Source organism: Methylorubrum suomiense, from assembly GCF_022179765.1.
GTDB lineage: Bacteria > Pseudomonadota > Alphaproteobacteria > Rhizobiales > Beijerinckiaceae > Methylobacterium > Methylobacterium suomiense.
In genome coordinates this window covers 279,231-336,901 of the sequence record NZ_BPRE01000005.1, presented here as the reverse complement: position 1 = coordinate 336,901, position 57,671 = coordinate 279,231, and the positions used below count along the sequence as shown (strand labels likewise).

The following is a 57,671-nucleotide window of genomic DNA, read 5'->3' as shown; positions in this document are numbered from 1 at the left end:
CGGCCGCATCGACGGTGGCTACGGTGTGCTGGTGCTCGACGGAGAGGTCGAGGTCCGCACGAAGCGCGGCGCGGTGCTGCTGAAGAAGGGTCAGGGCACGATGGTCTATGACGGCAAGGCCCCGGCCCAGGCCGGTGCGTGGCCCGAAGATCGGACGAACCGGGCCGTGCAGACGATCAGTTTCGCCAAAGCGCAGTAACGAGACCGGATTGTTTCCTGACTGCGATGCTGTCACCGGAGCGCCTGCGGGCGCTCCCTGGTCAGCATTCCGACGAAGGGGAAACCGGTTCGTCGCGAGAATGCGCGGCGATATGAGCGAACCCGGGACGCGTTCTGGCCCAACAGGGTCGGGCGCCGCTCACGCACCCCGCAACATGGACTGCACCGCAGCCTCCAGCGCCCGTGCGGCGGTGCCCGCCGCCGGGGAGTTGGCACGGGCGAACATCACGATCTCCGAGGGCGGCAGCGCGGGAAGGCCGTAGCGCGCACCCGCGTCGCTCATCCGCCCCGAGGCGACCGCCCCCATCGGGGCGATGCCGAGACCGGCCCGCACCGCAGCGACCAATGCGCTGCAAGAGCCGCCGACGAAGGCTTCGCGCCAGGGCCGATGGGCGGCATCGAGATGGCGCACCGCCATTGAGCGGACCCCGCAATTGGGACCCAGCGTGACCAGGGGGATCGGCCGATCCGGAGCAACGACATCGTCGTCCGTGGATCGCCAGCCGAGGGGGTCGAGACCCAGCACCTCGCCGTCCGCGCCCCCCGCCTCGCGCCGGATGATGACGGCGTCGAGTTCGCCCTCGTCGAACGCCGTGCGAACCTGCTGCGACAGGCCCAGGCGCAATTCGACCGCGCTGCGGAGGGGCAGGGCGGCGCGCACGTGCCGGATCACGTGCTCCAGCCCGGTGCCCAGAGCGTGGTCGCTCGCCCCGATGACGAAACGCACCGTCGGCGCGTCGTCGAAGCGCATGGCATCGTCATGCGCCGCCAGCAGCGCCCGCGCCTTGGCAAGGAAGGACAGCCCGTCCTCGGTCGGTCGCACGAAACGCGGCGTGCGCTCCAAGAGCTTGCGGCCGAGCGCCGCCTCCAGCCCCTTGATGCGGGCGCTCACCACGGGCTGCACCGTGCCCGCAGCCTCCGCCGCCCGCGTCAGGTTTCCGAACTCGACCGCGAGAATGAACAGGCGCACCGAGGCGAGATCGAGCATGATATGATTCTGCTATGGTAAGGACAGTAGATCATAGCGTTCTGCGTTGATGCGACAACGGCCAGATTGCTCCTGCGATTCACGCCCAGGAGGCTTCCATGCCGATGATCATCGTCCGCTACGTCACGCCCACGCCCCGCCCCGAATTGCGCACCCGCATCGCCGAACTGGCCGCACGTCTGGGCGCGGAAAAGCTCGGTAAGGATCCGGGCGTCACCGCCATGCTGATCGAGGAGGCCGACCCCCAGGGGTGGTTCATCGGCAGCCGGCATCCCACCGACGAGGGTCTGTCGGCCTTCTGGATGGACTTCAAGATCACCACCGGCACCAACACCAAGGACGAGACCACCGCGTTCGTGAAGGCGGCGTTCGAGGGGATGGAGGCTCTGCTCGGGCGGCTGCACGAGGAATGCTACGTGCTCGTCCATGCCGCCGACGGTGACGCCTACGGTTACGGCGGCCGTACCCAGAACGGCCGATGGGCGGTGGCCCATCCGGGCTGACCCTCATGCTCCCGCTCAGCCGACGTGACGCCCTCGCGGGCGCCGCCGCGCTCGCCGTGGCAGCGGGCGCCCCACTCCCACCTCTGCGCGGAGACGCCGCCATGTCCACCTCGACCGACGACGATCCGACGCTGCCCGGCCTGCGGCAGCGCCGCCTGCACGATATCGAGGGTATGAGCGTGCGGATCTTGGAGGCCGGGTTCGAGACGCCCGGCCGTCCCCTCGTCCTGCTGCTGCACGGCTTTCCGGAACTGGCCTGGAGTTGGCGCAAGGTGATGCCGGCGCTGGCGCAGGCCGGCTTCCACGTGGTTGCGCCGGACCAGCGCGGCTACGGCGGCACCACCGGCTGGGACGCCCATGCCGATCCGGCGACGTTCCGCACCCACGCCCTCGCCCTCGACGCTCTGCGGATCGTATCGGCGCTGGGTTACCGCTCGGCGGCTGTGGTCGGCCACGATGTCGGCGCGATGGTCGCGGCCTACGCCGCCCTCGTCCGCCCGGACGTGTTTCGCTTCCTGACGATGGTGAGCTTCCCGTTCGACGGACCGCCCGCGCTCCCCTTCGACAATGCCGACCATGCGGCCAACCTGCCCGGCCCATCGCTCGCGGAAGAGCTCGCCGCGCTGCCGCGCCCGCGCAAGGACAGCATGGCGTTCTTCGCCTCGCCCGAGGCCGAAGACGACATGCTTCATCCGCCGCAGGGCCTGCATTCCTTCCTGCGCGCCTATTTCCACGTGAAGAGCGCGGATTGGCCGGGCAACCACCCGCATCCGCTCGTCAGCGGCTCCGCCGAGGAACTCGCGACACTCCCGACCTACTACATCATGGACCGGGCGCTCGGCATGGCGGCGACCGTCGCCCCCGACGCGCCGAGCCCGGAACAGGCGGCGGCCAACCGGTGGCTGCCGGATGCCGATCTCGCGATCTACGTGCGGGCGTTCCGGCGCACGGGGTTTCAGGGCGCGCTGAACTGGTTCCGCTGCCATACTGGCGCGATCGGGCGGGCGGAGATCGCGTTGTTCTCCGGTCGGAGGATCGAGGTGCCGACGCTCTTCATGGCAGGCACCGCCGATTGGGGCAGCTACCGCAAGCCCGGTGCGCTCGAACGCCTGCGGACGACCTACCCGAAGCTGATCGGCACGACCTTCATCGAGGGGGCGGGCCATTGGGTTCAGCAGGAGCAGCCCGAGCGTTTCACGTCCCGGCTCATCGATGTCCTCCCGAGGTAAGGGAGGGGGATGAAGTCCCGATGCCGGGACATCCTGTCCTCGCCGGTCCGGTCATCGCGTCGATCTTTTGCGGCGAAGCCGAGCCGTGCACCCCGATCACGTCGAGGCGCCGTCGACCGGCCGTGCGTCGGATCTCGATCGGGGTCGCCGCCATCGTCATCCTCCGCGGCAGGAGCGGTTCCCGGAAGGGCCTGACCGACATCCGGCGTGAGACAGCCGGGTCGAGGACGCGTGAGGAAACGAAGTGCCGTGCCGCCTTGGGCGCTCCGCCTCTGACGACCATCTCGATGAGGCGCAGCACCTGCCCGAGATCGATCGGGCGGCGCCGTGAAAGGGCGTAGTTGTGGCCTCCGCCGGCAATACCTGCCAAGGAGGGGGGCCACGCACTCGATCGAGAGGGGACCTGTTGCAGGATGCCGATCAAGGCTCTGAACGACCGTAAGAAGCTGTCGAGCGACTTCAACGAGGCCAACGATGCGTTCATCGATGCGGTGCTGGGCGCACTGCAGGCGGGCCAGATCCCGCTCGATCTCGCCCGGGCCTACCTCGCGCATCCGGTGGCGATGATGCAATCCGATGGCGCGCAGGCGGTCGCCAACTACTTCGAGCGGATCCTGTCGCAACGCCCCAACATCGACTGGACCCCGGGAGGCTAAGGTTGCGGCTTGCAGCCTCTCTTTCCTGTTCTTCGGCACGCCGCGTTGGTTCAGCGGTGGCGTGACGGCAATTCGTCGAGTGGTCGCGGTCACCCGCAGACATGCCGTCGCGCGGTTTCAGGCCGCGTCGCTTCCGAGCGTTTGCATCACTGATGCCGCGGGCCGGGTGACGCTGGCTGGGAGCCGGAACGCGCCGTCGGACCATTCGGTACCGGTCGGCGACCACTTCATGGGCGCCAACATGTCGTGTGCCGCCGCCGCCTCGGACCCGGTAACATTCCTGCTCGGGACGGGTTCACCGCCCTTCGACACAGCAGGGAACGCCCGAACGGCGCGAAGTACGGTTTGCTTCCATCATTCATCGAGCGGCTTCGCAGAGCAGCCGCGGCACGGATCGGTCCGCTGCGACACTTTCCGGCACTCTTCCGGCTCGCCTGGTCGACGAACCGCACCCTGACGCTCCTCAGCATCGGGCTGCGCATCGCCCGCGCAGCGGTGCCCGCCCTCACGCTCTACGTCGCCAAGCTCGTCGTCGACACGGTCGTGGCCGGGCAGTCCGATGCCGCGGCCCAGGCGGGCGCCGCGGCCTGGGTGACCAGTCCGCTCCTGCGGCAGGTCGCCTTACTGATCGGGGCCGAACTCGCGCTCGCCCTCGCTTCCGACCTGCTCGGGCGTGCAACGAGCCTCGTCGATGGGGTGTTGGCCGAGATGACCGGCAACGCCACCACGCTTCGGCTGATGGCGCATGCCGCCACCCTCGATCTCGCCCAGTTCGAGGATCCCGCGGTGCAGGACGGGCTGGAGCGCGCCCGGCGCCAGGTCGCTTGGCGTGCGAACCCGATGGGCCAATTGCTGGGCCAGCTTCAGGATGGGCTCACGGCCCTCTCGCTGGCGGTCGCCGTCGTCGCGTTCCTGCCGTGGCTCGTCGTGCTGCTCGTGCTCGCCCTGATCCCGGCCTTTCTCAACGAGCTCCATTTCAACCGCCAGGGCTATCGCCTCGCCTATCAGCGCTCGCCGGACCGGCGCGAGGGCGACTACATGCGCCAGCTCGGGGCGGGGGCCGAGAGCGCCAAGGAGGTCAAGCTCTTCGGCCTCAGCGGCTATCTCGCCGAGCGCTTCGGCGGACTCGCCGCCCGGGCACTGCGCGAGAACACCCGCCTCGCCCGTCGCCGGGCCGTCGCCGGTGGACTCTTCGCCAGCCTCGGCACGCTCGCCTACTATCTCGCCTACTTCGTGATCGTGCTGCGGACGGCCACCGGCACGTTCAGCCTCGGCGATCTGACGTTCCTGGCGGGCGCTTTCCTGCGCCTGCGCGGGCTGGTCGAGGGATTGCTGCTCGGCCTCTCCCAACTCTCGGGCCAGGCGCAGTATCTCGACGACCTGTTCGCGTTCCTCGCGCTCCGGCCCCGCCTGTCCGTGCCGGAGCATCCCGCGCCGTTCCCGACGCCGATCCGCGACGGCTTCGTGTTCGAGGCGGTGGGCTACCGCTATCCCGGCGCGGAGCGATGGGCGGTGCGCGACCTGTCCCTGACGATCCGCGCCGGCGAGGTCGTGGCGCTGGTGGGCGAGAACGGCAGCGGCAAGACCACGATCGTCAAGCTCCTGGCCCGGCTCTACGACCCGACCGAGGGGCGTATCCTGCTCGATGGGCGGGATCTGCGCGATTACGACCCCGATCTCCTGCGAACGCGCATCGGCGTGATCTTTCAGGACTTCGTCCGCTTCGATCTCACGGCGGGGGAGAACATCGCGGTCGGACGCATCGCCGCGCGGGCGGATGTGCCCCGCATCGAGGGCGCGGCGGCGCGCGCCCTGGCCAATTCCGTGGTCGGGCGGTTGCCGGCGGGCTACGATCAGCGGCTGGGGCGGCGCTTCGAGGACGGGGTCGATCTGTCCGGGGGCGAGTGGCAGAAACTCGCGATCGCGCGCGCCTACATGCGCGAGTCCGAGGTCCTGGTCCTGGACGAGCCGACCGCGGCGCTGGATGCGCGCGCCGAGGCCGAGGTGTTCGCCCGCCTTCGCGCGCTCGCGCTCGGCCGCACCGCGCTCCTGATCTCGCATCGCTTCTCGAGCGTACGCCGCGCCGACCGGATCGTCGTGCTCGGGGACGGCCGGGTGCAGGAGGCCGGCACGCACGAGGAGTTGGTCCGCAACGGCGGGCGCTACGCCGAATTGTTCGAGTTGCAGGCGGCGGCCTACCGGTAGGCCGCCGCCCCTCGCTCATCGAGCGACCGGACGCGGAAGGTCGTCAGGATTTCAGGGGCACGCCCTTGGTGGTGAAGCTCTGCCCTCCGCCGGGGCGGTACACGGGGCGCGGCTGACCGCGCCCCTTGCCCGCCCCCTTGCCTGCGCCCAGGCCTGTTCCCGGCGGCTGCGAGGACGGCACGAGCTGGTCCGGCCTCGGCCCGATCAGATCGGCGCGGCCCATCTCCCGCAGCGCCTCGCGCAGCAGGGGCCAGTTTTCGGGGTCGTGGTAGCGCAGGAACGCCTTGTGCAGCCGGCGCTGCCGCAGGCCCTTGATCGCCTCGACCGGCTCGCTGCCGCCGCGCCGCACGCCTTTCAGCGTGTTGACTTCGGTATGGTACATCGCCGTCGCGGTCGCCATCGGCGAGGGCAGGAAGGTCTGCACCTGATCGGCGCGGTAGTCGTTCTTCTTGAGCCAGAGCGCGAGGTGCAGCATGTCCTCGTCGGTCGTTCCGGGATGGGCGGCGATGAAGTACGGGATCAGGTAATACTTCTTGCCGGCCTGCTTGGCGGCCTCGTCGAACATCTCCTTGAAGCGGTCGTAGGTGCCGATGCCCGGCTTCATCATCAGGTCGAGCGGCCCGCGCTCGGTGTGCTCGGGCGCGATCTTGAGACGGCCGCCGACATGGTGAGTCACCAGCTCCTTGACGTATTCGGGGCTGCGGACCGCCAGATCGTAGCGCACGCCGGATGCCACCATCACCTTCTTGACGCCCTCCACCTCGCGGACCTTGCGGTAGAGCCGGATCAGGTCGTCGTGCGAGGTGTTCAGGTTGGGGCAGATGTCCGGGAAGACGCAGGACGGCAGCCGGCAGGCCGCCTCGATCTTCGGATCCTTGCAGGCCATCCGGTACATGTTCGCGGTCGGACCGCCGACATCCGAGATCACGCCGGTGAAGCCCGGGGTCTTGTCGCGGATATGCTCGATCTCCCGCAGGATCGAGCCCTCCGAGCGGTTCTGGATGACACGGCCCTCGTGCTCGGTGATGGAGCAGAAGGTGCAGCCGCCGAAGCAGCCGCGCATGATCGTCACCGAGAACTTGATCATGTCCCAGGCGGGGATCTTCGCATCGCCGTAGGACGGATGCGGCGCGCGGGCGTAGGGCAGGTCGTAGACCGCATCCATCTCGTCGCCGGAGAGCGGGATCGGCGGCGGGTTCAGCCACAGATCGCGGTCGCCGTGGCGCTGGACGAGCGGGCGCGCATTGCCGGGATTGGCCTCCCGGTGCAGCACCCGCGAGGCGCGGGCATAGGCCTCCTTGTCGTCCTTCACCTCGTCGTAGGCGGGGAGCCGGATCACCGTGTCGCCGGGCTTGCGGGCGGCGGCCTCGTCGGTGGAGTCGAGATCGTCGGCGGGCAGTTCGGTGTAATGCTCGGGCACGCGGCGGAACAGGGCGACGCCGCGGACCGAATCGAGCGCGCGCGGTGCCTCGCCGGCCGCGAGGCGGTGCGCCACCTCGACCACGGCACGCTCGGCATTGCCGTAGATGAGCAGATCGGCCTTCGCATCCGCTAGGATCGAGCGGCGCACCTTGTCCGACCAGTAATCGTAATGGGCGATGCGGCGCAGCGACGCCTCGATGCCGCCGAGCACGATCGGCACGTCCTTGTAGGCCTCGCGGCAGCGCTGCGTGTAGACGATGGTGCAGCGATCCGGCCGGCGACCGCCCTCACCGCCGGCGGTGTAGGCGTCGTCATGGCGCAGCCGGCGGTCCGCCGTGTAGCGGTTCACCATCGAATCGAGATTGCCGCCGGTGACGCCGAAGAACAGCCTCGGCCTTCCCAACGCCTTGAACGGCTCCGCCGATTGCCAGTCCGGCTGGGCGATGATGCCGACTTTGAATCCCTGCGATTCGAGCAGCCGGCCGATAATGGCCATGCCGAAGCTGGGATGATCCACGTAGGCGTCACCGGTCACCAGAACGATGTCGCAGGCCTCCCAGCCGAGCGCCGCCATCTCGGCGCGGCTCATCGGCAGGAACGGCGCCGCCGCTCCCGAGGGGGGCGGTTTGCAGACCAACGGGGATACGGGAGCCACGGATCGTTCGGCAGAAGAACAGAGTGCCATGGGGCCACTGCATAGGCCAATGGGGCCGCAAGCTCAACGAAGGTCGAGGGGCTGAAGATCGCAGCTGGCCTGTCACGGCTCAGCTTCGCGTCCTGCCTGAGCCGGGAGCAGAACCGGGACAGCAGCCGAAAAGCGGATTGTTTCTCGGGGCGCCCTCGCACGCGAATTCATCGATCGGGGCCGATCTTCGCCCGACATCGAAACTTGCCGGAACGGGCAACGCCTTCGTTCGCCGGAACGCGACGGGATCCGCCTTAGCGGATGCTCGCCATGGCGGCCTTGAGTCCGTCGAGCGAGGTCGTGAAGGCGATAGGTTGCCCCCCCTCGGCGGTCCCGTAGTGGATGGCTGCGGTCGCGCGCGACCGGATCCCCCGCACGAGCCGGGCGTCGAGGGGCAGGAAGCCCAGGCACAGCTGGGCGTCGCACCGGTCGAGGCGGATCACGCTCCGGGTCGCGTCGACGGTGATCGCCACCGTGCGGGTCGCGGCATCCTTCACCGGCGCGCGCAGGACGAAGACGGGCTCGCCGCCCGAGGTCGCCGCCAGCGACCAGCTGAAGACGAGCGAGCCGTCCCCGGCGAGGATCGTCTGCGAGACGTTGCAGACGCGGGTGCGCTTGGCCTCGTCGCAGATCAGGGTCCAGCCGGAGAAGGTCTGGATGACCCGGCGGATCCCCGGCTCGGCCGAAGCGCCCTCGGCCGGCTTGATCCGGAAGTCCGGCTGCGGCGCGGCGGCGGCGTCGCCGTCCGGTAGGCGGCCGCGCAGCTGCGCCGCCGCCGGCGCCGATGCCAGCAGCGACGCGGCGAGGATCAGGCCCGCCGTCCCGCTCACGCGCGATGGCGGGCGCCGATGCCCTCGGGACGACCGATCCACGCGCGGCGCCTCAGTTCAGGGTGAAGCTGGCGCCGGCACCGACGCCGAAGTCGCGTCCGGCCGTCACGCCGGTGGCGTTCACGCGCGCCGAGCCGTCCGGCAGGGTGTAGCCGAGGCCGAACGAGGCCGCCGATTCCCCGCGCCAGACGCCCCCGCCCGCCGCGACGCTGAGCTTGCCCGGACGGTCGTCGAACCGCAGCGCCGCCGCCGCGAGCCCGATCGCCGCCCCGCGCCGCGCCTCGGTGCGGACATCGCCGATCTGACGGTTGAGATCGGCGAGCTGGCTGCCGAAGCCCGCCATCTGGTTCTGCAGCGGCGCGACGCGCTGGTCGGTATAGGTCGCGGCGGCGGCGAGCGTTTCCCGGGACTTGGCATCCGTGTAGGCGATGCTCTCCCCCTTGGCCCGGATCACCTGTCCGAAATTGGCCGCCTCCGTCGTCGCGATGCCGTCGGCGACGTTGCGGATCAGGACGGGCTTGTTCGGATCGGCGCCGGCCAGGGTGAGGGATTGCCCCCGCCCGCCGGTGGCCGGGTCGACATCGTAGGCGACCGTATAGGTGTCGAGCGCCCCCAGTGCCGCGCCGACATTGTCGTAGCTCTTGCCCTGCACCGCGTAGCGCGGCTGCGTCAGGCGCCCGTCCGCCCCGAATCCCGAGCCGCCGCCGAGCGCGGCCGCAAGCTGGTCGCCCGTCGATCGGAGCTGGCGGAGATTGACCGCGTCGGTCTCGGCCGTGCCGCCCGCGACATGGGTGATCTGCCGCTCGCCACCCGCCGTGCCGACCGAGACCGCCCCGGCCACCGACGCGACGCTCGTGCCCGAGAAAGCCTCCCGGCTGCCCCGCAGGCCCGCCCGATCGGCGACCGCGCCGGAGCCAAGGGCGACACCGCCCGCCGTGCTGGCGACGGACCCGGCTCCGACTGCCACACCCTCGCTGCCCGTCGCCCGTGCCACGTTGCCGGTGCTGTTGACCGCGACGTAGCGGCTGCCCGAGCTGGTCATGTTGGTCACGGCGGTGTCGAGCGTGCCGAGCGCCGAGCCGACATCGCCATAGGTGTTGCCCTGCACGGTGTAGCGGGGGCCGATCAGGCTGCCATCGGCGCCGAGCCGGGCACCGCCGCCGAGCGCGGTTGCAGTGGCGGACAGTCCGACCTGAAGCTGCCCGCCATTGATCGCTTCCTGGCTGCCGGCGGCGATGCGGCCGTTGCCGACGCCCGTCAGCGTGCGGGCTTGGCCCGTCCCGCTGGCGAAGCCGACGGTGACGCCGTCTGTGCTCGCCCCGACGGTCAGGCCGCGGCTCGCCACGTCCTGGCGCACGAGACCCGTACTGCCCGATCCGATCGCCAGCGAAAGGTCCGCAACGGCCGCGTTGGTCGCGGAGAGTTGGCCGCCATTGACGGCGTCGGTCGAGCCGGCGACGACGCGCCCGTTCGCCACGCCCTGCAACGCCACCGGGCCGCCCGGGCCCCTGCCGGACAGGTCGATTCGTCCGGTCGCCACGCCATTCACATCCGGCACGTACTGAACGGAGAGGGCGTTGGTGGCGGCGAGCGCCGAGCCGACATCGCCGTAGAGGCGACCGCCGACGCTGTAGATCGGCGCCGTCACGGTGCCGGTCACCGCATCGAGGGCTGCGCCGCCGCCGAGGCCTCGCACGAGGGCGCTCCCGCTCAACCGCAGCTGGCCGAGGGTCGCGGCGTCCGAATCAACCGTGCCGCTGGCCAGGCCCGACAGGCGGCGGTTGCCCGCAAGGCCGGTGATGTCGATCTGGGTGCCGGCGCTGGCCGAGGCGATGGTGACGGTGCGGCTCGTCGGATCCTGCTGAACGAGGCCGATGCTGCCGTCGATGATCGTCCGGCGCAGGCCGGACAGGTCGGTCGTTGCGGCAGCAATGGCGGCGGCATTGGCCGAGAGAGCCCGATCCGTGGCGCCGAACGCGTCGCCGACGCTGCCGTGGCCCGTGCCCTGAACGACGTAACGGGGCGCACTGATCGTTCCGTCAGCGGCGACGGTGGCGCCTCCGCCGAGCGCGGTGGCGGTGCTCGCCGCCGTTCCCAGGAGTTGACTGCCGATGATCGGGTCGGTCGCGATCACGTTCACGCCCGCCGCTTGCGCCCATGCCGGCGCACAGCACAGCGATCCGAGCCCGAGCGTCAGTGCGGTGGTTGCCAGCAGGTCGCAGCCATTCGGCCGAAAGCGCAGCAGGTGGGAAAGCCGAAACAGAGCAGACATGCGGGCAAGTCCATTCAACACGGCGTTGACCGCAACGCCGCGGCAATTCGAGGCTATCGAGGGCGTCTTGTGCGGCCCAAGATCGGTTTCTGGGTATGTCTAAAGGCAGGTTCGCAGCGTCTATTGCGGCTAAGGCAATACGGTGCAGACGATTTGTTGCATGGCGTCTTGGATTGAGGTTCGCCAAGTAAAGTTAATGGGCAATTAATCGAGTCAGTATTTTGGCTTGGCGGTCAAAAACCGAGAAACATATTCCAGATTTTGATGGCATGATTGCGAAGTTTGATGAGAGGGACTTTTGCGAATTTGTATTCAATGGCTGCGGTGACAGGGAGGAAGACGTTCGCAAGGAAGCCTCGGCCTGATCGAGCGTGACCCTGGACCGGCTCTCGGGGCATCGATCGAAGACGCTCGATTCCCGTTTTTCGTCCCATCCGGATCTTCGGGGACAGCCTCCTGAGCCTTCGCCTTCGAGGTAAGACTTCGGAGAGGGGGAGCGGGCTGGCTGCCCGAATGGGCGTGGCCAGGTGACCCGTCTGTTGGCGGATGTCACGACGGCGTGCGTCGGATGTTGCCCCGCCCTCAGGGACCCTACCCCGGAGGACGGGCACCCTGTGCTATCAGGCAACGGACCATCTCAGAGTATAGTATGATGATTGTATCTTCTCAGATCGCCTCATCATGTCTGAAACGATCATCATGATTGTAATAAGGCGTGGAGTGCTGCGATAAGATCCTGTATAGGATCCGGATAGCGCTTGCAGGGGCGCGATAGTCTCAATACCGGTTCTCAAAATTATTGATCGTGGCGTTATTTGAATAATTCGCTCTGAGAGATGGCTGTGGCGGTCATTCGCAGAGACATTCCTCAATTGGAATAAATACAAAATATTGTTCTTGCTCAGCAATTTAAGTTCCGCATAGCTAGAGAGACCGTCGAGCAGGACCCTTCCGGAGCGGCGCTTCCCCGCGAACACGACCTGAGCGGAACTGAGATGATGGATGTCGGGGCGCACCCAATCGGCTCCCTCTATGCGGCCGAGCGCGGACGGCTCTCCCAATTCGTGCGCCGGCTTCTGAGAGGCGGCGCCGGTGCGGAGGACTTGGTGCAGCAGGTGTTCCTGCGGCTTCTCGTGAGCGGCTGTCCCGGGCACGGTCGCGCGACCTTGATGGCGGCCGCCCGCAACCTCGCCCTTAACCATCTGCGCGACCTGCGCCGACGGGGGGAGACGGTCCTGTCGGACGAGGCCTTCGCCCAGATCGCCGACGCCGCCCCCTCGCCCGAAGCGGTGACGCTCTATCGCAGCGAGTTGCGTCGGCTTCTCGAGGCGGTCGCAGCCTTGCCGCCGCGGCGGCGCGACATCTTCGTGCTGAGCCGCTTCGAGGGCCTGTCACATGCCGAGATCGCGGCCCGTCTCGACATCGCGCCGCGCACCGTCGTCAACCAACTCGTCGCCGCGCTCGCTTCCCTGGATCGGACCCTCGGCCCTGCTTGAGCGAGCGGAGCCGCGCCGCGGGAAACGCCAGCGATGTCTCATTCCGGAAACACCCTGCGCGATGGGGCGCGGCCCCCGCCCGAAGAGGCGGATGATGCGCGGATGACGACCGCGCTGGAATGGTTCGTCCGCATGCAGGATGACGATGCGAGCGCCGAGGACCGCCGCCGCTTCGCCCGGTGGCGCGACGCCGATCCGGCCAACGCCGCCGCGCTCACCCGCGCCAAGGCGTTATGGGACCGCTTCGACGTCGTGGCCGAGCAGAAAGAGGGACGGCGCGGCGTCCGGCTCGACCGGCGCAAGCTTCTCCTCGGCGGCGTCGCGGCGGGACTCGCGGCCGGCGGCGGTGCCGGTCTCGCGAGCCGGCCGGACCTGTTCGCGGATCACCGGACCGGGATCGGCGAGCGCCGAACCGTGCCGTTGCCCAACGGCGTGCGGGCGGAACTGGGCACCGACAGCGCGCTCTCCCTCGACGGCCCGCCGGAAGGCGGGCGGGTTGTGCTGTTCCGGGGCGAGGGGTTCTTCGACGTCCCGCTAGGGCAACCCTTCACGGTATCGGCCGGACCGGTCACGGCGCAGGCGCGCGGCACGCGCTTCGACGTGAAGCGGATCGACGATGCAGTCACCGTCACGGCCGAGGCGCAGGCGGTCTCGGTCGAGGCGCGGGGCTTCGCGCCGCTCAATGTGGCGCAGGGCTGGCAGGCGCAATGCGACCCCGCCCGCCCACCCGTGCTGGCCCCGGCCGACCTCGCCACCGTGGCGGCCTGGCGCCAGGATCGGATCGTCTTCCGTGACACGCCGCTGCCGCGGGCCGTGGCCGAGCTGGAGCGCTACCGGCGGGGACGCATCGTGCTCCTGGGTAGCGACCTCCAACGCCATTCCGTCACCGCCGCCTTCGATGCGCGCCGGGCGGACGCGGCCCTCGACATCCTGAGCGAGGCCCTCCCGATCCGCGTGACGCGGTTGACGCCGCTGCTCACGCTGGTCCGTGCCGCCTGAGGCGGGCTGCGCCGAAAAATCCTGCCGTCCCGATAGTCCTTCCGCCCGTGCCGGGGGTCCTCCCTGATGGAGGGTCCTTCGCGACGCCCTCCCGACAATCGGCGGACCCGCACAAGCGGGCAGGAAGACGGTGGGGCTATGGGTCGGATCAGGATGGAGAGCGGGCAGCAGAGCGGTCTGCGCAAGGCGTTGCGCCAGAGCGTCGGCACGCTCGCTCTGGCGCTGGCCCTGGCGAGCCTGTCGGGTCCGGGCGGAGCGCTGGCTGGGCCTGCGGACGCGGCGGCGCGCACCCGCTTCGACATCGCCGCCCAGCCCCTCGCCGATGCGCTGGTCCAGTTCACCGCCCGCACCGGCATCCAGTTCTTCGTCGATGGCCGGCTTGCCCGTGACACCCGCTCCGCCGGTGCGCAGGGCGCGCTCTCGCCCCGGGAGGCGCTGACCGCGCTGCTCGCCGGCACCGGCCTCACCTACCGTTTTCGCGATGCCGACACGGTGACCATCGGCCCCGTCGATCGCACGGGCGCGATCACGCCCCCTGAGGCGAGCGAGACAGTCCTCGACGAGATCTCGGTTCAAGGTCAGAGCCCGACCTTCGGCACGACCGGCTTCGTGGCGCGGCGCTCCACCGCCGGCATGAAGAGCAACACCTCGATCCTCGATACACCCGCCGCCGTCAGCGTCATCACCCGCGAGGAACTCGACGTGCGCGGCGTCCAGGACATCCAGACGGCGGTGGCCTATACGCCGAACGTGAAGGCGACAGATTATCCCGGCGGCCAGGGCGCGCCGGTCTTCACCATCCGCGGCTTCCGCAGCATCAATTTGCAGAACGTCTACGAGGATGGGCTGCGCGCCGGCTTCAACGCCTACAACCAGCAGATCGAGCCCTACGCCTACGAGCGCATCGACATCATTAAGGGGCCGGCCTCGGTCCTCTACGGTCAGGGCCAGCCCGGGGGCATCGTCAACCTCGTCTCGAAACGGCCGAGCTTCATCCGCTCCAACGAAGTCTCTCTCCAAGGAGGCTCCTACGGCCGGGTGCAGGGGACGTTCGATCTCACCGGGCCGGTCGAGGGGAGCGAGCAATTCGCCTACCGCCTCACCGGGCTCCTGCGGAAGGCCGACACCCAGGTCGCGTACACGCCGGACGACCGCGTGTTCCTCGCACCCGCCCTCACGTGGCGGCCGGATGCCGACACCTCGCTCACCGTACTCGCCAAATACGGCAGCTATGACCGGGGCGGCTCCGAGCAGAGCACGCCGCTTCTCGGCTCGCTCAATCCCGGCCCCCTCGGCCGGTTCCGGCGCGATCTGTTCCTCGGCATACCGAACTTCAACAAGGAGGCGATCGAGACCAAATCGATCGGCTACATCCTCGACCACACCTTTGCGGAAAACTGGATTTTCCATTCCTCTGCTCGCTTCACCGATACGTCGAGTGACTTCAATCTTGTTGGTGCCAATAATGGAAGCGTGGTAAAAGAACGTTTTTATAAAATAATTCCTTATAAGCGTATACAGGCTTCGCAGGCGATCCTGATTGACAATCACGTCGAAGGCCGCTTCGATCTGCTTGGCTTCCAGCACAATGTTGTCGCGGGCATCGATTATTGGCGTTACCAGGGGCGTGATCGGCGCACTTTCAGCAATGATAATATTTTAATCGATCTTTACAATCCAATTTACCCAGCGAGCGTGTCGTTCCCAGGCGCGCCGAATATTGTGAGCGACGGACGACTTTCTCAGCTCGGATTGTTTGTCCAAGACCAAATTAAGGTCGGCGGCTTCATTCTCACTGGAAGCGTCCGGCAGGATTACGCGAAGTCAAAATCCATCAATAAACTGACGGGCAGATTGTCGAGCAACAACCCCGACGCGCTCAGCTATCGCGCCGCACTCGGATACGAGTTCGATGCGGGCGTCGTGCCGTACTTGTCCTACTCGACCTCCTTCGCCCTCAATGCCGGCAACCGCCGCAACGGCAGCGTGCTCGATCCGTCGGAGGCCAAGCAGATCGAGGCCGGCGTGAAATATCAGCCGCCGGGCGGCAACGCGCTCTACACCGCGTCGGTCTTCGAGATCACCCAGACCAACGTGCCGACCGCCGATCCGAGTGCGCCCGGCTTCCTGATCCAGACCGGCGAAGCGGTCTCGCGGGGCTTCGAGGTCGAGGGCAAGGCCTCCCTGACCGACGGCCTGAACATGACGGCGGGCTACGCCTATCTCGACACCAAGGTGACCAAGGACAACGTCAATCCGTTCACCGGCCGCAGCAATCTCGGCAACCGGTTGCCGAACGCGCCGCGCAACACGGTCTCGCTGTTCCTCGACTACGCCTTCCCGAGTTCGAGTGTGCTGGCGGGCCTGCGCGCCGGGGCCGGCATCCGCTATGTCGGCGCGGCTACGGACATCACCAATATCGACCGCCTGCCGGCTTATGCCCTCGTCGATGCCTCGATCAGCTACGATCTCGCCCGCCTCGATCCGAAATGGAGCGGCGTGACGCTTTCGGTCAACGCGCTCAACCTGTTCGACCAGCGCTATTTTTCGGCCGGCTTCTACCAGGGTACCGGCTTCGAAGGCTTCCGCCGCACGATTTTCGGGACGGTGGCCTATCGGTGGTGATGGGTCCTGCTGGATCGGACCTGGGGGCTGCGCGGGCCGCAGCCCCGTTCGATCGGCCATAGCCTCAGGCGGCCCGCCGATCACGGTTCAAACAGGATGCCGACCGCGACGCGATCGGAGAATGACCCGCCTTCGATCCGGGCTCGCTGATTGCGTCCCGCAATCCCCCGCCGCCATCGCTCAAAACCTCGCGTCGAACGCGCTCGGCGGCGCAGTCTCGCGTCCGGGAAGCGGGGGCGTCGCCCACCGCCATCTCTGATCACACTGTCCGACGATGGCGCGTGGGCTCGGCATAAGATCAAATGTAGAATACATAAAAACTGATATAGAATGATTACATTTATAGATTTGTCGAGAGATCTTGCGTGAAGACTTGACGTGAACTAGTCCTGCATGGGAGGGCCGATGCTCAGGCTGTCCGCCCCAGCTCCAGCCGAATCCAAGTGCCGCTTGGGTGCCGCGATGGAAGATGTGCCGTCCTTGAAGATGTCCGACACACGATATGGGCTCTACGATCCCGCACGCGAGACGAGCAGCTGCGGCGTCGGCTTCATCACGCGCAAGGACGGGCAACAGACTTTCGATGTCTTGCGCAAGGCCCACGAGGCGCTCTGCGCCGTCCCGCATCGCGGTGGCATGTCGTCCGAAGGTGTCGGCGACGGGGCCGGCATCTCGATCGACCTCTCCCTTGTCTTCTTCCGTCGGCTGACGGGCCGCCCCGACCTTGAGAACGGCCGGTTCGGCGTCGGCAATTTCTTCATGCCCCACGATGAGCGCCAGTCCGGGCGGGCCGAGCGCATCATCGCCGCGGCCCTGGCCGAGGAGGGACTGGACATTCTGCTGGAGCGCGAGGTGCCGGTCGATCCGGCGGCGTTGCGCCCGGCGGCTGTGCGCCATCAGCTCGCGATCCGCCAATGGGTCTTCGCCGCGCCGGCGCGCTGCACGACGCTCGCGGCCTTCGATCGGGCGATCTACCGGGCCCTGTTGGTGATCGAGGCCGAAGCTTTCACCGATCCGTCGCTGGAGGGCTTCTATCCGCTGTCGTTCTCGGCGCGCACTCAGGTGCTGAAGGGGCGGCTCAACTCGAACGAGGTCTTGCCCTACTTTCTCGATCTCGCCGCGCCGGACCATTGCGTCCACACGCTCTACTTTCACACGCGCTTTTCGACGAATACCGACCCGCATCCGTCCATGGCCCAGCCCTTCCGGCTGATGGCCCACAACGGCGAACTCAACACCGACAAGAAGAACCGCCTCTCCGAAGCCGCGATCGCCCGCGCCCGCAACGGCCGCATCGTCGCGCCGAAGGGGCAGTCCGATTCCTGCCGCCTCGACCAGACGCTGCAGAGCCGGATGATGCAGGACGATCTCGACCTCGTCACAGCAGTGGTGTCGATGATGCCGCCGGCCTGGGAGAACGACGCGACCCTGTCGGATCCCGTGCGGGCGATGCTCGAATACTTCTCTCTCTACGAGGAGAAGAACGACGGTCCCGCCGCGCTGATCTTCGGCGACGGCGAGATCATCGGCGCGCGGCTGGATCGTCTGGGATTGCGGCCCCTGCGCACCGTCGAGACGGCGGAGTACCTCTGCGTGATGTCGGAGGCCGGGCAGATCGCCTTCCCCCCCGAGACCGTGCTGCGGCGCGGCCGGATCGAGGCGGGCGGCATGCTCTACTGGGATCATCGCGAGAAGCGCGCCTACGGCACCCTGGACGCACTGGAGATGCTGGCGGCCCGGCGCGACTACGCCGCACTCCTGCGCGCGGCGCGGGTGGAGCTCGCCGCTTTGCCCGAGATCCCCGCCGAGGGCCAGGGATCGCCGCTGCGCTACAACGGCGACCTCGCGCGGCATCAGCGCTACGTCGCCTATTCCCACAATCAGGAAAGCTTCCGCTTCCTGATGGACCCGATGCTGGACAACGGTGCCGAGCGCATTTCGGCGATGGGCTACGGCAATGCGATCAACGCGCTCTCGGACCAGGAGGGCGGCGTCGCCAAGTACTTTTCCCAGCGCTTCGCCCAAGTCACGAATCCACCGCTCGATTCCCTCCGTGAGGCCGACGGCATGACGCTGCGCGTCGCCCTCGGGGCCAAGCCGAATATCGGCGCGCCGGCCGCGCCCCAGATCGTCGTCGCCTCGCCGATCCTGACCCATCTCGACATGCTCAAGATTCGCGAGCAGACGGCGACGCCCTATCGCCGCTTCGAGATCCTCTACCGGCCCGTGCTCGACGATGCCGCCGCCAATGCGCGCGCCATCGAACGGGCGATCGACGATCTCGGCGAGGCCGTCTCGCTGTTCGCCCGCGAGGAGGGCGGTATCGCGGTGCTGACCGACCGGCATGTCGCCCGGGAACGCGCGGCGCTACCGCTGATCATCGTCGTCTCGGCGGTCAATCAAAGGCTGATCGCCGAGGGCCTGCGCCTGCGCGTCTCGCTCATCGCGGAGAGCGGGCAGATCGCCTCGTCACACCACGTCGCGACGGCGCTCGGCTTCGGCGCTGCGGCGGTTTATCCGCTCGGCGTCCAGTTCCGGGCCGAGGAGATGCACGATAGTTTGGTTTGAGCGTATGTTCGGGTGTTCACACGTAACCGTAAAACAATCGTCCTTTCAGTACCTTGGAGCTTTCAATCGGGCGTAGGCTCGGTGCTCTGTGCTATGATCCTACGCTTCGATTTGAGGGATTTGTGACTGACGGTGTGACCAGATTGTGACCGGCGCTCAGTGAAGGGTTCAGTCGGCTCAAGCTGATTCGGCCTACGGAGGGACACTAGATCGAGCTTCCCGTAAGGATATTCGACTATCATACTCCACGATCCTATCAATATTTATCGATTTTCAGCACTATTCCGTTTGGCAAAAGAATATAATCAACTATTAGAAATAGGCTTATGTGCCTCTCAGCGATGCTTCGAAAGCTTCTATGATAGCCTGAAGCAGCCAACGGTAGAGATGCCCAAAGTCATTAAAACATTATTTGGATGGCAATACATATGTAGCGATCATCCTTATAAAGTATATCATATCATATCTTAGATCGATCATAGGCATGGACTTAAATATTTTTCTTTATGCCACATTTATCGCTCAGCTACTTGAGCGATACTTTGCATTGACGGAGAAAGGGTTGGAATCAGCAATCTCTCACATCGCAGTGTCATTTTTGCCTCTTTAAAACGGCTGTTGACGAATGAGCGCATGATACTCGAAAATACCCAATCACTAGCTGTGGTAAAAGCCTGTAGGGGCCCGGCATATTGGAACAGGCCGGCTAGCAGCATACACAATAGTAGATGCGAGGATACCAATCGTGTCAAAAGATGACATCGAAATAGTTAAATCATTGATAGTTGAATCTCAAACAAGGAATCGTAACGAAGCAACTACCCGTCACCAGATTATAGATTCAATCATTCATGATCTACTGAAATGGCCGCGTAATAGAACAGAAACTGAGGAATATATTGCTCCTGGTTTCGCAGACTATGTATTGAAAAAAGCCAATGGCGATGATTTGTTGTTTATAGAAGCCAAAAAGGAAGGCGTTTATTTCGAGCTTCCATCAGCATATCGCGGCAATGAAACATCTAGTTACATTGGCATCGCGAAGCTGCTGACTGATGGCAATATCAAAGCGGCTATGAATCAGGTTAGAACCTATTGCTTTGATACCGGATGCGAGCACGCTTGTATTACAAATGGGCACGAATGGATATTTTTTAAAACATTTGAAAAAGGAAAGAAATGGGAAACGCTGAATGCTTTTGTGGTTCGAAGCTTAAACTTTTTTTCCGATGAATACACGAAGGCCGTAAATAGCCTTTCATTTTCTTCTATTACCGAACGGATGTCACTGGCAAGCTTACTGTCAGTCAGTCCGGCAAAAGACCGGGCCATCTTTTATCCTAAGGAAAAGATTAGTTCATATTCGTACTCTATAAGCGCGAATAAGCTTGCTGGTACCCTCAGGCCAATCATCAACTACTATTTCGGTGTGATTGGTGATGATGATACCGAGTTCATGGATAAATGTTACGTCTCACAACGAGATTATCACCAAACATCAGAGGGCATGAGGACTATCTTGCATGATTCTTTAACTCCATACTTTGAAGAATATGGGGTACAGCAGTTAGATGACACAGGTAAGGGCGGGCGTTTAGGAGGGCGGATAACTAAAAATATCAAACACGGTCGTCGCAATGAAGTACTCATATTATTTGGAGGCAAGGGTTCAGGGAAATCGACTTTCATAAAGCGGCTTCTATTTCATAAGCCTCCCAGATGGCTCCAGGATCATGCCACTACAGCTATCATTGATTTGCTTAATATACCAGAGGACCGAAGGGTCATACGGACGCATATATGGAATAGCCTGGTTGATCGTCTCGATAAAGACTCTATCTTAAAGCAAGAGCGCGGTCAGCTGCTTGAGTTATTCAAGGATCGCTTTGCGATTGCTGCTAATCAGGAGCTTTACGGTTTATCGCCCGATTCGGAAGCATACAATCTCAAGCTTAACAGTCTTACGGCGCGCTGGAAGTCTGACCATACTTACTGCGCCAAACGTTTGGTGGAGTACTGGAAGAGTCAGGGTCGTGGTATCGTCATCGTTGTGGACAATACAGATCAGTATTCTCCCGCAATGCAGGATTTTTGTTTCTCGTCAGCGCAAGAAATATCAAACGCGTTAGAATGTATGACAATCATTTCTATGCGGGAAGAGCGTTTTTATAACTCGAAGATTCATGGGCTGCTTGATGCGTTCCAAAACTCAGGCTTCCATATTAGCTCGCCTAAACCGGCTGAGGTATTTCGTAAAAGGTTGGACTACACGATTTCACTTCTCAATAGTGATAGGCGACGAGCTCGGTTTGGCTTGATTGATCCTGTCCATGCGCGAGAGTGTTGTAGGTACCTCCGTATCATTTTGCGTGAGTTTGCTGCGGAGAGATCTCCCCTTGGAAGTTTTTTAACCGCTTGCGCACACGGAGACACACGACTGTCTCTCGACTTATTTAGGAGCTTTGTCTTATCCGGTTACACCAATGTTGATGAAATGCTTGCTACTGGTCATTGGAGTTTTCAGATACATCAGGTCATAAAGCCAGTTATGATACCTACTAGATATTTCTATGACGAGTCTCTTAGTAACATACCAAATATTTATCAGGTACGATATTCCCGTAATGGCTCGCATTATACCGCCTTGAGGATATTAAGACGCTTGATCAAAGCGACAAATGCTTCTAATCATGCATATGTTGCCGTTGCTGAGCTTATGTCTTACTTCGTTGAAACATTTGCTATGCCTGATGACTTTGTCGCCAATATTGATATGCTTTTGAAGCATGGATTTATTGAAGCTAGTAATCGCATAGATGAATATACCCCCTCTGTTGATTCAGTAAAAATCACAAACTATGGAACATACATGCTCAGTAATCTATCATCGGATCTTACCTACCTCGACTTGGTGTCAACGGATTGTGGTTTTTTTTCAGAGCTATTTACAAACCAAGTCGTTGATGCAGCAAAGCGAGAGTTTGGGTTGTTCACTCGACGAGAAAGGTTGGAGCGTGTCAAAGTGAGATTGGAAAGAATAGGTGATTTCGTTAAGTACTTGGAAGAAGAGGAAGCTCGAGAGAAAGATTTTTATTCGCTTGGTATGGCGCCTGATGACATGTTTACTTATAAAATAAGAAGCATGTACGAAGCTGAGCAGCACAGAGTCCTTGATAGTGCTAGGCGTCAGCGACATAAGTATGACACGCATCGATCGTCATAACTTGCTTCTGTTAACCTATGAAGATCATAGAATGTCAAAATCGCAACAACAGGCTGCACCGTGACGTGACGTAACACCGCCTACGAAACTCACTAAGCGCAGGCGTAACATCAGTATTGTCTGTCGCTCGATGTTACGTTACCCTAACCGGGTCTAGAGCTTGGAGTGACGCTTGGCGAGGATCGGGTACGCACGGTGCAGTTCGTTGGATCAATCCCTCGACATTCAGATCGAACGGCTCAAGGTCGAGGGATGCCAGCCGATCCGTTCAGAGAAGGTGTCCGGTGCTTCGCGTGAGGGTCGCACCGAACTAGCTGCCATTCTCGATTTCATTCGCGAGGGTGACGAACTGGTCGTGGTCCGCGCTGACAGGCTTGGCCGTGATACGCGCGACGTTCTCAATATCGTCCACGAACTCGATCAGCGCGGCGCATATCTGACCGTCCTCGATCCGCACGTTTCAACCCGTGGCGAGAGCGGGAGGATCGTCCTGACCGTCCTTGGGATGGTGAGTCAGATGGAGCGCAGGTTCATCCTTGAACGACAACGCGAAGGCATCCAAGCCGCGAAAGCGAAGGGTCTCTATAAGGGTGGGACACGACGGGTGGACCGAGAGAAGGTTATGGCGATGAAGGCAGAGGGGTATGGTCCCGCCGCCATAGCCAAGGCTCTCGGATGTTCACGGATGCAAGTCTACCGGATCATTGATTCGGAGGCCCAGAAACAAAACATCTGACAGTGACGCGAGAGGGCACGGCGGACTGGTTGGCCGACAGGCCGCATCCGACCGTTCGTGAGCTTGAGGATGACCCGCTTCTCGGCTGCCAAACATGAAACGTTCGATAGCGTACAATCATCCAGTAACGTGTTTTTCATTTCTGCATATATGTAATCATATGTTATATAATATAGGTAGACATGTGGCGACTGCTTGAAGCAGTCTTCGTCTATAGCAATATTAGAGTGTTTGCGGCTATGCATAAGAATAACGAAGTTGGTGAGGACGCGCGCGACAAGATTGCCGACCGTATGACTAGTATCGTGGTGGCTTATGTTAGTAAAAATATTGTATCAACAAATGAGCTTCCTGATCTGATACACCGCGTTCATAGTATTCTTGCTAACTTGGCATCTGGGTTAGATGCCCCGAAGCCCGCTAATCATATTGAGAAACCCACACAAGATCAAATAAGAAAATCAATCAAGCCAGACGCTCTGATTTCGTTTATCGATGGAAAGCGATACAAGCTGCTGAAACGACACTTAAAACAGCATGACATGACTCCCCAAAGTTATCGTATTAGATATGGATTACCGGACAGCTACCCAATGACCGCTCCGGAATACTCGGCTCGGCGGGCTACCATTGCAAAAACAAAAAAGCCAAGACCGCCACGGGCGCGCTAAATGATCAGGAAGAAGCGCGCTAATATCAATGGTACCCAACTACGATGATCTAACTGCAAGCGCCTTCTTATCATCGATCAAGGCTGAATCATTTCCGAACTGATATAATACGCATCAAACAGCGTTGTTGTGTCAACGTTGAGAGCTTTTGCTTCGATACTTCATATAGAGCTTAATGATACTATTTTTTGCGTTTGGTACTTTCCTAATGCTTACGGTGTGATAAGCAACAAGGGTCGATCGGCTGCGATTGGTTGGCTATCAGTCCCGTCTTTCCTATTAATGTATTTGTATAAGTGTTTTGTTTCTGCCATCGTGAGCGCGGAGGCACATATGAGCGAGGACAGATACCATACATTTTCTACAGCATTTGGGCGTCAAAGTCAGCTTAAGCCACGTACTAGTGTTACGCATCCCTTGCAGATAGCGACGATCCCTTTATCCGATGGATTAGGACAGATCGGCGTCACTTTCTGTCCGGGCAAAACCCAGGCGGACTCTTTCACCGGCTCGTGGTCTCGAAATCTCCCAACGGACATCCGGGCGATCTCCGAATGGGGCGCAACAACACTAGTCGCACTGATCGAGGATCACGAGATCGAGGCCCTACAGGTTCGCGGGCTTGAGGCGGAATGCCAGCTTCAAGGTATTGATTGGCTCCACCTACCTATCCGTGACGTTGCAATACCCTCTGACGAGTTTGAAGCAGCATGGGTGACGGTCGGCGAAGGGCTCCGGTCACGCTTGCGGAACGGCTTCAACGTTCTCGTCCACTGTAAGGGTGGGTTGGGTCGAGCCGGCACCATAGCGGCAAGGCTGCTGGTCGAGCTTGGCGTCGATTCTGAGGTTGCCATTCAGAGGGTACGCGAGGCTCGTCCAGGCGCTATCGAGACGGTCGAGCAGGAACGCCATGTCCACGGTATTCGGCCAATCTCTGAACGCCTCCCATCAACAACACTAGACACGATCCGGGACCGTGCGCTTGGCGCCCTCGTTGGCTTGGCCGTGGGTGACGCTATCGGAACGACCGTAGAGTTCCAGCAGCGAGGCACATTCGATCCCATCACAGACATGGTTGGCGGCGGTCCCTTCGATCTCAAGGCGGGTGAATGGACCGACGATACCTCAACGGCATTGTGCCTTGCGGACAGTCTGATTGCGCATGACGGCCTCGATGAACGCGACCTTCTTGAACGTTTCTGCCGATGGTTCAGGGACGGTGAGAACTCCGTCACGGGACACTGCTTCGATATTGGCAACGTAACTGCGACGGCCCTTACCCGCTTCGAACAGATTGGGGACATCCACGCAGGTCCGACGGATAAGATGACCGCAGGGAACGGCAGCCTGATGCGTCTGTCACCGATCTCACTACGCTACTGGACCGATCCTGATCGCTTGAGGGACGCAGCAAGACGGCAAAGCTACACGACCCATGGCGCTCACGAAGCAGTGGACGCCTGTGAAGCCTTTTCTACGATCCTTGCCGCAGCGATCCAAGGAAAGCCTCTCACGGACGTTCTGAGCCCATCCTACGACCATCCTCTCTGTGATGGCGTGCAGGCGATCATCAACGGATCATGGAAAGGGAAGCACCGGGACGCCATCCGATCCTCCGGCTACGTTCTCCATTCCCTTGAAGCTGCCCTATGGTGCATGGGATCGTCAGGCAACTTCTCGGGGGCCGTCCTCAAGGCGGTGAACCTTGGCGATGATGCTGACACTACGGCGGCGATCACGGGCCAGCTTGCCGGTGCGTTCTACGGTCTGTCAGGCATTCCCGAACGATGGCGGCAGATGCTCGCCTGGAATGATCGGATCGAAGGGTTGGCGGATCGTCTCTTCACGGAGAGCCTATGATGAGTGACGAACCCTTCATCCCCTATGCCGTGATCGAGACAGCGAACTGGCCGCCCACGTCGCTTATGACGATATGGGCGATAGGAGCGGTGAATCTAAAACGTATCGATTTCGACCTGTCGCAGCCGGAAGACACGTACATCGATCAAGCATTGGCAGGACTACAGGCCAAGCTTGATCGATATGGGGGCACGGAACTCCCATCGTTCGGACGACCGGTTTCAATCATCATCAACCTTGCTCCCAATCGAGGTATCCGCATCGGTCTAGATGGTTCGACCCTGGCCGACCTTGATTGGGAGATGACGATAGGCACAGTTTCTAAGTCGTCGAACGACAGAAAAGTAGATTTAGGTGTCACAAAGTAGTGTATTTTCGGGATAACCCGAGCATTATATTCTCGGGTAATCCTTGGTTGTTACAGAAAATGATGATGACGTGACTGATGCCAGCGTCTAAGCCCGGTCATCAATCGGTCTGCCTGCCGCTGCCTGTCTTTCGGCGAACAAGCGGATCGTGCTGCCTCGGACAGACGTTCGGAGATCGCTCGAGGATGAAGCTTCATAGCATACAATGAATGATACAGGGCGAAGAGCGCATCATGACCCTCACCCGGTAATACTCCTACACGGTACCATTCATTCATAGATGCATCGATACCCGCTTGTTGGTCAGGGGTAATGGTCAGATCACCGTCCTCATCCAAGTTGTCAAACGCTGAACCAATCAGTTCATCATCGTCCGGAGCGATTCGGTTGATAAGCCAACTATCTACGTCAAGCGCCATACGGCAATCCCCCTTGTACTCCTTGAAGAAACTTCCTGATTGGTCTTGAGCCTGACACGGTAGAGCGAAAACAGCACATGGGTGAGGAAGGTGATCAATACCGTGATAGATGCCTTCAAGGGTTTTCCTGCAAGCGGCATCTAAAAGCTTCTGAGATCGATACCCTTTTGATTCGAGGACATAGATTATCTCAGCGTAGACCAATCTATATTCATAATCAGTCATCACTCTACTCGTTGGAATGTATATGCGGAATCGTGGCCTATCTTTGGTGTGGCTGAAAGTATTATAGGCAACAAAATGAAGAAGCGGGAATGATCGAGAGAAATCACCATGAGTCATCGTTCCCTTCTCAATATCAATCCAGATACCTCGAACGAACTCGACATTGATGTTGCCTCTATTTGTATCAGTGGATTTATTGACGTCAAACATGGCACCGCTTACACATGGTATTTCGTTTTTGCTTGTGTATACATTTTTAGAATGGTCCCTTAGATATGTGATGAACTGACTTTCCGTTTTGCAGATGACATATGGATCAGTTGAAAAATAATCCCTAAAGTATGACGCCCTAAATCGGGCGACGAAATGACTTATATCTTTTATAGCTGATTCGTCGCCATTCTCGAGATAATCAATCCCTTGAAAGTATGAGGCATCAATGTTCTGGGCGAAGCCCGAGGCGAGTGAAAGCTCGACTCGAGAACGATTCTTGGATGCATTCTTTCTTTCATTATCAGTTTTATGGGTGCGCTTCCTACCGACCTGTTTGCGCACTGGTTGAACGAGTCCAAGTGATTCAACACGCGATCCTGGAAAGATTTCACTTAACCAGTCGGCTGTGTCTTTAGAGGCAACTATCCAAATCTTGTTATGGGCTTGATCATTTTGGCGGATGGATGTTCGGCAAATCGCTTGATATACACTGTGATTGGTGAATGCAGTGAACTGTTTATCATCGTCGAAATCGAAGTATTCCCTCAGGAACCTACTTGCTTCTGGCGTCTGGTTCGCGGCAATGATAGTCACCGCATGATGAATATCCTTGTAGCAGTTCAGACCATGAGAAATGCCGGGTATTAGATTATCTCCTGCCAGTTTACCGAGGGGACTCGTCAACTTAACATCGTTGTTTTCAACTCTCACAAATCTGTCATTTCCTAGTCGCTTGGTTGCAGCCGCGATTATTGGTGTGTTATCGCCACCAAGACGATCACGTAGATACTTTGAATATCTAACTTCGTACCCGTAGTAAATCGCAATGCTTGGATTGTAGGGGTGGATAAGAGAAGTAGTGTCTGAGTGTAGTTCGCGAGATTTCTTCAACTTAATACCTGATTTGGACCAATGATGGTAGGCAAATGTATCCTCAAACCTTGCGGCGGATATCGTAACGCGGTCGAAGCCTCTCAGCAGATTCGGACTTAGGATTGAGAAGATTGATAGTCGTCCGTCATTTGAAGATTTTCTTTTAAGAGTTTCGAACTTTTCGATATTAACGTAGCTATCATAGTTGGGTGAAACTAGGATTTTCGCTAAGTCTTGCACTTGTGCTAAAATGGAGTCTTGGCTTTGATTTCGCGCAGTCATACTCAAAGCATGGTGATTTGTAACTTCAACACGACTATATGCGCTGGCGAAGTCAACAAGCTGAACGTGGTCAGTGATGATAGTGTGGTTGACCGGAAGGCGATCATCAAAAGTTTCAAACGCATTCGGGCATTCGTCCAAGAATACTGCCCAATCTTTCCTTCGGTGAAAGTAAGGTAGGTTGATGAGAGTTCTATGGCTGACAAACAACACTACCCCGCCAAGATCGGCATTGTTGAGGTAAGCCATAACCCTTGAACTTACATTGACACTGTTCCCATCGTCTGAATGAAACTTGTGCACGGTTATCAGTGGAAATCGAAAGCTAACCTCTTGGAACGTCTCGTCGATCAGTCGAGTTGTTGGTTGAACAATAAGGCACTTTTGCCCTCTTGCTGCTCGCTGACAGGCTGCGCTTACAATATCATACGTCTTTCCGCCGCCAGCCCTACGAGAGTCATAATAAAACACACAGTCTTTGGACTGCCATTCGTGAGTATTATTGTCTAAAATCTCGTCTGAAGCTGCAAGTCTGCCGGTGTTTTGGGTTTGATTATACATTTTGTGCGTTGATCATCCTGTAAAAATGCAATACATTGCCGACATAAACTCAGTATGCAAATACGTGAGTTCTCATCGCCGCAATAATATGGCAATCATCCTTGCTGATAGCTGATATTGTGCGCCGAGAGCGCTAATCAGTGAGTCAGTAATGACAGAGCAATGTTCACAAAAGAATAGTAGCCAAGGGTGGGAGGACGATTATGCCGGAACGCGCGCCTCAAATAGCTGCATATGGTTCGACGTCAGAAACGATAGCTGCTCAGGTAAGATCAGTGCGAGTTCGTTTGTCCGATCCTGCACAAATATCGGACAATACGAGCGCGGATGATTTGCGATATTAAAGGCTTTCAGCTTGTTATAAGAGAAGCGGTTGAAGATATACTTTCACTAATAACCTGCTTATATAACAGCCGTTGCAGAGCGATTGCGTTAACGTTGCAAAGTCGGAAGATTTTACCAGCGTAAAGAAGCATTGGTAAAGACGGTGTTTGATATATTGGTCCGACTGGTGTTGCGCGATTGCATTCAATCGCGTCCAACAAACATAGTGCATAGGTCGCATGCCCAAATCAGTTGCTTGGCATTATTCTCTGTTGCTGGACAAGACAATAGCGGCGGCCTCGGTCAGCCTTAAAAGCTTTTGGCTCACGTTCTCAGGCCGAATATGGGTGTATTTCATCAGCATCTTCGTATCACGGTGCCCGCTGATCAAAGCAACCTCCGGTATGCTTAATCCTAGCTCAAAAAATCTGCTTATCGCTTCGTGACGAAGATCGTGATATTTAAAGTCTATAAGACAACAGCGACGAATAACCCGACGCCAAGCCATCTTTATTGCAGCTTCTGTTGTTGGGAAAATACGGGAGTCCGAATGATGCTTTATCGACCGCTGCGCCTCGATGATTTGTAGTGCTCTGGGCGTGAGTGGGATCGTCCGAGCGTGACCATTCTTCGTTATATGTATGAGAAGCGTTTTTTTGTTCCAGTCGATGTCTTTCCATTGCAGAGATAATACTTCACCCCGTCGCATTGCAGTTTCAATACCGAGTTCCACCATAGGCAATAACTGCGCGTTCCCGGATTGTGCACACTCATTTCGCAGGCATTCCCATTCGCCCGCCTCTAGTCGTCTAGTCCTGCTTTCAGCAGCCTGCGGCTTTTTAGACATTGCGACTGGATTGGATTGTAAAGGAAGCTCCCATTCGTTGCGAGATACTCCAAGTGCGTGTTGTAGTATGCTTAGTTCTCGGCGAACTGTTCCGGGTTTAACGGTAGCTAGGCGGTTCTTGATGTATTTATTTACGACCGCAGCTGAGAGAGATGATAGTTTAGTTTTGGATATGTCCGATCTTAGCATCACCCGAATCGCAACGTATTCTCTTACCGCTCCACGTTTGTTTGGCGTAACCTCATCGCGATATCGGATAAGGATATGACTTACTGTCATTGAGTCGAGAACTTTCAACCCGACCGGCAGTCCACGTCGAACGGCTTCTGCTTCAAGGGACCGACTCCAAGCTTGTGCATCTGCTTTCGTCAGGAACGTTCGCGATAGGGCCCCTGAACCCTTGATACGGACTTGGGCCTGCCATTTGCCGTTACGCTTTCTGATCGTAGCCATCTGCCGTCCGTTGTGACCCAAGTGTGACAGAACCGTCGAACAATCGTTTTCACTAGCTTCGTGCGTACGTTGTACATATGCTCAAGCCTATGATTGGTAATGGTTTTTAGCTACCGCGCTCGGCTTCGGCGCTGCGGCGGTTTATCCGCTCGGCGTCCAGTTCCGGGCCGAGGAGATGCACGAGACCCAGACCCGCCAGCGCATCGACCGCCTGCTGGCGCTGATGACCCCGCTGGTCACCGTGACGGTCGGCGGCCTGATCGGCGGTCTGATCATCTCGGTGATGGGGGCGATCACCAGCGTCGGCCAACTGGCGCAGTAGGTCCGAAGGGACGGTCCTTCGGTGTTTGGGTCTCGGGCGTCGGGATCAACCGCGCACCGCTCGTCGGGGCTTGAGGGCGACGGAGCGTCAGGGCACGTGTCCCGCGAGCAGGGCGGCGTGCAGCCCGATCGCCAGAAACGGCCCGAACGGCAAGCGGAACGTGCGGGTCACGCGCCGGCCGGCAAGGGCCGCCCCGGCCAGGGCAACCAGGGCCGTCATGCTGGCGATCAGGATCAGGAAGGGCAATCCGCCGAGCCCGATCCAGGCGGTCGCGGCGCCGACGAACTTCACGTCGCCGAAGCCGAGGCCGGTCCGGCCGCGCAGCCGGGCGTAGAGGGCGCGCAGGCCCCAGAGCAACAGGAACGCCGCCGCAGATTGTGCGACGCAGGCAGCCAGAATGCGCGCATCCGGGTTGCGCAAGGCCGCGACGGCGAGGCCGAGACTGAACAGCAGGAGATTGAGGGGATTGGGGAGGATCCGGCGACGCAGGTCGATCAGGCTCAGCGCCAGCGTGATCGGCAGCGGCAGGAAGGCCAGGAGAAGGGCGCCGGGATCGAGTGTCATGCGCGGGGTTCAGCGTCGGCCGATGAGCACGATGCGGCTCTCCGGCACCTGGGTGAAGGTCATCGGCACCGCCCGCATCGGATGGGGCGGGGGCGTATCGCCGAAATCGAGCGGGCGCGAGTCGGGGGAGGGCTTCGCCATCTCGCCGCGGGCGCTGCGGGCGAGCAGGTATTGCCAGAACGCGAAGGCCCCGAGGGCGGCGGTGACGACCGCCACCAGCCAGAGGGAGAGCAGCAGCGCGGTGGAGACGCGACCGTTCAGCTCGCGCATCAGCCCGAGGGCGAAGGCCGCGTACCAGGAGACGCCGGAGACCGCCCCGGAGACGAGGAACACGATGGTGGTCAGGTGCGACACGCCCTCGAACATCGGCCGGCTCACGTCCCGCAGGACGCTCGGCAGGACGAGGGCGTGGATCAGCAGGCCGTTCACGGTCAGGACCAGAACGATGATAAATTTCGCCAGGAGCTTGGGGTTCGACAGCTTCTCCGGGGATTCCACGCTGTAGAGGGCGAGGAAACCGAGGCCGGAGATCCAGAGCAGGACGATTCCGACCGAAACGACCTTGCTGACGAACAGGAAGGTGCGGGCAATCTCCGGCGGCAGGCCACCCCAGCGCATCCACCGCAGGATCCAGAAATCGAGCATCGTCGCCCCGCCGAGCCCGAAGCACAGGCCGATCAGGTGGAGGCCGACGAAGAGGGTCAGGACCCGGATCGGCGGGAACGGCGCCGGCAGAGGAAGGGTCAGGACTTTCGGTGCCGCATCGGCCGCGCTGGCCGGGACGGCGACCAGCAGCAGCGGCAGGACGAGCGCGACCACTGCGACGGGCCGGATCCAACGCTTTGGTTGCGGATGCAGGGCCGATGACATGGGCGCTCGCACGGGCGCGGGGCACAGCCCGCCGGTTCGGTCGGGACCGTCGCAGGAATCCGATAACAAATATCAAATATCAAGAAATCCAGGGGAACGGCGAGCTGTCGGCTCTAGTCAGGGCTTGTTTGGAAATCGTCGCCATTCTGCCCACGGACGGGAGCGGGATTGATGATGACGGACGACGCGACTCGGGACGACCAATGTATCGTCACCCGGTCCGACGCTGACCAGGCAGGGTTCTCACTGGTCGAACTGTTGGTGGTGCTGGCGATCATCGGGATGATCGCCACGATGGTGACGCCGCAGGTGCTCGGCTATCTCGGCCGTGCGCGCGGCGATACGGCCCGCATCCAAGTCAAGAACATCGCCCAAGCGGTCGAACTCTATTATCTCGATCAGGGCACCTATCCGACGGGCCAGCAGGGGCTGCAGGCCCTCGTCCAGTCCACCGGCGCGGGGTGGCGCGGCCCCTATCTGCGGGATGCCCGCGGCCTGATCGACCCGTGGAACCAGCCCTACCTCTATCGCTCCCCCGGCTCCGGCGGAAAACCCTACGAGATCTATTCCCTCGGCAGCGACATGAAGGTCGGCGGCACCGACGACGCCAGCGACGTCACCAGCAATTGAAACCTATTCCGATCACACCCCGCCATCCTGAGGCGCCGAGCGCAGCGTCGCCTCGAAGGAGGGCTCCAGGGATCGCGAGCAGACTGGAACCCTCCTTCAAGGCCCGCTTCACGGGCACCTCAGGATGAGGGGGATGGGTTGGGAACCGGATCGCGCACGTCCGGCCGGCATTCACTCCGCCGGGCCGGCCGGCTCCGGCTTGCGCCAGGATTGGGGCTGGTCGTCGGCGCCGGAGCCGAGCGGACACTGCACCATCACGCTGTCGCTCCAGCGCCCGTACTTGTAGCCGATGGCCGGGAGATAGCCGACGCGGGCGAACCCACAGGCTTCGTGCAAGCGCAGGGACGCCTCGTTCTTCGCGTCGATATAGCCGATCATCTGCCGGTAGCCGCCGGCCGCGCAGGCCTCGATCAGCGCCGGCAGGAGGCGCCGGCCGATGCCCGCATGCAGGTGGTCCGGGTGCACGTAGATCGAGTGCTTGAGGGTGAAGCGGTAGGCCGGGCGCTTGCGGAACGGCACCGCATAGGCGTAGCCGGCCACCTGCCCGTCCCGCTCGGCGACGAGATGGGGCAGGCGCTTGCTGCGCATGTTCTTGCGCCGCCGCTTCAATTCGTCGGGCAGGAGGCGCTCCTCCTCGAAGTCGCCGGTATCCCCGACGCCCTTTCGGATGTGGCGCTCGTAGATCGCGATCATCGCCGGCACGTCGGCATCCGACGAGGGCCGGATCACGATGTCCGGCCAATGGGCCGGACAGCCCCGCTCCATGAGCCCCGCCGCCTGTGCCCGTTCGGCCATCAGGCCCCCTCGCGCAGAACGTAGGTGTGGAAGCGGATGCGCCCATCCGGATCGACCTCGCGGTAGACCCCCTGGATCTCGGCCTCGAAGCCGGGGAACAGGTTGGAGGCCGCCTCGAACATCTTGAAATAGTCGAGCATGGGCTTGGCCCGCGCGTCCAGGCGCTCGCCCGGCAACACCGTGCCGATGCCGGGGGGATAGACCAGCATCAGAGTGGTGGCGATCCGCCCCTCGGCCTCCGCGATCGGCACGTAATCGACCTTGTTGCGGGTCAGCATCTGCGCGGCGGCCTTCGGCGGCATCACCATCTCGGGCAGGTGCTCGGGCATGAACTGCTTGCGCTGGAGCGCGGAGGTGCCCGATTCCCGGTGGAAGGCGTGATAATCGGCGCAGAGGTCACGCAGGCGCACGCCGCGATAGCGCTTGGGCCGCGCCCGCACGAATTCCGGCATGGCCTCCTCGAGGAGCACGTTGTCGTCGTGGAATCGCTTGAAGGCGACGAGCCCCGAGATCAGCGTGCCGGCCTTCGAGGATTCGACGCCCGGCGTCAGCAGGAAGAGCAGCGAGTTCAGATCGTTCTTCTCCGGTACGATCCGGTTCTCACGCAGGTATTGCGCCACGATCGGCGCGGGCACGCCGTGATCGGCGTAGGCGCCGGTCTTCCGGTCGAAGCCCGGGGTCAGCACCGTCAGCTTGTTCGGATCGGTGATGGCGAAGCCCGGCGCCGCGCCGTCCCGCCCCAGGGGGCCGACATGGGTGAAGCCGTGCCACGCCGCGCCCGGCGTCAGCTCCCAGTAGTGGGCATCCGCCGCGAGGAGATCGGTCGGGACCGATTCCCAGGGCGTCACGGTGCCGTCGGGGCCGGTCACGACATCGGGCACGAAGGGGTCGAAGAACCAGCGCCGCTTCGGATCGGCCTCGCGCTCCTCGAACTCCTTGCGGATGGCCCGCGCCTTCTTGCGCCACTCGATGCCGAGCCGGATCGTGTCGTCCCACAGGACGACGCCGGAGCGGCCCTTCATCATCTGCGCGCCGACATCGAGCGAGGCGAAGATCGGATAGAACGGCGAGGTCGAGGCGTGGACGAGGAAGCTCTCGTTGAGGCGCTTGTGCTCGACGCGGCGGGTTTGGCCGCGGATATGGCCGTCGCGGGTATGGATCTGCGAGGCCTGGGAGAAGCTCGCCAGCTGCTTGTGGGTCGATTGCGTGGCGATGATGCCCGGCGAGGTCTCGTCGAGCCCGGTCAGGCCCATGGCGAAGCGGCGGGCATAGAGCGGGTGGAACTTCATGAAGCCCGCCCAGGCTTCGTCGAAGAGGATGTAGTCGCACAGGTGGCCGATCCGCTCCACGAGCGCCTGGGCGTCGTAGATCGTGCCGTCATAGGTGCATTGCTCGATGACGGCGCAGCGGAACGGGCGCTCCTTCCGCCACGCCTCCTTGTCCTTCACCAGCGGGTTGGTGCGGATCTTTTCGCGGATCCGGTCCTCGTCCAAGGCCTCGTGGTAGATCGGGCCGATCAGTCCGTAGGCATTCCGGTCCGTTTCCAGAAAAATCGGGATGCCGCCGGCGAGCAGCAGGGCGCCGTGATGGGCGGCCTTGTGGTTGTTGCGGTCGAACAGGACGAGGTCGTCCTCGGCCACCAGCGAACCCAGCACGACCTTGTTCGAGGCCGAGGTGCCGTTGAGGACGAAGTAGGTCTTTTCCGCCCCGAAGATCTGGGCGGCCTCCTTCTGCGCCTTCAGCGCCGGGCCCTCGTGGGTCAACAGATCGCCGAGATCGAGGACGGAGTTGTCCAGATCATCGCGGAAAATCGCTTCTCCTAGATGCTCCACGAAGATGCGGCCGATGGGGGAGCGATTGTAAAAGATGCCGCCGTTATGGCCGGGGCAGGTCCAGAGCTGGTTTCCCTCCTCGGCATAATCGACCAGCGCGCCGAAGAACGGGGTCTTCAGCGTGTCGGCGTATTGCGTCACGCGGGAAACCAGGCCGCGGGCGATGAATTCGGGAGTCTCTTCCGCCAGGAAGATATAGCCGTCGATGAAGTCGAGCAGCTCGACCGGGATGTCCTCCAGCCGCTTGCGGCGGACCATGATGACGATCGGCATCTCCAGGCCGCGCTTGCGCATCATGTCGATGAGGGCGGCGGCCTTGCCCTCGAGGCCACGCTTGCCCCAATCGACCACGAGGCAGCCGACCGCGGAATCGGTCTGGACGGCGATGGCCGCGTCCTCGACCCGCCGCGCCCGCACCACCTCGAAGCCGCGCTGCTCGACCGCCGCCACGATCTGATCGACCCGCGCGCCTTCGAGATCGCCGGCTTCGAAGTGGGGCGTGCACATCAGCACGGTGAAACGGCGGTGAAAATCCATGGACCGTGCTCTCCTCGCAGGGGTCTGACCCTGCCTTTCCGGCCCATCCGCGACGATTCGATGACAGCCCGACCATCTCCGTAGCCGGCTGCGTCGGGCGTCGTGTCACAGGAACGGGCCGGGACCGGTCGGTCGCTCCCGATTCCGGCGTCGGCGCCCGCTTGGGGCAGTCTTCGAGGCCGGTCAATCGCGGCGGGGGCCGAACGGCGTTGCGCGCGGAAGCGACGCAATCCCGGCGGCGAGCAGGCCCGCGCCGAGGCTGGTCTCGAACGGAGACGCGTCGCCGACCCGCTCACGTGCGGTGCCGGCGGACGTGATCGTCACGTCGACGAGGAGGGCAATCAGGGTGGCCGGCACAGGTTCCTGCCGGCGAGCCCTGGGGCCGTTCGCTTGCGCGGGCGTGATGGACGGCCGCGCTCAACCCTCCTGCGAGGGAATCGCGAGGCGTGGCGTCTGCTGATGTTGCACCACGCGCCATTCTTCGTGCGACAGGCGACGATAGGTCGAGGTGCAATGCGCCTCGTAGGTTTCGCCGTCGCGGGAGGCCTTCACGCCGTAGGCGATGACGATCAAGCCTTCCTGCGGACGGGCGATTCGGCCGTCCTCGATGACGACATCCGTCCAGCGCGGCGTATCGGCAACGGCCTCGATCGCCTGGGCGCCGCCGAGCACGTAGGGCGGATGCGGCAGGGCCATCAGGCATTCGTCGTCGACGAGCTCGCGGTAGCGGTCGGCACCGCCCTCCCACAGGCTCTTCTCAAACGACCAGACACGATCATCGTCCACGGCACTCTCCCGATCCGGCGGCGTCACGAGAGAAGACGCATCCCCACCGATCGTTCCGGCTGCGGCGATCCGACTGAGAACGCGAAAAGCCGCCCTGATGACAGGGCGGCTTTCCGAAAAGCGCTCTGATCGCGTAAGCGAGAATCTTACTTGATCTTGGCTTCCTTGAACTCGACGTGCTTGCGGGCGACCGGGTCATACTTCTTCATGACCATCTTCTCGGTCTGCGTGCGCGAGTTCTTCTTGGTGACGTAGAAGTAGCCCGTGTCGGCGGTCGAGACGAGGCGAATCTTGACGGTGACGGCCTTGGCCATGGCTGGCGCTCCAGATCGGGTTGTCGGACACGATTCGCGACCGTGACGGCGCCGACGCGAAACGCAAAAGGCCGGGAAGCCCCGGCCGAATTCCGTGGGGTGAATGCCCGACCGACCGGGCTTCGTCAAGCCGATGCGTTGATTCGAGGCAGGCGCGCGGCCTATAAGCGGCGCCTCCGACACATCACCGCCACATCCCCCGCGCGGCGTCGAGGATCCCGACCGACGGGAGCCCTCCGCCCGGGGCGAACAAGAAAAGGTCACGCCATGGCCGGCCATTCCCAGTTCAAGAACATCATGCACCGTAAGGGCCGCGTCGACGCGGTCCGCTCGAAGCTGTTCAGCAAGCTCGCCCGTGAAATCACCGTCGCGGCCAAGCTCGGCACGCCCGATCCGGCCATGAACCCGCGCCTGCGCGCCGCCGTGCTCGCGGCGCGGGCCGAGAACATGCCCAAGGACAATATCGAGCGCGCCATCAAGAAGGCGACCGGGGGCGAGGGCGAGAACTACGAGGAGATCCGCTACGAGGGCTACGGCCCCGGCGGCGCCGCGCTGATCGTCGAGGCGCAGACCGACAACCGCAACCGCACCGCCAGCGACGTGCGTTCGGCCTTCACCAAGTCCGGCGGCAGCCTCGCCGAGACCGGTGCCGTGGCCTTCATGTTCGACCGGGTCGGCGTGATCGCCTTCGCGCCGGACGTGGCCGATGCCGACACGATGCTGGAAGCCGCCATCGAGGCGGGGGCCGACGATGTGCGTTCGGATGCAGACGGTCACGAAGTCACCTGCGCCCAGGATGCCTATGGCGAGGTCTCCAAGGCGCTCGAGGCCCGCTTCGGCGAGCCCCGCCGCACCGGCCTCATCTGGAAGGCGCAGAACACCGTCGATGTCGACGACGAGACCGGCGAGAAGCTGATCCGCCTCGTCGAGGTGATCGAGGATCAGGACGACGTGCAGAACGTCTACGTCAACTTCGCCCTGTCCGAGGCGCTGATGGAGAAGATGAGCGCCTGATCGCTTCCGCCGGGCCCGGTGCTCGGACGCGTCCGTGCCGGTGTCCTGAGCCTCGTATCGATCACGAGCCCTACGCGGTTCGTGGTCTTGGATGCCGGGCGGGGATGACCGGCGCTGTCCTCCCGCCGGGGCCGCATCGGTCCAAACCGGATCGTGCACAATTTGTCGCGCATCGGTGTGACGACCTGCGCGTTATCGGCTTATCCTGCGGGATCCTGACGCGCGAAGGCTCACCCACTCCCTGCGATGCACGACGATCCGGTCATCATCGGCATCCACGGGCTGGCCAACAAGCCGCCCCGCGAGGAGAAGCAGAAGTGGTGGCGGCAGGCGATCGAGGAAGGGCTGCGGCGCAATCTCGGCCGTGCCCCACCGGATGTGCCTTTCGAGTTCGTGTACTGGGCTGACCTGCGTTACGAGGCGCCGGTCGCCTCCGCGTCCAATCGAGAGCCCTATTATCCGGCGCGTGGCCGGGGGCCGTTCCCGAGTCCGAATGGGAAGCCGCCGGGGCCGACCCTGACCGACCGGTTCTACCGAGTCCTCGAATGGATGCAGGAGAAGACCGGCCGCCTCGTGGTGGACGACGTCCTCATCGAGTACCGCCTCGACGATCTGTGGGGCTACTACAAGGACGCCGCCTTCCGCGCCGATGCCCGGGACCGCCTGCGCGCGGTGCTCGAACGCTACGAGGGGCGGACGCTTCTGCTGGCGGCCCACTCGATGGGCGGCCTCATCGCCTACGACGTGCTGCGGCTGATGGAGCGGCAAGGCCCACTGCCGCGGGTGGCGCATTTCATCACCATGGGATCGCCCTTGGGGCTCGCCGAGATCAAGCACCGGATCACGGCGGAGCACGGTGATCTGCGCGTGCCGGCGGCGGCGGCGCGCTGGACCCATCTCGGCGACCGCGATGACATCGCGATCGTCGGGACCGACCTGGCCGAGGCCTACGCCCCGAACCCGGACGGGGTCGGCGTCATCGAGTGCCCGGTCATCAACGCCTATCGCCGTCCGCAGGGGAGCCGCAATCCTCACAAGTCCTACGGCTACCTGCGCACCCCGGAATTCTCGCGGGCGGTGGCCGATGCCCTCGACCACGTATCGGCCCCGCGCGACGCCAAGGCCGATGCCTGCGCGTGAGAGCAAAGGCCGAGCTTCCTCTGGCGTGGTTGCGGAGATTCGCAGGTCCGGAGGCGGAAACATCGAACGGGCCGGCCCGTTGAGATGGCAGGGTTGCTTCCTTTCCCAATGCTGCCTGGCCGACCTCATGGCCTAGAGCACACCAGGTCCAAGCGCTTGGGACTGCCACGTGCCCGCGCACCGTTGTGACGTGAACGATCCGAACAAAGTCACGATGATCATTGAAGAAATCGGATTTCAGGGTGCCGCTTCGCACGAAAAGACTAATTTTATATCGGGAGCATTCGGGAACTTAATTTTCCTTAATCGCTTTCCCCGGTCGGACCGGTCGCTGAACCGGTAAGACAATCCCGGAGGAAAGCATCGTGACGCTCGCGAAGACCCTTGCCGCCGCCACCGCCATCGCCTTCATGGCCGGTTCCGCTCTCGCCGCTCCCTGCAACACCGGCAGCACCGCCAAGGCGCCCGATTCGTCCTCGGCCCCCAACAGCAGCACCGCGAACGGCGCCGATGCCGGCTCGAAGAACCTCGCTGGCGGCCAGCAGCCGGCCTCGCCGGGCACCGTCGGCGCGATGAACAATGTCGGCGCCGGTCAGGGCGTGGGCGACAAGCCGGGCTCGGAGCAGACCGCCATGGCCAAGAACAACGCAGGCGGCAACCAGCCGGCTTCGCCGGGCACCGTCGGCGCGATGAACGCGACGGGCGCCGATCAGAAGCTCGGCGAGAAGGGCGGCAACGACTGCTGATTTCCCGCCGCATCCGCGACAGAGTTTGACCGGTCAGCCCTCGCACCCTGCGGTGCGGGGGCTTTCCTTTTGGGTCATGCCGTCACTTCTCTTCGCCGTTTCCACGGAAGAGTTGGCCCGCCACGTCGTTGACCGTGGGCGGGGTGGCCCGCACGAAGGGAAGGGGGCGGCAGACCGCGACGGCCGCGAGGCCGAAGCGGGCCGTCATCAAGCCGTTGAGCACGCCCTCGCCGAGCTTGGCCGAGACCCGCGCGGCGAGCCCGAGTCCGAGCACCTGATGCAGCATGCCCTCACCCACGGCCATGCCGCCGGTGACGGTGAGATGGGCGAAGGCCGCCCGCGCGAGGCGCAGGAAACCCAGCAGTCCCGGACGTCCGCCGTAGATCGCGGCGATCCGGCGTAACAGGCGAGCGGCGGAGAAGACCACGAAGGCGACATCCACGATCGCCCGCGGGCTCAACGCGGTCACGGCCGAGACCTGGCTCGCGGCCTGCGCGATGGCGGCCTTGGCCTGCCGGTCGAGGGGAGCGAGCAATTCGCCCTCCGCGAGGCCCAACCGATCGTCCACGTCGAGGATCGCGTCGCCCACCGCGTCGAGCCGCTTGATGCCCGCGCTCAGGGCCGGGCGATCGGCGTAGAGGCCGCGCAATTCCTGCACCACGCCCTGCGCGCCGGTATGATCGCGCGCCGTCATCGCCGCGAGCGCCCGCTCGCGCAGATGCTCGATCTTGCGCTCGCGCCAGACGCCCAGGGCCTCGCGACCGACGATCGCCGCGAGGGCCAACCCGGCCAGGGCGACTAGGCCGAGGGCGACCCAGCCGAGCCAGGGGGCGGTGGCGAACAGGTCGGCCACCAGCCGCTCCAGCGACAGCCCGACCGCGATGATGACGAGGCTGCCGAGCGCCCCGAGAAGGATCGACACCCAGGGCGGCCCGCGCCGGGTCGCCACCGGCACCGGCACGCCGTCGGCGGCATCGACGATCTCGTAGGGCTCATCGACGAAGCGCACATCCGGTCGGGGCGGTGCCTGCCGCGTCTCGGTCTGCGGTGCATCGGGGCGCGAATCCGGCCCGGCTGCGGGCGTCGGCTCGGCGGCGGGGATGCGGAAGGCGCGGGGCCTTGGGCCGGAAGGTGTCGTCACGTCAGCTTGTCCCCAAGCAGGAACTGCATCGCCCGGTCGAGCCGGATCTGCGGCAGGTGGCCGGGCCGTCCGAGCGCATCGGGCCGCGCGAGGGGCGGGCGAAAGCGCGGAAAGCGGAACGAGCCCGGCGGGATCGCCCCGTCGAGCACGGCCTGCGCGTCGCTCGGCAGTTCGCCGGGAAAGATCGCCGCTTCGGCGAGACCGTCGAAGGTATCGTCGCCGATCGTCTCTCCCGCCTCCGGCGTGCCGGAGACCGCGCGCAGCACCTCGCCGCCATCGTGGACGGTGGTCTCCCGGGTGGCCCGCACGGAGGCCAGCGCCACGGTGCCGACCCGCGCGCCCGCCGCCTCGGTCCGGCGCATGGCGCGGGCGACGAGGAGGCGCAGCAAGGCGTCCAGCCGATCATGGCTCGACTGGTGAAGGTGGTCGGCCTTGGTGGCCGCGAACAGGATGCGGTCCGCCCGCGGCGCGAAGAACCGCGTGATGAGGCTGTTGCGCCCGACCCGGAAGGAGAGGAGCACCGCGTCGAGCGCCTCCTCCAGTTCGGCGAGGGCGGCCGGCCCGGCATCGACCGCCGAGAGCACGTCCACCAGCACGATCTGGCGATCGACCCGCTGGAAATGCTCCCGGAAGAACGGCTCGACCACCTTGGCCTTGTAGGCCTCGAAGCGTCGCTCCATCAGCGCGCCGAGGCTGCCCGGGCTCTGCGTCTCCTCGAGCCGGTCCAGGGGGGCGAAGGTCAGCATCGGCGAGCCGGCCAGATCGCCGGGCATCAGGAAGCGTCCCGGCGGCGTCGTGGCCACCGCCTCCGCGCCCGCGCGAAGCGCCGAGAGATAGGCCTTGAAGGCGTTGGCGGCGCGCTCGGCCACCACCTCGTCGAGGGGCGCGGCCGGATCGAGTTCGGCCATCGTGGCGAGCCAGGGCGCGGCGATGGCCGCCCGGCCGGTCCGGCGGGTGCCGAGGATGGTGGCACGCGACCACGCCACGTAGCTCTGGTCGAGGAGCGCGAGGTCGAGCAGCCACTCGCCGGGATAATCGACCACGTCGAGCATCAGGGTGCCCGGCCCCGTGCGCCAGCCACCGGCCCGCTCGTACTCGATGGCGAGCCGCAGCTGGCTGATCCGGTCGGTCGAGCCCGGCCAGCGGCGCGCCTCCGTGAGTGCGGAGAAATTCTCCTCGAAGGGGAAGCGCGGCACGTCGTCGTCGGGCTGGGGCACGAGGCGGGCCCGGCGCAGGCGGCCGCCCTGCGCCGGCTCGAAGGCCGGCAGCGCGTGGCCCTCGACGAGATGGTGGACCAGCGCGGTCGTGAACACCGTCTTGCCCGACCGCGCGAGGCCGGTGACGCCGAGCCGAAGGGTCGGCTGGATCAGGAGATCGCTGGAGGCTTCGGCGAAGGCCTTGATCGCGGAACCCGCCTGGGCGGCGTAGTCGAAGAGGGGCAAGGGGGGACTCGGCGGGAAGGCGTCATCGGAACGAGGCCGCTCACAGGTGGCGCACAGCGGGGCCGATCTCAAGGGTAGGCGGCGATGGGTCGACGTCTGCGTAGGCGCGATGCGTTTTTTGCTCCAGGGTCCGGCCCTGGACCGGTGAGGCCCCCGAACCCGGCCCCGATCAGGGACGCCAGCGCCGCGGGAGAGAGGAGGATCGCTGCGCGCCCGTGCTCACGCCGCCCGCAATTCCTGGATCATGCTCAACGTGTCGCGGCGCAGGGCGGCGAAATGGTGGATCAGGGGCAGCACGTCGCCGCCGCTGCGGCAGGCATTCTCGATCTCCCGGCAGAGCGCCGAGAGGCCGACGAAGCCGAGGACGCCCGCCGCCGCGACCATGGCATGGGCGTCGTAGGCGAGTTGGGATCGATCGAGGTCGGCCTCCCGCGCCGTGGCGGCGGAGAAGCGCAGGTTGAGTTCCGATTCCAGCAGGGTCAGTAGGGCGAGGATGCGTTCCCGGCCCATCATATCCCGCACCGAGGCGTAGGTGTCGTGGTCGAGGATGGGCACGGCGGGCGTCGGGGCGATCCCGCTTTGTCCGCGGCGGACGGCGCCCTCGTCGCACCAGCGCTCGACCGTGGCGAGCAGATGCGCGCGCTTGAACGGCTTGCCGACGTAATCGTCCATGCCGGCCGCGATCAGCTCCTCGACCTGGCGCGACAGCACGTTGGCCGTCATGGCGACGATCGGCACCCGCGCGGCGGAGCCGGGCAGGGCGCGGATGCGACGGGTCGCGGTGAGCCCGTCCATGCCGGGCATCTGCACATCCATCAGAACGAGGGCGAAGGGATCGGCGCCCTCGGCCTTCAGGGCGGCGATCGCCTCGGCCCCGTCGCTGGCGATGTCCACCCGGTAACCCTGCGCCTCCAGCACGGTCCGCGCCAGCTCCTGATTGATCGGCACGTCTTCGACGAGCAGGAGTCGGGCGGAGGATCTGGACGGTTCGGAGCGCCCGACGCCCTCCGGCACGCTCGCAGCGATCGCCTTGCTCCGGGGCAGCGCCAGGGTGAACCAGAAGGTCGAGCCGGCGCCGGCCTGGCTCTCGACGCCGATCCGCCCCCCCATCAGGGTGACGAGGTCGCGACAGATCGCGAGACCGAGGCCCGATCCGCCGAAGCGCCGGCTGATCGAGCCATCGACCTGACTGAAGCGCTTGAACAGGCGCCCCTGTTGGGAGGGCGCGATGCCGATCCCGGTGTCGGTCACCTCGAAGCGCATCGCCTCCGCCGCCTCGCCCGAGGGCAGGCGCACCGGCCCCTCGTAATGGACCGTGAGGGTCACGGACCCGGCAGGCGTGAATTTGACCGCGTTGTTCAGCAGGTTGAACAGCACCTGCCGCAGCCGGTTCGGATCGCCGTGAAGCGCCTCGGGCAAGCGCGGATCGAGGCGCGCCTCGACGGTCAGCGCGGTCTTGAGGGCCGCCCCGCGCATCATCGCGACCGCGTCGTCGAGGAGGGCGCGCACCGAGAACGGAATCGGATCGAGCTTGAGCTGCCCGGCCTCGATCTTCGAGACGTCGAGAACATCGTTGACGACGGTGAGCAGGGCCTCGCCGGAGACGCGGATCAGCTCCAGGTGGCGGCGGTCCTCCGGATCGTGATCGGGGCGTCCCAGCAGCAGGTCGGTATAGCCGAGGATGCCGTTGAGGGGCGTGCGGATCTCGTGGCTGATCACCGCGAGGAACTCGCTCTTGGCCGCGCTCGCCCGCTCGGCCTCCGCCCGGGCGGCCTGGGCCTTGTGGGTGACGGCGCGCAGGGCTGCTTCCGCCGCCTTGCGCTCGGTGATGTCGAGGTTCAGCCCGATCATCCGGTAGGGGCGGCCGGCCTCGTCGTAGAGGGTCCGGCCGCAGGCATGGATCCAGCGGGGGCCGACCCGGAACTCGGCACTGAAGCGGGCGCGGTCGTCGATGGCGCGGTGGACGCGGTTCCAGGTCTCGATGATGTCGTCCGGGTGGACGCAGGCGGTCCAGGTGGCCGTGCTCAGACCTTCGGCCTTGCCGGATTCGGGCAATCCGTAGAGGCGCAGGCTCTCCGGCGAGAGCGTCGTCACCCCGGTGCGCATGTCCCAGTCGAAGGTGCCGGCACCCGCGCCCTCCAGGGTGATGCTGAGCAGGCGGCGCGCATCCTCCTCGGCGAGGCGGGCCGTGACGATGTCGTCGATATCGAGGGCCGTGCCGATCCACTCGATGACGGCGTCCGGGGCGGAGGGAGGCCGGACCGGGGTCATCGACATCTTGTGCCAGCGATAGGATCCGTCCTTCGCCCGCAGGCGCCATTGCCCCTCGTAACCCCGTCCGGAGGCGCGCGCGTTCCGCCAGGCGGCGTCGAGGATCGGCGCGTCGTCGGGATGTTCGCGCGCCACGGGATCCGCTCGCCCGCTGCCGATCGGGCCGTAATCGGCCTCGAAGCGGGCGTTGGCGTAGGTGGCCTCCCCGGTCGCCGGATCGAGGGTCCAGACCTGCAGCGGCAGGGCGTCGGCAAGGCTGCGGTAGCGCAACTCGCTGCGATGGATTTCGGCCTGGATCCGCAATCGGTCGGTGGTGTCCATCAGGATGCCGAACAGCCCGATGGTGCGGCCCGCCTCCCGCTTGCAGGTCCCGCGAATCATCACGTCGCGCAGGCTGCCATCGGGGCGGACGAGGCGCGCCTGGACCTCGAAATCGCCTCCATCCGCGACCGCGGCTCTCATCGCCGCCTCGACCGGCGGCTGGTCCTCGGGCGTGAAGAGGTCGGAGAAGGACGGGTGCTCGGCGGGCGCTGCCGCCGGGTCGAGCCCGGCGATGCCGAGCAGGCTGTCGGAGTAGAGTGGCTGAGGATCGGCGAAGTTCATCCGCCAATGGCCGACCGTGGCCATCTGCTCGGCCATGCTCAGGAGCGAGTTGGCCGCCGCCCGCTGCTCGATCTCGGCGCCCTGCCGGTGGATCGTGCTCTCGTGGAGCCGGCGCAATTCCACTTCGCGAGCGAGAGCGCCGTGATTGTGGTGAAGTCGAAGATGGGCGGTGACCGTCTCGGCAAGATCGCGCAGGGCCGCCTCGTCCTCGGGGGAGAAGGCGCGGGGGTTCGGATCGACGAGGCAGAACGAGCCGAGACGCAGGCCGGGGGCCAGGCTGAGGGCCACGCCCGCGTAGAACACGATCCGGGACGCGCCCTCGCCGAGATCGCCATCGGCGAAGCGCGGATCGCGGCGGGTGTCGGGGATGACCAGCACGCCGTCCTGCTCGATCGTGTGCGTGCAGATCGAACCATCGCGAGGCCGCGCGCGCGGTAGGTCCATGGAGCCGGTGCAGGACTTGAGCCATTGGCGCTCGGCGTCGAGCAGCGCGACATAGGCCGTCGCGACGCCGAACAGACGCTGTGCCGTCCGGCAGACCGCATCGAAATGCGCCTCCGGATCGGTATCGAGGATATGCAGCGCGTTCAGGGCCGCGAGGCGCTCGGCCTCGCTTACCGACGGTGTGTTCACGGACTCACGACTTCCTACGGCTCGCCGCGCCGTCGGGGCTCAGCGGCGCACCATCATAACCTGCGCCGTATCGGTCGCCCCGTCCCAACCGCGTGTGTACCGGAGGCCGGTCGTGGCCCCGCCGGGAGCCCGTCGCCCAGCGCAGCCGGGCGGCTTCCAGCGCCCAGACCATGCCGAGCATCATGTAGACGTGCCGCCACTTCTCCACGTCGATCTGCATGGCCTGGACGAAGAACATCAGCAGGGCCGGAAAGATGATCTGCGCGTAGGGCCGGAAGGGCGAGGCCCGCGTCATCAGGCGAAAGCCGACCACGCTGGTCGCGATCACGAGGACGATGAACACCGCCCCGCCGAGCCAGCCGCCATTGGCGAAGCTGCCGATGTAGGAATTGTGCGGCTCGAGGCTGAAGATCTGGCGCCAGCGCAGCGGGCCGAGGCCCAGCGGCTCTTCCAGCAGGATGTTCATGCCGCGAATCTGATTGCCGAAGCGCCCGGTTTCCCCCTCGTCGTAGTCCTGCGTGACGGTCGCGCGCGTTTCGAAGGTCTTGGCGACGCTGTCGATCGACAGGAGCCCGACCAAGGCCGCCGCGCCGAGGCCGGCGGTGACGAGACCGATCACCACGATGCGCCGCCGCAGGGCCCGCGACCCGCTGGTCATGAAGACGAAGCCCGCCATCAGCGTCGTCGAGACCAGGGTGGCGCCCCAGGAGCCGCGGGAGAAGGACAGGAAGGTGCCGGCCAGGATCACCAGCAGGCAGGCCAGCGCCAGCACGGGACGGCGCCCGCGTCCCGTCAGCAGGCCGTGCGTGAGGCTGAGTGTGCCGAGCATCAGGTAGGATCCGAACACGTTCGGATCCTGGAAGGTGCCCGAGGCGCGGCCGTAACGGGAGAACAGGTCCTCAATACCGAGCAATTGCAGGTAGCCGATGATGCCGAGCGTCGCCGAGAGGACGCAGCTCGCCGTATAGGCCTTCAGCGCCAGATCGAGCCGTGCCCGCGTATCCTCGGCATAGAGCATCGCGAAGAAGACGGCGGTGATGACAAGGTAGCCGAGCTGGATCGTCCAGGTGAGGGGCAGCGGCTCGCTGACATAGGGCAGGAGCGCCACGACGATCGCCGAGAGATAGAGGGCGAGCAGGAAGACCAGCGGCAGCGCCCCCCGGTGCAGCCGGATGCCCAGTGCGAGCCACAGCAGCATCGTCGGGAGGGCGATGATGTCGTAGGGCGAGGCGTCCGAGAAGGCGAAGCAGGCGAAGAAGATGAAGGCGGCGTGCAGCGCGCCGGCGAAGCCGTGGATGACCCGGATCGCCGGGATCCCGGCCCAGGCCCCCTCGCGCCAGCGCGGCAGTGGGGCCGCCGTGGGGCCGGCTCGGCTCGGGGCGATTGCGGAGATCATCGAGGCCAACGCAACTCCCGGCGAGGGCCGCCCACACCACCCATCGCGCCGCCACTGGCCGGCCGATGGGATTGCGACCCCTCGTCGGTTCAGAGGAGACCATCGAAAGGTTGAGGTTTGCCGAACGGAGCGGATGGGCCCGCGACAGCGCGGCGCGCTGATGACCACCGTCGGACCGAAACGGTTCGGCAGATGAGGCCAGAGCGCCGTTGCGAATAGCGTGTGATGCGCTGCGAGCTCTTTCTCGCAAATTTTAAGATCGCTTCTGGGCGGAAAATTTAATCCGCGTCGGCGCGTGCGGGGAGACACGTCGTGGCGGCGACAGGCTTCCCATATTCAGTTCATCGAAGACGAAACGGCCCGGATGATCGGGTCGGCCTCTGACCGGAGACTGATAAACCATGAAGACCCGTATTGCCGCCGCCGTCGCTGCCCTCGTTCTCGGCGCCGCCCCGCTCTCCTCCGCCATGGCCCAGAACTGGGGCGGTCGCTACACCGGCTACGCCGCACCGTACGAGGTCGAGACCACCGGTTCGCTCGGCTACGTCGCCGGTCCCACCTACGCCGCTCCCAGCTGCCCGCAGAGCTCGGCCGCGGAAGGCAACGCCAACCAGCAGCACTTCCCGGTCAAGCAGTATGGCCAGACCTCGGGCGGCTACCGCTGCTGATCCGAGACCGAGTCGAGACAGGAGCCGAAGCCATGCTGATGAAAGCGTTCTCCTACGCGATGATCGGAGTCCTGGCCTTCGGTCTCGCCACGACGGCGGCCGGGACGGCCAGCGCGCTGATGAACCCCTGACGGTCGAGCACCGTCGATCGACACGAAAGAGGGCCGCCGGGAGGCGGCCCTTCTGCGTTGCGGATGCGGTAGCCAGCGCGCGAGGCGCCGCTACGGCCGGGCCGGTTCAGGCCTTGCAGGCGTAGAATTCCTGGCGGATCGCCTCCGGGTCGAGGTTGCGGCCGATGAAGACGACGCGCGAGACGCGCGGCTCGTCGGCGCCCCAATCGCCCTGCACGTCCCCGTCGAGGATCATGTGCACGCCCTGGAACACGAAGCGCTTCGGCTCGTCGGGGAAGGCGACGATGCCCTTGCAGCGCAGGATGTCCGCCCCCTGGACCTGGGTCAGGTTCGACAGCCAGGGCATGAACTTTTCCGGATCGACGGGGCCGTCGATCTTCGCCGAGACCGATTGCATCTGGTCGTCGTGGTGGTGGTGATGGCCCTCTTCCAGGAAGTCGGGCTCGATATCGAGGATGCGCGACAGGTCGAAGGCATTGCGGTCCAGCACTTGGTCGAGCGGGATCGTGCAGCGCTCGGTGCGGTGGAGCCGGGCATAGGGATTGATCGCCCGGATCTGGCCCTCGACGCGGTCGAGATCGTCCGCCGAGACGAGATCCGCCTTGTTGAGCAGGATCACGTCGGCGAAGGCGATCTGGTTCTTGGCCTCCGGCGCGTCGGAGAGGCGGTCGGAGAGCCACTTGGCATCGGCGACGGTCACTACCGCGTCGAGGCGGGCGGCCTCGCCGACATCCTGATCGACGAAGAAGGTCTGCGCCACGGGCGCCGGGTCGGCGAGGCCCGTGGTCTCGACGATGATCGCGTCGAACTTGCCGCGGCGCTTCACCAGACCGTCGAGGATGCGGATCAGGTCGCCCCGCACGGTGCAGCAGACGCAGCCGTTGTTCATCTCGAACACTTCCTCGTCGGCGCCGATGACGAGGTCGTTGTCGATGCCGATCTCGCCGAACTCGTTGACGATCACGGCGTAGCGCTTGCCGTGCGGCTCGGTGAGGATGCGGTTGAGCAGCGTCGTCTTGCCGGCGCCGAGATAGCCGGTGAGCACGGTCACCGGGATCTTCTGCGAGGCGGCGAGGGGAGAGGCGTCGGACATCGGAGCGCTTGTGCTGTGAGGGCGGTCGGGCTGTTATATTGTATCAGCGGCGCCTGATGGAAGGTCGAGGGCCGGCACGAGCGCACTTTACGACGAAGCGGGTCTGGGGGCGCGCCGAGGCCGGTGCCCGACGGATCTGCCGAATGCCACCACGCCGCGAGGGGCGAGGCCGGCTGCGCGTATTTGCCCCAAGCCGTCCGCCGTTTCACCGGCACTTCGGAGCCTAATTCCCATTGCACGGACTGTTGCGGGAAGCTTTCACCTTTGCGGCGCCCGGTGCTTTTGCTGCCGTCAGCGCTTCTCACGGTCCATCGTGCCGTTTCAGCTCAATTGCAGCCCGAGGTTATCGCAATGCGCTTCCTTCTCGTCGGAGCCGTCTGTCTGTCATCGATGGCGACGCCCGCCTTCGCCCTCAGCACCGGGGACACGATGCAGGCATGGGCAGCCGCATCACCGACGGAAAAAGACGATCTGTTGCGAAAGCTGGACGCGTCGAGCAGCCCATCTTCGTCCAAAGGCGGGGTGCGTTCCTGCCTCGACGATACGGCGAAAGCACCCGGCCACTCGAATTTGCCCATATCAGAGATTTTCAAAGCTTGCTCGGAGCAGGCTGGACGGGAAAATATCTAATGTAGATCCGAGAGGGTGCGAACACGATGCGAATGAGTCACGTCAATCTGTCCGTTCCTGACATTCAGGAAACGCATTGATTTCTTGAGGGCTACTGCCAGTGGTGCTTCTTAGCTGCACCAGGGGTGGACAAGATCGTCGTGGCTCTCAATGAGAATGATACCCTGATCGCCCAGTGATCTCAGCGACAGCAACGAATTCAATTATTCGGCCGCAGTCCCGCGCTCAGCGCTTTCAACGCCTGCCTGAACCCCTCCGGTCCCGCCAGGAAGCGCTCCAGCAACAGCGCGCCCTCCAGCGTCGCCACCACCATGCGGGCATGGGCCTGCGGATCGATCTCCGCTCGGATGCTGCCGTCGGCCCGGCCCTCCGTCAGCACCCCGGCGAGCCAGGCGATATGCTTGTCGAAGAAGGTGCCGATCCGCCGCCGCAGCCCGTCGGGCAGGGTTTCGAGCTCCACCGCGAGCGCGGCGCAGAGGCAACCGAGCCCTTGCTCGACGCCGCCGAGATAGAGCCGGCCATAGGCCTCGATCCGGGCCACCCCGTCCGCGGTCTGACCGAGGATGTCGGCCAGGGCCGCGTCGTAGCGCACCTCGTAGGCCTCGATCAGGGCGCCCGCGAGGTCTTCCTTCGTGCGGAAATGGTGATGAATGCTCGCCTTGCGGATGCCCACCGCCTCGGCAAGATCGGCGTAGCTGAAACCCGAATAGCCCCGTCCGCGTACCAGGATCTCGGCCTCGCTGAGGAGCGACGCGCGCGTGTCTCTCATCGTCCGTCCGTCATCGTCCATCTGGGGCCGATCACGCGATCGCGAAGGCCCGAACTGCTCCGGCGGCATCCTTGCACTTGACGCCCCGGAAATCTACCTACTAGATGGTTGGCAATATATCACCGAGCAATCGGGAGGAATTGGCGTATGGCGGCGTGGGCCAGCCAGGGAGGGGTCGGTCGAGCAGGCGCCATCCCGGCGTCCGCCGCAACGCGTCGGCAAGCCCTGTTCGGCGGGCTTTGCCTGTGCTGCCTGCCGCGGCTCGGCCGTGCCGCCGAATCCTTCGCCCTTGACGAGGTCGCCCCCGGCATCTTCCTGCGTCGCGGCCCCGATGCCGAGGCGAGTCCGGACAACAACGACGCCATCGCCAATATCGGCTTCATCGTCGGGCGCGATGGCGTGCTCGTCACGGAATCCGGCGGTAGCCTCGCCGATGGGCAGTGGCTGCGCGCCGAGATCGGGAAGCGCACGGACAAGCCGATCAAGTACGTGATGCTGACCCACGTGCATCCCGATCACGTGTTCGGTGCCGCCGCCTTCCAGGGCGACAACCCGATCTTCGTCGGGCACGGCAATCTCCGCGGCGCGCTCGATGCCCGGGGCGAATTCTACCGCCGGCGGCTCGTCGAGATCCTCGGCGAGGGCAGGGCCGGCTCGGTGGTCTACCCGACCATGGACGTGAAGGAATCCGCCGAGATCGATCTCGGCGACCGCACGCTCCGGCTCACCGCCCACGGCACCGCCCATACCAATTGCGACCTGTCGATGCTCGACACCGGCAGCGGTCTGCTGTTCCCCGCCGATCTCCTGTTCGTCGGCCGCATCCCCTCGCTCGACGGCAGCCTCCTCGGCTGGCTCAACGAGATCGAGCGCCTCAAGGCGATGGGTGCCACCGATGCCGTGCCGGGTCATGGCCCGACCCGCGTCAAGCTCGCGCCGGCTTTGGCCGATCTCGCGCGTTACCTCACCACTCTGCGCGACGAGACCCGTGCGGCGGTGGCCGAGTCCCGGCCGATCGAGACGGCGGTGACGACGGTGGCGCAGGGGGAGAAGGACAAGTGGGCCCTGTTCGACACCTATAACGGCCGCAACGTCACCCAGGCCTACCAAGAGCTTGAGTGGGAGTGACGACGGACCGATGATCCGGGAAGGAGACCGACCATGAAACGCCTGCTGCTCGCCCTCAGCCTCACCCTCTCGGCCGCGGCGCTCGCCCCGGTCCCGGTTCGGGCCGGTGCCACGGATTCCGACGAGGAGCGCGCCGCGCGCTGGACCGAGATCAAGAAGACGATCTTCGGCGACCGTGCGGTCGAGGTGAACGACGCGGCGGTGAAGATCGACGCGCCGGTTCGGGCGCTCGACGCCTCGCTCGTGCCGATCGGCCTGACGCTCGCCGACAAGGACAACGTCAAGGGCCTCTACTTCATCATCGACGACAACCCGTCGCCCTACGCGGCACACTTCACCTTCGGCCCGGCCGCCGACCCCGGCGAGATCAAGATGCGGGTGCGGGTCAACAACTACACCAATGTCCACGCCGTCGTTGAGACCAAGGACGGCAAGCTCGTCGAAACGGCGAAGTTCGTGAAGGCCTCCGGCGGCTGCTCGGCCCCCATGGGCATGAGCGACGAGGAGGCCATGAAGGGCATGGGCGACATGCGCATGAAATTCTCCGACGGCCAGGGTGGCAAGCCGGTCGAGGCGACGCTGATGGTGCGCCACCCGAATTTCTCGGGGATGCAGATGAATCAGGTCACCCGCGACTACACGCCGGCCCGCTACGTCGACAAACTCGACGTGACCCACGGCGACCAACTCGTGTTCCACCTCGACGGCGACATCTCCATCGCCTCGAACCCGGTCATCCATTTCGGCATCAAGCCGGATGGCAAGGGCCCGGTCACGGTCGCGGCCACCGACAACCAGGGTGGACGCTGGGAGCACAAATTCGAGCTGCCCTCGGCGAGCAACTGACGCCATGCGCAGACGCGCCGGAAACGCCGTCCTCTTCGCCCTCGGCCTGATGATCGGGGCGACCGCTGCGGCGGCGGCTCCGGCCGATTCACCGGTGAACGTGCCGGAGCCCGAGGGGCTCTATACCGGCCCCCCGCACGGCTACACGCCCGCGACCCTCAAGGGTGCGACGGTGATCGATCTCAAGGGCCTGGAGGCGCTCCTGCCCGAAGCGCCCGTGCTGATCGACGTCGTCCTCGCCGACCGTCGGCCGGCGGGTTTTCCCGCCGACCGGCCCTGGCTTCCGACCCATCGCTCGATCCCCAAGGCCGTCTGGCTGCCGGGGGCGGGCGAGGCGCCGCTTCCCCCCGACCGGGAGGCCGCGTTCCTCGCCCGCGTGGCGGCGCTGACCGGCGGCGACAAGGCGAAACCCATCGTCACCTTCTGCCGTCCCGAATGCTGGGGCAGCTGGAATGCGGGCAAGCGGCTGGTGGCGGCGGGCTATACCCGTGTTCACTGGTATCCACTGGGCGTCGAGGGCTGGCAGGACGACCACGAGACCACGACCGTCAAGCCCGATCCGCCATGGGTCGCGGCCAATGGCAGCCCCGAACGCTAGAGCGTCGGCCCGAAAGGTGGGAGCCGGCTTTCGAAAGAAGCCGATGCAACGCAATCACCGAGAACGTCGTGCCGGACCCGATATTCGGCACGATGCTCGAGAGCACATTTCGACCAAGGGAACGCCCGTTCGTCGGACGAAAGCGCGTCGAAACAGGAAGTGAGAGGCGTGACCCGGCCCAATGGGGTAGGGCACCGCCCTCGACAGCAGGCCGAGGATTCCCGATGCCGACCCGCCGCCACGCCCTCGCCCTCGCCGCGGCCCTGATCCTCGCCGGACCGGCGCGGGCCGCCGCGCCGGTTCCGTTCGACCCGCAGGCCTTCGAGGCGGCGCAGGCGGAAGGGCGACCGATCCTCGTGCAGATCTCGGCGCCCTGGTGCCCCATCTGCCGGACGCAGAAGCCGATCCTGGCGACGCTCGGCGCCGAGCCGCGCTTCAAGGATCTCGCCGTCTTCACCATCGACTTCGACAGCCAGCGCGATCTGGTGCGCCGGTTCGAGGCCCGGACGCAGAGCACGCTCATCGTCTACAAGGGGAAGGCCGAGGTCGGCCGCTCCGTCGGCGAGACCCAGCCGGAATGGATCGAGCAGCTTCTCGAGAAGGCGCTCTGAGCGCGACCGTCACGGATCCCGGCTGGACGCGCCGCATTTTCGTCAAGATTCCGGCAAAGCTCGAAATTCGAGCAATTTCAAGCGCCTTACGGTCGAGCGTGGCGGTTGACAGCGGGCAGGATGTGGCGGAAAAACGGCACGCCCGGAGGCGGACCGAAGTCTAGGGAGGAAACGCCCGAAAACGGGCAGTGCGGGGCGGCAAACGCCACCGCTTCAGGAGGCCGGTGCCTCCGGGCCACACTCTCCCCATCCGATCGGGCCTTGCCCATATGAGCAGGCGCGGGCCGGCGCGAACGCGATTATAGGCGGGCCCGCATGACGGTTCCGGGTCCGCCCGGTCCCTCGGAACGCCAGCCTTCGGATCGTTGAGCCATGTCGCAGCACGTCCAGTCCCGTCGCCTCAGGGCGATCGACGTGGCCAAGCGCAAGGCGGAGGGGCGCAAGATCATCGCGCTGACCGCCTACCACGCCCACACGGCGGGCATTCTCGATGCCTATTGCGATTTCATCCTGGTGGGCGACTCGCTCGGCATGGTGATGCACGGCATGGAATCGACCCTGCCGGTGACCCTCGAGATGATGATCGTCCAGGCTCAGGCGGTGATGCGCGGCACGTCGCGGGCGCTCGTCGTCGTCGACATGCCGTTCGGCTCCTACGAGGCGAGCCGGGAGCAGGCCTTCCTCAGCGCCGCCCGCGTTCTGAAGGAGACCGGGGCCGGGGCGATCAAGCTGGAGGGCGGCGCCCGCTTCGCCGACACGGTCGCTTTCCTGACAGAGCGCGGCGTGCCGGTGATGGGGCATATCGGGCTCACCCCCCAATCCGTGAACACGATGGGCGGCTTCAAGGTCCAGGGCCACGGCGCGGGCGACGAGGCGCGGCTGCGGGAGGATGCGCGGGCGATCAGCGAGGCCGGCGCCTTCGCCATCGTGCTGGAGGGCATCGTCGAGCCGGTGGCCCGCGCCATCGCCACCGATCCGGCGGTGACCGCCGCCACCATCGGGATCGGTGCGACCAGCGCCTGCGACGGCCAGATCCTCGTGCTGGAGGACATGCTGGGCCTGAGCGAGCGGGCGCCGAAATTCGTCAAGGGCTACGGCTCGCTACGGGCCCATATCGAGGGTGCCGTGAGGGCCTATGCCGAGGAGGTCCGCGAGGGCCGTTTCCCGGCGGACGAGCACACCTACGCACCCCGCTGAGCCCGAGGAGGGCCCCACGATGAGCCTGCGGCGGATCGGATGGACCGGCCTTCTCGGCGCGCTCGCCGGCCTGGTGCTGTTCCCCCGGCCCGCCCGCGGCCCCGGCGTCAAGGCCGATCCGCCCGCTCGGGTGCCGGGTGACAGGCCGCCCGGTCACACCCCACCCGGTGATACGCCGCCGAGCGGCTGACGACGGGGCCCGCGCGACAAGCGTCCCCTCGGGGATCGAAGGCGGCAAGGCGGGCCGGCTTGACCCGAGCCGTCGCCGGAGGGCGACGGCTTGCGAGGGGGCGGATCATCGGCGCAGGATCGGCGCCTTCACGGGGATCTCCGGCCATGACGCCCTCGGTTCGTATCGCTCTCCTCTGCGCGGGTCTCTTCGCGACGCCGTCCATCGGCGCCCTCGCGCAGACCGGACCGTTCCAGGAGGTGCCGCCGCTCGCCAAGCGGCCCTTCGCGCCCGGGCTTACCTGCGGGGCCCTGCGATCGATCGTGGCGCATCGGGGCCATGTCGTGGTGGCGTCGAGCCCGACCGCCTACGAGACCGTACATTTCGAGAGCGGCGCCTGCCAGAACGAGGTGTCCTCCGCGCCGGCTTTCGAGCCGACCCTCGACGAGCCCTATTGCTTCGCCGGCTATCGCTGCGTCCAGCGCAACAACGGTGAGAACTCGGTGCGCTAGAGCATCGTCCCGTCCGGTGGGAGCCGGCCTTCGGACACAGCCGATGCCGCACAGGAACCGAGAGCATCAGGCCGAAATCAATAGCCGACACGATGTGCGAGCCGACGCGCCATCCACAGCCTTCCGTAGGACGCGCCTCGACCGTGGCGCGCGGTGCGTGCGAGTCTTCGCACCGTGCAAGCTTCTCAGACGCTTTCGAAACAACGCCTCGCCGATCTCGTCCTCGCCGCCCACCCTCTGGCGGAGCGTGACGTCATCGCCGCCTTCGTGAGCGATGCGGCCACCCTCTTCGGCAGCAACCCGTTCTCCGCCACCAGCGCCGGATCGGCCCGCCATACCTGGAGCGGGCAGGCCTTCGAGTTCCGCGTTCTGGGCATGGCCGCCGCCGGCCTGACCAGCCTCTTGGAAGCGGTCGCCGCTTTGCCCCCCGCCGAGCCCTTGGTGCAGGAAATCCTGTCCGCCGGGCCGCATCGCTGCTGCGTCCTGCTCGATCCGGGCCGAACCCGCGTGGTCGGTGCGGTCCTCTACGCCAAGCCCGGCGTCCCGCTCCCCGATTGCCCCCCGCCGCCGATTCCGGTTCCGGCCTCGCCCTCTGCCCCCTCGGCCCGTCCGCGCCGTCGCGCCCGCGCCGCCGCCCTGCAGCTCGACCTCTTCGCCTGAGCGGCCCGCCTCACGGCGACGTGCGGGAACGCCGACTCCCGTGGGTCGAAAGTTTCCGCTAGGTTTCGTGTCACCATCCGGTCGGCCGGGGGTGGGACGCGATGCGGCGCCTTCTCAAGTTCCTCCACACGATGGGGGCGATCGGCCTCATGGGGGCGATGGCCGCCCTGCTCGTGCTGCTCGAACGTGCGCCGTCGACGACGGCCCTGGAAGGCTACGCCCTGATCCGCGGGGCGATGGGCGCTGTGGCGACCTGGCTGTTCCTGCCCTCGCTGGCGCTCACGCTGCTCGCCGGCCTGCTCTCCATCGCCCAGCGCGCCTTCCACAGCGCCGGCTGGGCCTGGGCCAAGCTCGCCACCGGGGTGGTGATGTTCGAATGGGGCTTCGTCGGCGTGCAGGGGCCGATGCAGGAGGAGGCGCGCCGCAGCGCCGAGGCCTTGGCCGGCCGGATCGACCCGGCGACGTTGGGCCAGGATCTCGGCTCCGAGCGGGGAACGCTCTGGGTGCTGCTCGCGGTGGCGACCCTCAACGTCGTGTTCGGGATTTGGCGTCCGCGATTGATCCGCCGTCCGCAGCCCGCGGCCTGAACGGTTCGGCGTGGCGGGCCATCCCCCCGCATCCCTGAGGGATCGGCCCGACAGCTCGGAACCGGCTTCCGGAAAAAACCGTGCAGCACGAGAACCCAGAGCATCGTACCGGATCCGATATCCGGCACGGTGCCCTAGCCCCGCGCCGCGCCCCGGCCTCCCTTGCGGCGATCGGGCTCGCGCGGCGCCGATCAAGCGCCTAGAGCATCGGCCCGAACGGCATCTGCCGGCCCTCGGCGGCAACGGCACGGCGGCTCGGGCCGTGATCCGGTCGCGCCCGAGGGTTCTGCCCGATGCCACCCGCTTGAGCGAGACCCATGACCATCGATCTGCAGACGGTTCCGGTCGGCTCCCGTCCCGTGCCGCCGGTGCCGGTGCCGCCGGAGCGGGAATTGTCGACCCTGCGCTTCATCGCCACCATGCGCACCAACGGCATCGGCTGCTGGCCGGCCTCGGCCTACGAGGTGCCCCTGCGCCGCCGCCGCCTGCTCGGCAAGGTGCGGCTCACCGTGAGCGATCCGGAGGCGGTGCGACGGGTGTTGGTGGAGAACACCGGCAACTACGCCCGCACGGCGATCTCGATCCGCGTGCTGCGGCCGATGCTCGGCGACGGATTGCTCATCAGCGAGGGGAGCGCGTGGCGCCATCAGCGCCGGGCTCTGAGCCCCGCCTTCACGCCGCGGGCGGTGGAGACGCTGGTGCCGCACATCCTCTCGGCGACCGACGAGGCGCTGGCCGCCCTCGAAGGGCCTGCCGCTGCGGGACCGGTCGATCTCTTCGCGGCGCTCCAGCATCTCGCCCTGGAGATCGCCGGGCGGACGATGTTCTCGGTCGGCATGGCGCGCCATGGCGAGCGGCTGCGCGGTTATCTCGCCGCCTATTCCGAGCGTCTCGGGCGTCCGCACCTCACCGATGCCCTCGTTCCGCTGCGCTTCGCGACGCCGCTCGACCGGGCCCGGGCCCGGTTCCGGCGCGACTGGGTCGCCTTCCTCGACACGGTGATCGCCGACCGGGCGGAGGCGCGCTCCGGCCGGCCCCGCGACCTGCTCGACCACTTGCGCGCCGCCCGCGATCCGGAGACCGGCGACGGTTTCACCGCGGAGGCTTTGCGCGATCAGGTCGCCACCATGATCCTGGCCGGGCACGAGACCACGGCGCTGACCCTGCTCTGGGCCTGCACCCTGCTCGCCCTCGATCCGGATGCGCAGGAGGCGGTCGCCGCGGAGGCGGATGAAGCGGAGAAGCCGTTCACCCGCGCAGTGATCGACGAGACCCTGCGGCTCT

General features: G+C 64.4%; 49 protein-coding genes and 1 pseudogene (2 of these 50 cut by a window edge). 31 read left to right on the top strand and 19 right to left on the bottom strand.

The window, feature by feature from the left end:
* Positions 1-199, top strand: the end of a protein-coding gene (locus MFF26_RS10470) for a FecR family protein (protein ID WP_137831080.1). 461 nt of this gene lie to the left of the window's left edge; only the last 199 of its 660 coding nucleotides appear in the window; its start codon lies off the left edge, out of view; the stop codon is at positions 197-199.
* Between the two features lie 159 nt (positions 200-358).
* Here the strand turns inward: MFF26_RS10470 and MFF26_RS10465 are convergent, their stop codons facing one another.
* Positions 359-1,207, bottom strand: a complete 849-nt coding sequence (locus tag MFF26_RS10465; protein ID WP_238307953.1) for a LysR family transcriptional regulator — start codon at positions 1,205-1,207, stop codon at positions 359-361.
* Between the two features lie 98 nt (positions 1,208-1,305).
* Between MFF26_RS10465 and MFF26_RS10460 the strand changes: the two genes are divergently transcribed.
* The 4 genes from MFF26_RS10460 to MFF26_RS10445 all read left to right on the top strand — a co-directional run bounded on the left by MFF26_RS10460 (position 1,306) and on the right by MFF26_RS10445 (position 5,800).
* Positions 1,306-1,710, top strand: coding sequence for a tautomerase family protein (locus tag MFF26_RS10460; RefSeq protein WP_137831082.1), 405 nt, complete (start codon positions 1,306-1,308; stop codon positions 1,708-1,710).
* Positions 1,711-1,811: 101 nt separating this feature from the next.
* Positions 1,812-2,939, top strand: coding sequence for an alpha/beta hydrolase (locus MFF26_RS10455; RefSeq protein WP_171015556.1), 1,128 nt, complete (start codon positions 1,812-1,814; stop codon positions 2,937-2,939).
* A gap of 413 nt (positions 2,940-3,352) precedes the next feature.
* Entirely contained in the window at positions 3,353-3,595 is a 243-nt protein-coding gene (locus tag MFF26_RS10450) for a hypothetical protein (RefSeq protein WP_137831083.1), read from the top strand.
* 345 nt (positions 3,596-3,940) lie between these two features.
* Entirely contained in the window at positions 3,941-5,800 is a 1,860-nt protein-coding gene (locus MFF26_RS10445) for an ABC transporter ATP-binding protein (protein WP_238307952.1), read from the top strand.
* 43 nt (positions 5,801-5,843) lie between these two features.
* Here MFF26_RS10445 and MFF26_RS10440 read toward each other — a convergent pair whose 3' ends face one another.
* The 3 genes from MFF26_RS10440 to MFF26_RS10430 form a co-directional block, all read right to left on the bottom strand.
* Positions 5,844-7,907 carry a YgiQ family radical SAM protein gene (locus MFF26_RS10440; RefSeq protein WP_238307951.1) on the bottom strand — a complete coding sequence of 688 codons (2,064 nt, stop codon included), beginning with the start codon at positions 7,905-7,907 and terminating at the stop codon, positions 5,844-5,846.
* 254 nt (positions 7,908-8,161) lie between these two features.
* Positions 8,162-8,737 carry an invasion associated locus B family protein gene (locus MFF26_RS10435; protein WP_171015557.1) on the bottom strand — a complete coding sequence of 192 codons (576 nt, stop codon included), beginning with the start codon at positions 8,735-8,737 and terminating at the stop codon, positions 8,162-8,164.
* A gap of 52 nt (positions 8,738-8,789) precedes the next feature.
* Entirely contained in the window at positions 8,790-11,009 is a 2,220-nt protein-coding gene (locus tag MFF26_RS10430) for a YadA-like family protein (RefSeq protein ID WP_137831086.1), read from the bottom strand.
* Positions 11,010-12,007: 998 nt separating this feature from the next.
* On the opposite strand from MFF26_RS10430, the gene MFF26_RS10425 reads away from it, so the two are divergent.
* From MFF26_RS10425 to MFF26_RS10385, 9 genes and pseudogenes are all read left to right on the top strand, one after another.
* The gene (locus MFF26_RS10425; protein WP_137831087.1) at positions 12,008-12,505 is read left to right on the top strand and encodes an RNA polymerase sigma factor; all 498 of its coding nucleotides are present in this window, start codon (positions 12,008-12,010) and stop codon (positions 12,503-12,505) included.
* Between the two features lie 33 nt (positions 12,506-12,538).
* Positions 12,539-13,504 carry a FecR family protein gene (locus MFF26_RS10420; RefSeq protein WP_238307950.1) on the top strand — a complete coding sequence of 322 codons (966 nt, stop codon included), beginning with the start codon at positions 12,539-12,541 and terminating at the stop codon, positions 13,502-13,504.
* Between the two features lie 138 nt (positions 13,505-13,642).
* Entirely contained in the window at positions 13,643-16,129 is a 2,487-nt protein-coding gene (locus tag MFF26_RS10415; RefSeq protein ID WP_171015521.1) for a TonB-dependent siderophore receptor, read from the top strand.
* Positions 16,130-16,615: 486 nt separating this feature from the next.
* Positions 16,616-18,676, top strand: a pseudogene (locus MFF26_RS10410) (glutamate synthase central domain-containing protein); the annotation flags it as partial.
* A 766-nt stretch (positions 18,677-19,442) separates the two neighbouring features.
* A complete protein-coding gene (locus MFF26_RS10405; protein WP_238307948.1) occupies positions 19,443-21,920 on the top strand; it encodes a hypothetical protein in 2,478 nt (825 codons plus the stop codon).
* A 172-nt stretch (positions 21,921-22,092) separates the two neighbouring features.
* The gene (locus MFF26_RS10400; RefSeq protein WP_238307947.1) at positions 22,093-22,656 is read left to right on the top strand and encodes a recombinase family protein; all 564 of its coding nucleotides are present in this window, start codon (positions 22,093-22,095) and stop codon (positions 22,654-22,656) included.
* A gap of 182 nt (positions 22,657-22,838) precedes the next feature.
* Complete coding sequence (locus tag MFF26_RS10395; protein ID WP_238307946.1) at positions 22,839-23,327, top strand: Ros/MucR family transcriptional regulator; 489 nt, start codon at positions 22,839-22,841, stop codon at positions 23,325-23,327.
* A gap of 333 nt (positions 23,328-23,660) precedes the next feature.
* Positions 23,661-25,187 (top strand): ADP-ribosylglycohydrolase family protein, encoded by a 1,527-nt coding sequence (locus MFF26_RS10390; protein WP_238307945.1) that lies wholly within the window; start codon positions 23,661-23,663, stop codon positions 25,185-25,187.
* Complete coding sequence (locus MFF26_RS10385) at positions 25,187-25,555, top strand: hypothetical protein (RefSeq protein WP_238307944.1); 369 nt, start codon at positions 25,187-25,189, stop codon at positions 25,553-25,555. Before MFF26_RS10390 ends, MFF26_RS10385 begins: the two co-directional genes overlap by 1 nt.
* A gap of 50 nt (positions 25,556-25,605) precedes the next feature.
* Here MFF26_RS10385 and MFF26_RS10380 read toward each other — a convergent pair whose 3' ends face one another.
* A complete protein-coding gene (locus tag MFF26_RS10380) occupies positions 25,606-28,128 on the bottom strand; it encodes a hypothetical protein (RefSeq protein WP_238307943.1) in 2,523 nt (840 codons plus the stop codon).
* A gap of 586 nt (positions 28,129-28,714) precedes the next feature.
* A complete protein-coding gene (locus tag MFF26_RS10375) occupies positions 28,715-29,752 on the bottom strand; it encodes a site-specific integrase (protein WP_238307942.1) in 1,038 nt (345 codons plus the stop codon).
* A 175-nt stretch (positions 29,753-29,927) separates the two neighbouring features.
* On the opposite strand from MFF26_RS10375, the gene MFF26_RS10370 reads away from it, so the two are divergent.
* Positions 29,928-30,074, top strand: coding sequence for a hypothetical protein (locus tag MFF26_RS10370; protein ID WP_238307941.1), 147 nt, complete (start codon positions 29,928-29,930; stop codon positions 30,072-30,074).
* 87 nt (positions 30,075-30,161) lie between these two features.
* Here MFF26_RS10370 and MFF26_RS10365 read toward each other — a convergent pair whose 3' ends face one another.
* Positions 30,162-30,638 (bottom strand): prepilin peptidase, encoded by a 477-nt coding sequence (locus MFF26_RS10365; RefSeq protein ID WP_137830567.1) that lies wholly within the window; start codon positions 30,636-30,638, stop codon positions 30,162-30,164.
* Between the two features lie 9 nt (positions 30,639-30,647).
* A complete protein-coding gene (locus MFF26_RS10360) occupies positions 30,648-31,457 on the bottom strand; it encodes a hypothetical protein (RefSeq protein ID WP_238307940.1) in 810 nt (269 codons plus the stop codon).
* Positions 31,458-31,682: 225 nt separating this feature from the next.
* Between MFF26_RS10360 and gspG the strand changes: the two genes are divergently transcribed.
* Entirely contained in the window at positions 31,683-32,138 is a 456-nt protein-coding gene (gspG, locus tag MFF26_RS10355) for a type II secretion system major pseudopilin GspG (RefSeq protein WP_137830587.1), read from the top strand.
* Between the two features lie 171 nt (positions 32,139-32,309).
* Here gspG and MFF26_RS10350 read toward each other — a convergent pair whose 3' ends face one another.
* From MFF26_RS10350 to rpmG, 5 genes are all read right to left on the bottom strand, one after another.
* Positions 32,310-32,903, bottom strand: coding sequence for a GNAT family N-acetyltransferase (locus MFF26_RS10350; protein WP_137830588.1), 594 nt, complete (start codon positions 32,901-32,903; stop codon positions 32,310-32,312).
* 29 nt (positions 32,904-32,932) lie between these two features.
* Positions 32,933-35,302, bottom strand: a complete 2,370-nt coding sequence (locus MFF26_RS10345) for an Orn/Lys/Arg family decarboxylase (RefSeq protein ID WP_137830568.1) — start codon at positions 35,300-35,302, stop codon at positions 32,933-32,935.
* 183 nt (positions 35,303-35,485) lie between these two features.
* Entirely contained in the window at positions 35,486-35,659 is a 174-nt protein-coding gene (locus MFF26_RS10340) for a hypothetical protein (protein WP_171015522.1), read from the bottom strand.
* 60 nt (positions 35,660-35,719) lie between these two features.
* Complete coding sequence (locus MFF26_RS10335) at positions 35,720-36,088, bottom strand: DUF4440 domain-containing protein (protein ID WP_137830569.1); 369 nt, start codon at positions 36,086-36,088, stop codon at positions 35,720-35,722.
* 146 nt (positions 36,089-36,234) lie between these two features.
* Positions 36,235-36,402 carry a 50S ribosomal protein L33 gene (gene rpmG / locus MFF26_RS10330; protein ID WP_003602581.1) on the bottom strand — a complete coding sequence of 56 codons (168 nt, stop codon included), beginning with the start codon at positions 36,400-36,402 and terminating at the stop codon, positions 36,235-36,237.
* Positions 36,403-36,669: 267 nt separating this feature from the next.
* Between rpmG and MFF26_RS10325 the strand changes: the two genes are divergently transcribed.
* From MFF26_RS10325 to MFF26_RS10315, 3 genes are all read left to right on the top strand, one after another.
* Positions 36,670-37,416 (top strand): YebC/PmpR family DNA-binding transcriptional regulator, encoded by a 747-nt coding sequence (locus MFF26_RS10325; RefSeq protein ID WP_137830570.1) that lies wholly within the window; start codon positions 36,670-36,672, stop codon positions 37,414-37,416.
* Between the two features lie 246 nt (positions 37,417-37,662).
* On the top strand, positions 37,663-38,556 hold the full coding sequence (locus MFF26_RS10320) for a hypothetical protein (RefSeq protein WP_137830571.1): 894 nt from the start codon (positions 37,663-37,665) through the stop codon (positions 38,554-38,556).
* A 365-nt stretch (positions 38,557-38,921) separates the two neighbouring features.
* Positions 38,922-39,302 carry an exopolysaccharide production protein YjbE gene (locus tag MFF26_RS10315; protein WP_137830572.1) on the top strand — a complete coding sequence of 127 codons (381 nt, stop codon included), beginning with the start codon at positions 38,922-38,924 and terminating at the stop codon, positions 39,300-39,302.
* A gap of 82 nt (positions 39,303-39,384) precedes the next feature.
* On the opposite strand, the gene MFF26_RS10310 is transcribed toward MFF26_RS10315, so the two are convergent.
* The 4 genes from MFF26_RS10310 to MFF26_RS10295 all read right to left on the bottom strand — a co-directional run bounded on the left by MFF26_RS10310 (position 39,385) and on the right by MFF26_RS10295 (position 46,788).
* On the bottom strand, positions 39,385-40,443 hold the full coding sequence (locus MFF26_RS10310; RefSeq protein ID WP_137830573.1) for a YcjF family protein: 1,059 nt from the start codon (positions 40,441-40,443) through the stop codon (positions 39,385-39,387).
* On the bottom strand, positions 40,440-41,885 hold the full coding sequence (locus MFF26_RS10305; RefSeq protein WP_137830574.1) for a YcjX family GTP-binding protein: 1,446 nt from the start codon (positions 41,883-41,885) through the stop codon (positions 40,440-40,442). The genes MFF26_RS10310 and MFF26_RS10305 overlap by 4 nt, the downstream gene beginning before the upstream one ends.
* 219 nt (positions 41,886-42,104) lie before the next feature.
* Positions 42,105-45,392 (bottom strand): ATP-binding protein, encoded by a 3,288-nt coding sequence (locus MFF26_RS10300; protein ID WP_238307938.1) that lies wholly within the window; start codon positions 45,390-45,392, stop codon positions 42,105-42,107.
* A 4-nt stretch (positions 45,393-45,396) separates the two neighbouring features.
* Positions 45,397-46,788 carry an O-antigen ligase family protein gene (locus MFF26_RS10295; RefSeq protein ID WP_238307937.1) on the bottom strand — a complete coding sequence of 464 codons (1,392 nt, stop codon included), beginning with the start codon at positions 46,786-46,788 and terminating at the stop codon, positions 45,397-45,399.
* Positions 46,789-47,189: 401 nt separating this feature from the next.
* On the opposite strand from MFF26_RS10295, the gene MFF26_RS10290 reads away from it, so the two are divergent.
* Positions 47,190-47,456 (top strand): hypothetical protein, encoded by a 267-nt coding sequence (locus MFF26_RS10290; RefSeq protein WP_137830576.1) that lies wholly within the window; start codon positions 47,190-47,192, stop codon positions 47,454-47,456.
* A gap of 237 nt (positions 47,457-47,693) precedes the next feature.
* Here the strand turns inward: MFF26_RS10290 and MFF26_RS10285 are convergent, their stop codons facing one another.
* Positions 47,694-48,680, bottom strand: a complete 987-nt coding sequence (locus MFF26_RS10285; protein ID WP_137830577.1) for a CobW family GTP-binding protein — start codon at positions 48,678-48,680, stop codon at positions 47,694-47,696.
* Positions 48,681-49,031: 351 nt separating this feature from the next.
* Here MFF26_RS10285 and MFF26_RS10280 point away from each other — a divergent pair, with 351 nt between their 5' ends.
* Positions 49,032-49,310 (top strand): hypothetical protein, encoded by a 279-nt coding sequence (locus tag MFF26_RS10280; protein ID WP_137830578.1) that lies wholly within the window; start codon positions 49,032-49,034, stop codon positions 49,308-49,310.
* A 199-nt stretch (positions 49,311-49,509) separates the two neighbouring features.
* Here the strand turns inward: MFF26_RS10280 and MFF26_RS10275 are convergent, their stop codons facing one another.
* Complete coding sequence (locus MFF26_RS10275) at positions 49,510-50,079, bottom strand: TetR/AcrR family transcriptional regulator (protein WP_137830579.1); 570 nt, start codon at positions 50,077-50,079, stop codon at positions 49,510-49,512.
* A gap of 147 nt (positions 50,080-50,226) precedes the next feature.
* Here MFF26_RS10275 and MFF26_RS10270 point away from each other — a divergent pair, with 147 nt between their 5' ends.
* The 10 genes from MFF26_RS10270 to MFF26_RS10225 form a co-directional block, all read left to right on the top strand.
* Positions 50,227-51,207, top strand: coding sequence for a quinoprotein relay system zinc metallohydrolase 2 (locus MFF26_RS10270; protein WP_238307936.1), 981 nt, complete (start codon positions 50,227-50,229; stop codon positions 51,205-51,207).
* A gap of 33 nt (positions 51,208-51,240) precedes the next feature.
* A complete protein-coding gene (locus MFF26_RS10265) occupies positions 51,241-52,053 on the top strand; it encodes a quinoprotein dehydrogenase-associated SoxYZ-like carrier (protein ID WP_137830581.1) in 813 nt (270 codons plus the stop codon).
* 4 nt (positions 52,054-52,057) lie between these two features.
* Positions 52,058-52,651 carry a rhodanese-like domain-containing protein gene (locus MFF26_RS10260; RefSeq protein WP_137830582.1) on the top strand — a complete coding sequence of 198 codons (594 nt, stop codon included), beginning with the start codon at positions 52,058-52,060 and terminating at the stop codon, positions 52,649-52,651.
* Between the two features lie 224 nt (positions 52,652-52,875).
* A complete protein-coding gene (locus MFF26_RS10255; RefSeq protein ID WP_137830583.1) occupies positions 52,876-53,262 on the top strand; it encodes a thioredoxin family protein in 387 nt (128 codons plus the stop codon).
* Between the two features lie 372 nt (positions 53,263-53,634).
* Positions 53,635-54,459 (top strand): 3-methyl-2-oxobutanoate hydroxymethyltransferase, encoded by an 825-nt coding sequence (gene panB / locus MFF26_RS10250; RefSeq protein WP_137830584.1) that lies wholly within the window; start codon positions 53,635-53,637, stop codon positions 54,457-54,459.
* A gap of 19 nt (positions 54,460-54,478) precedes the next feature.
* Entirely contained in the window at positions 54,479-54,649 is a 171-nt protein-coding gene (locus tag MFF26_RS10245) for a hypothetical protein (protein WP_171015523.1), read from the top strand.
* Positions 54,650-54,795: 146 nt separating this feature from the next.
* A complete protein-coding gene (locus MFF26_RS10240) occupies positions 54,796-55,140 on the top strand; it encodes a hypothetical protein (RefSeq protein WP_210236216.1) in 345 nt (114 codons plus the stop codon).
* Between the two features lie 174 nt (positions 55,141-55,314).
* On the top strand, positions 55,315-55,800 hold the full coding sequence (locus tag MFF26_RS10235; RefSeq protein WP_238307935.1) for a hypothetical protein: 486 nt from the start codon (positions 55,315-55,317) through the stop codon (positions 55,798-55,800).
* 101 nt (positions 55,801-55,901) lie between these two features.
* On the top strand, positions 55,902-56,387 hold the full coding sequence (locus MFF26_RS10230) for a hypothetical protein (RefSeq protein WP_137831809.1): 486 nt from the start codon (positions 55,902-55,904) through the stop codon (positions 56,385-56,387).
* Positions 56,388-56,704: 317 nt separating this feature from the next.
* A protein-coding gene (locus MFF26_RS10225) for a cytochrome P450 (RefSeq protein WP_373324420.1) crosses the window boundary here: on the top strand, positions 56,705-57,671 show its 5' portion. Its footprint extends 383 nt past the window's final position; only the first 967 of its 1,350 coding nucleotides appear in the window; it begins with the start codon at positions 56,705-56,707; its stop codon lies off the right edge, out of view.

Excerpts from the sequence above, each read along its gene's own strand:
- MFF26_RS10375 (WP_238307942.1), bottom strand. The coding sequence starts at position 29,752 with ATGGCTACGATCAGAAAGCGTAACGGCAAATGGCAGGCCCAAGTCCGT.
- MFF26_RS10255 (WP_137830583.1), top strand. The coding sequence starts at position 52,876 with ATGCCGACCCGCCGCCACGCCCTCGCCCTCGCCGCGGCCCTGATCCTC.
- MFF26_RS10295 (WP_238307937.1), bottom strand. The coding sequence starts at position 46,788 with ATGATCTCCGCAATCGCCCCGAGCCGAGCCGGCCCCACGGCGGCCCCA.
- MFF26_RS10270 (WP_238307936.1), top strand. The coding sequence starts at position 50,227 with ATGGCGGCGTGGGCCAGCCAGGGAGGGGTCGGTCGAGCAGGCGCCATC.
- MFF26_RS10460 (WP_137831082.1), top strand. The coding sequence starts at position 1,306 with ATGCCGATGATCATCGTCCGCTACGTCACGCCCACGCCCCGCCCCGAA.
- MFF26_RS10465 (WP_238307953.1), bottom strand. The coding sequence starts at position 1,207 with ATGCTCGATCTCGCCTCGGTGCGCCTGTTCATTCTCGCGGTCGAGTTC.
- panB (WP_137830584.1), top strand. The coding sequence starts at position 53,635 with ATGTCGCAGCACGTCCAGTCCCGTCGCCTCAGGGCGATCGACGTGGCC.
- MFF26_RS10370 (WP_238307941.1), top strand. The coding sequence starts at position 29,928 with ATGCACGAGACCCAGACCCGCCAGCGCATCGACCGCCTGCTGGCGCTG.
- MFF26_RS10285 (WP_137830577.1), bottom strand. The coding sequence starts at position 48,680 with ATGTCCGACGCCTCTCCCCTCGCCGCCTCGCAGAAGATCCCGGTGACC.
- gspG (WP_137830587.1), top strand. The coding sequence starts at position 31,683 with ATGACGGACGACGCGACTCGGGACGACCAATGTATCGTCACCCGGTCC.
- MFF26_RS10380 (WP_238307943.1), bottom strand. The coding sequence starts at position 28,128 with ATGTATAATCAAACCCAAAACACCGGCAGACTTGCAGCTTCAGACGAG.
- MFF26_RS10440 (WP_238307951.1), bottom strand. The coding sequence starts at position 7,907 with ATGGCACTCTGTTCTTCTGCCGAACGATCCGTGGCTCCCGTATCCCCG.
- MFF26_RS10430 (WP_137831086.1), bottom strand. The coding sequence starts at position 11,009 with ATGTCTGCTCTGTTTCGGCTTTCCCACCTGCTGCGCTTTCGGCCGAAT.
- MFF26_RS10275 (WP_137830579.1), bottom strand. The coding sequence starts at position 50,079 with ATGAGAGACACGCGCGCGTCGCTCCTCAGCGAGGCCGAGATCCTGGTA.
- MFF26_RS10260 (WP_137830582.1), top strand. The coding sequence starts at position 52,058 with ATGCGCAGACGCGCCGGAAACGCCGTCCTCTTCGCCCTCGGCCTGATG.
- MFF26_RS10320 (WP_137830571.1), top strand. The coding sequence starts at position 37,663 with ATGCACGACGATCCGGTCATCATCGGCATCCACGGGCTGGCCAACAAG.
- MFF26_RS10415 (WP_171015521.1), top strand. The coding sequence starts at position 13,643 with ATGGGTCGGATCAGGATGGAGAGCGGGCAGCAGAGCGGTCTGCGCAAG.
- MFF26_RS10350 (WP_137830588.1), bottom strand. The coding sequence starts at position 32,903 with ATGGAGCGGGGCTGTCCGGCCCATTGGCCGGACATCGTGATCCGGCCC.
- MFF26_RS10450 (WP_137831083.1), top strand. The coding sequence starts at position 3,353 with ATGCCGATCAAGGCTCTGAACGACCGTAAGAAGCTGTCGAGCGACTTC.
- MFF26_RS10455 (WP_171015556.1), top strand. The coding sequence starts at position 1,812 with ATGTCCACCTCGACCGACGACGATCCGACGCTGCCCGGCCTGCGGCAG.
- MFF26_RS10345 (WP_137830568.1), bottom strand. The coding sequence starts at position 35,302 with ATGGATTTTCACCGCCGTTTCACCGTGCTGATGTGCACGCCCCACTTC.
- MFF26_RS10425 (WP_137831087.1), top strand. The coding sequence starts at position 12,008 with ATGGATGTCGGGGCGCACCCAATCGGCTCCCTCTATGCGGCCGAGCGC.
- MFF26_RS10385 (WP_238307944.1), top strand. The coding sequence starts at position 25,187 with ATGAGTGACGAACCCTTCATCCCCTATGCCGTGATCGAGACAGCGAAC.
- MFF26_RS10420 (WP_238307950.1), top strand. The coding sequence starts at position 12,539 with ATGTCTCATTCCGGAAACACCCTGCGCGATGGGGCGCGGCCCCCGCCC.
- MFF26_RS10390 (WP_238307945.1), top strand. The coding sequence starts at position 23,661 with ATGAGCGAGGACAGATACCATACATTTTCTACAGCATTTGGGCGTCAA.
- MFF26_RS10325 (WP_137830570.1), top strand. The coding sequence starts at position 36,670 with ATGGCCGGCCATTCCCAGTTCAAGAACATCATGCACCGTAAGGGCCGC.
- MFF26_RS10290 (WP_137830576.1), top strand. The coding sequence starts at position 47,190 with ATGAAGACCCGTATTGCCGCCGCCGTCGCTGCCCTCGTTCTCGGCGCC.
- MFF26_RS10280 (WP_137830578.1), top strand. The coding sequence starts at position 49,032 with ATGCGCTTCCTTCTCGTCGGAGCCGTCTGTCTGTCATCGATGGCGACG.
- MFF26_RS10230 (WP_137831809.1), top strand. The coding sequence starts at position 55,902 with ATGCGGCGCCTTCTCAAGTTCCTCCACACGATGGGGGCGATCGGCCTC.
- MFF26_RS10395 (WP_238307946.1), top strand. The coding sequence starts at position 22,839 with ATGTGGCGACTGCTTGAAGCAGTCTTCGTCTATAGCAATATTAGAGTG.
- rpmG (WP_003602581.1), bottom strand. The coding sequence starts at position 36,402 with ATGGCCAAGGCCGTCACCGTCAAGATTCGCCTCGTCTCGACCGCCGAC.
- MFF26_RS10265 (WP_137830581.1), top strand. The coding sequence starts at position 51,241 with ATGAAACGCCTGCTGCTCGCCCTCAGCCTCACCCTCTCGGCCGCGGCG.
- MFF26_RS10245 (WP_171015523.1), top strand. The coding sequence starts at position 54,479 with ATGAGCCTGCGGCGGATCGGATGGACCGGCCTTCTCGGCGCGCTCGCC.
- MFF26_RS10240 (WP_210236216.1), top strand. The coding sequence starts at position 54,796 with ATGACGCCCTCGGTTCGTATCGCTCTCCTCTGCGCGGGTCTCTTCGCG.
- MFF26_RS10365 (WP_137830567.1), bottom strand. The coding sequence starts at position 30,638 with ATGACACTCGATCCCGGCGCCCTTCTCCTGGCCTTCCTGCCGCTGCCG.